The sequence below is a fragment of the Bacillus sp. Marseille-P3661 genome (genome assembly GCF_900240995.1).
Lineage (GTDB): Bacteria > Bacillota > Bacilli > Bacillales > Bacillaceae_J > OESV01.
Window position 1 is genome coordinate 1,153,431 of the sequence record NZ_LT965954.1, and the last position, 57,671, is coordinate 1,211,101.

51 protein-coding genes (2 of these 51 cut by a window edge) are annotated in these 57,671 nt (G+C 37.2%); 11 read left to right on the plus strand and 40 right to left on the minus strand.

All coding sequences use genetic code 11. The annotated features are described in order from the left end of the window. The 6 genes from C1724_RS16685 to C1724_RS16710 all read right to left on the minus strand — a co-directional run. Positions 1 to 1,228, minus strand: partial view of a dihydrolipoyl dehydrogenase family protein gene (locus C1724_RS16685; RefSeq protein ID WP_102347830.1) — the 5' portion only. 200 nt of this gene lie to the left of the window's left edge; the window shows 1,228 of its 1,428 coding nt (coding positions 1-1,228); its start codon is at positions 1,226 to 1,228; its stop codon lies off the left edge, out of view. A 50-nt stretch (positions 1,229 to 1,278) separates the two neighbouring features. Beyond that, positions 1,279 to 1,860: a CDP-alcohol phosphatidyltransferase family protein gene (locus C1724_RS16690; RefSeq protein ID WP_102347831.1), complete on the minus strand. Its 582-nt coding sequence runs from the start codon at positions 1,858 to 1,860 to the stop codon at positions 1,279 to 1,281. A gap of 249 nt (positions 1,861 to 2,109) precedes the next feature. Beyond that, complete coding sequence (locus C1724_RS16695; protein WP_102347832.1) at positions 2,110 to 3,069, minus strand: ABC transporter ATP-binding protein; 960 nt, start codon at positions 3,067 to 3,069, stop codon at positions 2,110 to 2,112. Between the two features lie 12 nt (positions 3,070 to 3,081). Next, on the minus strand, positions 3,082 to 3,879 hold the full coding sequence (locus C1724_RS16700; RefSeq protein ID WP_102347833.1) for an ABC transporter permease: 798 nt from the start codon (positions 3,877 to 3,879) through the stop codon (positions 3,082 to 3,084). Next, positions 3,880 to 4,746 carry an ABC transporter permease gene (locus C1724_RS16705; RefSeq protein WP_102347834.1) on the minus strand — a complete coding sequence of 289 codons (867 nt, stop codon included), beginning with the start codon at positions 4,744 to 4,746 and terminating at the stop codon, positions 3,880 to 3,882. Further along, the gene (locus C1724_RS16710) at positions 4,727 to 5,944 is read right to left on the minus strand and encodes an ABC transporter substrate-binding protein (RefSeq protein ID WP_102347835.1); all 1,218 of its coding nucleotides are present in this window, start codon (positions 5,942 to 5,944) and stop codon (positions 4,727 to 4,729) included. Before C1724_RS16710 ends, C1724_RS16705 begins: the two co-directional genes overlap by 20 nt. A gap of 379 nt (positions 5,945 to 6,323) precedes the next feature. On the opposite strand from C1724_RS16710, the gene C1724_RS16715 reads away from it, so the two are divergent. Further along, on the plus strand, positions 6,324 to 6,908 hold the full coding sequence (locus tag C1724_RS16715; RefSeq protein ID WP_102347836.1) for a uracil-DNA glycosylase: 585 nt from the start codon (positions 6,324 to 6,326) through the stop codon (positions 6,906 to 6,908). On the opposite strand, the gene cyoE is transcribed toward C1724_RS16715, so the two are convergent. From cyoE to C1724_RS25720, 6 genes are all read right to left on the minus strand, one after another. Further along, the gene (cyoE, locus tag C1724_RS16720) at positions 6,905 to 7,834 is read right to left on the minus strand and encodes a heme o synthase (RefSeq protein ID WP_258000426.1); all 930 of its coding nucleotides are present in this window, start codon (positions 7,832 to 7,834) and stop codon (positions 6,905 to 6,907) included. The two genes, C1724_RS16715 and cyoE, sit on opposite strands and share 4 nt — an antisense overlap. A 92-nt stretch (positions 7,835 to 7,926) precedes the next feature. Then, positions 7,927 to 8,484, minus strand: coding sequence for a hypothetical protein (locus C1724_RS16725; RefSeq protein ID WP_102347837.1), 558 nt, complete (start codon positions 8,482 to 8,484; stop codon positions 7,927 to 7,929). 3 nt (positions 8,485 to 8,487) lie between these two features. Continuing rightward, positions 8,488 to 9,120, minus strand: coding sequence for an SCO family protein (locus C1724_RS16730; protein ID WP_102347838.1), 633 nt, complete (start codon positions 9,118 to 9,120; stop codon positions 8,488 to 8,490). Between the two features lie 298 nt (positions 9,121 to 9,418). Continuing rightward, positions 9,419 to 11,107, minus strand: coding sequence for a cbb3-type cytochrome c oxidase subunit I (locus tag C1724_RS16735; RefSeq protein ID WP_102347839.1), 1,689 nt, complete (start codon positions 11,105 to 11,107; stop codon positions 9,419 to 9,421). A 14-nt stretch (positions 11,108 to 11,121) separates the two neighbouring features. Further along, on the minus strand, positions 11,122 to 11,589 hold the full coding sequence (locus tag C1724_RS16740) for a cytochrome c oxidase subunit II (protein ID WP_102347840.1): 468 nt from the start codon (positions 11,587 to 11,589) through the stop codon (positions 11,122 to 11,124). An 11-nt stretch (positions 11,590 to 11,600) separates the two neighbouring features. Continuing rightward, positions 11,601 to 11,765: a hypothetical protein gene (locus C1724_RS25720; RefSeq protein ID WP_180994307.1), complete on the minus strand. Its 165-nt coding sequence runs from the start codon at positions 11,763 to 11,765 to the stop codon at positions 11,601 to 11,603. Positions 11,766 to 12,155: 390 nt separating this feature from the next. Between C1724_RS25720 and C1724_RS16745 the strand changes: the two genes are divergently transcribed. Then, positions 12,156 to 12,917: an NUDIX domain-containing protein gene (locus tag C1724_RS16745; protein ID WP_102347841.1), complete on the plus strand. Its 762-nt coding sequence runs from the start codon at positions 12,156 to 12,158 to the stop codon at positions 12,915 to 12,917. Positions 12,918 to 13,916: 999 nt separating this feature from the next. Here C1724_RS16745 and C1724_RS16750 read toward each other — a convergent pair. The 4 genes from C1724_RS16750 to C1724_RS16765 form a co-directional block, all read right to left on the minus strand. Next, complete coding sequence (locus C1724_RS16750) at positions 13,917 to 14,597, minus strand: DUF2294 domain-containing protein (protein WP_102347842.1); 681 nt, start codon at positions 14,595 to 14,597, stop codon at positions 13,917 to 13,919. A 163-nt stretch (positions 14,598 to 14,760) separates the two neighbouring features. Next, positions 14,761 to 15,564, minus strand: coding sequence for a Na-translocating system protein MpsC family protein (locus C1724_RS16755; protein ID WP_102347843.1), 804 nt, complete (start codon positions 15,562 to 15,564; stop codon positions 14,761 to 14,763). Between the two features lie 112 nt (positions 15,565 to 15,676). Then, a complete protein-coding gene (locus C1724_RS16760) occupies positions 15,677 to 16,762 on the minus strand; it encodes an ATP-binding protein (protein ID WP_102347844.1) in 1,086 nt (361 codons plus the stop codon). A 360-nt stretch (positions 16,763 to 17,122) separates the two neighbouring features. After that, on the minus strand, positions 17,123 to 18,097 hold the full coding sequence (locus tag C1724_RS16765; RefSeq protein WP_102347845.1) for a cation diffusion facilitator family transporter: 975 nt from the start codon (positions 18,095 to 18,097) through the stop codon (positions 17,123 to 17,125). Positions 18,098 to 18,359: 262 nt separating this feature from the next. Between C1724_RS16765 and C1724_RS16770 the strand changes: the two genes are divergently transcribed. Beyond that, positions 18,360 to 18,893: a thioredoxin family protein gene (locus tag C1724_RS16770; protein WP_258000427.1), complete on the plus strand. Its 534-nt coding sequence runs from the start codon at positions 18,360 to 18,362 to the stop codon at positions 18,891 to 18,893. Between the two features lie 100 nt (positions 18,894 to 18,993). On the opposite strand, the gene C1724_RS16775 is transcribed toward C1724_RS16770, so the two are convergent. The 7 genes from C1724_RS16775 to C1724_RS16805 all read right to left on the minus strand — a co-directional run bounded on the left by C1724_RS16775 (position 18,994) and on the right by C1724_RS16805 (position 26,386). Then, positions 18,994 to 19,314, minus strand: coding sequence for a BC1872 family protein (locus C1724_RS16775; protein ID WP_102347847.1), 321 nt, complete (start codon positions 19,312 to 19,314; stop codon positions 18,994 to 18,996). A 285-nt stretch (positions 19,315 to 19,599) separates the two neighbouring features. Next, on the minus strand, positions 19,600 to 20,313 hold the full coding sequence (locus C1724_RS16780; protein WP_102347848.1) for a response regulator: 714 nt from the start codon (positions 20,311 to 20,313) through the stop codon (positions 19,600 to 19,602). Further along, entirely contained in the window at positions 20,306 to 21,916 is a 1,611-nt protein-coding gene (dcuS, locus tag C1724_RS16785; RefSeq protein WP_102347849.1) for a DcuS/MalK family sensor histidine kinase, read from the minus strand. The genes C1724_RS16780 and dcuS overlap by 8 nt, the downstream gene beginning before the upstream one ends. A gap of 88 nt (positions 21,917 to 22,004) precedes the next feature. After that, the gene (locus tag C1724_RS16790) at positions 22,005 to 23,270 is read right to left on the minus strand and encodes a dicarboxylate/amino acid:cation symporter (protein WP_102347850.1); all 1,266 of its coding nucleotides are present in this window, start codon (positions 23,268 to 23,270) and stop codon (positions 22,005 to 22,007) included. A 363-nt stretch (positions 23,271 to 23,633) separates the two neighbouring features. Next, on the minus strand, positions 23,634 to 24,095 hold the full coding sequence (locus C1724_RS16795; protein ID WP_102347851.1) for a GreA/GreB family elongation factor: 462 nt from the start codon (positions 24,093 to 24,095) through the stop codon (positions 23,634 to 23,636). A gap of 330 nt (positions 24,096 to 24,425) precedes the next feature. Then, positions 24,426 to 25,442, minus strand: coding sequence for a pirin family protein (locus C1724_RS16800; RefSeq protein WP_102347852.1), 1,017 nt, complete (start codon positions 25,440 to 25,442; stop codon positions 24,426 to 24,428). Positions 25,443 to 25,564: 122 nt separating this feature from the next. Further along, positions 25,565 to 26,386, minus strand: coding sequence for a methyl-accepting chemotaxis protein (locus C1724_RS16805; protein WP_102347853.1), 822 nt, complete (start codon positions 26,384 to 26,386; stop codon positions 25,565 to 25,567). Positions 26,387 to 26,664: 278 nt separating this feature from the next. On the opposite strand from C1724_RS16805, the gene C1724_RS16810 reads away from it, so the two are divergent. Then, positions 26,665 to 27,573: a nuclease-related domain-containing protein gene (locus C1724_RS16810; RefSeq protein WP_102347854.1), complete on the plus strand. Its 909-nt coding sequence runs from the start codon at positions 26,665 to 26,667 to the stop codon at positions 27,571 to 27,573. A 1,060-nt stretch (positions 27,574 to 28,633) separates the two neighbouring features. Here the strand turns inward: C1724_RS16810 and C1724_RS16815 are convergent. After that, positions 28,634 to 28,861, minus strand: coding sequence for a hypothetical protein (locus C1724_RS16815; RefSeq protein WP_102347855.1), 228 nt, complete (start codon positions 28,859 to 28,861; stop codon positions 28,634 to 28,636). Between the two features lie 171 nt (positions 28,862 to 29,032). On the opposite strand from C1724_RS16815, the gene C1724_RS16820 reads away from it, so the two are divergent. Next, positions 29,033 to 30,040: a 2-oxoacid:acceptor oxidoreductase family protein gene (locus C1724_RS16820; protein WP_102347856.1), complete on the plus strand. Its 1,008-nt coding sequence runs from the start codon at positions 29,033 to 29,035 to the stop codon at positions 30,038 to 30,040. Positions 30,041 to 30,063: 23 nt separating this feature from the next. After that, positions 30,064 to 32,373 carry a thiamine pyrophosphate-dependent enzyme gene (locus tag C1724_RS16825; RefSeq protein ID WP_102347857.1) on the plus strand — a complete coding sequence of 770 codons (2,310 nt, stop codon included), beginning with the start codon at positions 30,064 to 30,066 and terminating at the stop codon, positions 32,371 to 32,373. A gap of 334 nt (positions 32,374 to 32,707) precedes the next feature. Here C1724_RS16825 and C1724_RS16830 read toward each other — a convergent pair whose 3' ends face one another. The 3 genes from C1724_RS16830 to C1724_RS16840 form a co-directional block, all read right to left on the minus strand. Next, complete coding sequence (locus tag C1724_RS16830) at positions 32,708 to 33,586, minus strand: AraC family transcriptional regulator (RefSeq protein WP_102347858.1); 879 nt, start codon at positions 33,584 to 33,586, stop codon at positions 32,708 to 32,710. Between the two features lie 545 nt (positions 33,587 to 34,131). Next, positions 34,132 to 35,109, minus strand: a complete 978-nt coding sequence (locus C1724_RS16835; RefSeq protein ID WP_102347859.1) for a tRNA dihydrouridine synthase — start codon at positions 35,107 to 35,109, stop codon at positions 34,132 to 34,134. A gap of 600 nt (positions 35,110 to 35,709) precedes the next feature. Beyond that, positions 35,710 to 35,898 carry a hypothetical protein gene (locus tag C1724_RS16840; RefSeq protein WP_102347860.1) on the minus strand — a complete coding sequence of 63 codons (189 nt, stop codon included), beginning with the start codon at positions 35,896 to 35,898 and terminating at the stop codon, positions 35,710 to 35,712. A gap of 379 nt (positions 35,899 to 36,277) precedes the next feature. Here C1724_RS16840 and C1724_RS16845 point away from each other — a divergent pair, with 379 nt between their 5' ends. Continuing rightward, entirely contained in the window at positions 36,278 to 39,172 is a 2,895-nt protein-coding gene (locus tag C1724_RS16845; RefSeq protein WP_102347861.1) for an endo-1,4-beta-xylanase, read from the plus strand. Between the two features lie 308 nt (positions 39,173 to 39,480). Here C1724_RS16845 and rlmD read toward each other — a convergent pair whose 3' ends face one another. Beyond that, entirely contained in the window at positions 39,481 to 40,863 is a 1,383-nt protein-coding gene (gene rlmD, locus C1724_RS16850; RefSeq protein WP_102347862.1) for a 23S rRNA (uracil(1939)-C(5))-methyltransferase RlmD, read from the minus strand. A 76-nt stretch (positions 40,864 to 40,939) separates the two neighbouring features. Next, on the minus strand, positions 40,940 to 41,836 hold the full coding sequence (locus C1724_RS16855) for a diacylglycerol kinase (RefSeq protein ID WP_102347863.1): 897 nt from the start codon (positions 41,834 to 41,836) through the stop codon (positions 40,940 to 40,942). A gap of 243 nt (positions 41,837 to 42,079) precedes the next feature. Between C1724_RS16855 and C1724_RS16860 the strand changes: the two genes are divergently transcribed. Both C1724_RS16860 and C1724_RS16865 read left to right on the plus strand, forming a co-directional pair. Beyond that, on the plus strand, positions 42,080 to 42,493 hold the full coding sequence (locus tag C1724_RS16860; protein WP_102347864.1) for a hypothetical protein: 414 nt from the start codon (positions 42,080 to 42,082) through the stop codon (positions 42,491 to 42,493). A gap of 137 nt (positions 42,494 to 42,630) precedes the next feature. Next, the gene (locus C1724_RS16865) at positions 42,631 to 43,416 is read left to right on the plus strand and encodes a YhfC family intramembrane metalloprotease (protein WP_102347865.1); all 786 of its coding nucleotides are present in this window, start codon (positions 42,631 to 42,633) and stop codon (positions 43,414 to 43,416) included. Positions 43,417 to 43,688: 272 nt separating this feature from the next. Here C1724_RS16865 and gatB read toward each other — a convergent pair whose 3' ends face one another. The 10 genes from gatB to C1724_RS16915 form a co-directional block, all read right to left on the minus strand. Beyond that, entirely contained in the window at positions 43,689 to 45,119 is a 1,431-nt protein-coding gene (gene gatB / locus C1724_RS16870; protein ID WP_102347866.1) for an Asp-tRNA(Asn)/Glu-tRNA(Gln) amidotransferase subunit GatB, read from the minus strand. A 14-nt stretch (positions 45,120 to 45,133) separates the two neighbouring features. Continuing rightward, a complete protein-coding gene (gene gatA / locus C1724_RS16875; protein WP_102347867.1) occupies positions 45,134 to 46,594 on the minus strand; it encodes an Asp-tRNA(Asn)/Glu-tRNA(Gln) amidotransferase subunit GatA in 1,461 nt (486 codons plus the stop codon). 17 nt (positions 46,595 to 46,611) lie between these two features. After that, a complete protein-coding gene (gatC, locus tag C1724_RS16880) occupies positions 46,612 to 46,902 on the minus strand; it encodes an Asp-tRNA(Asn)/Glu-tRNA(Gln) amidotransferase subunit GatC (RefSeq protein ID WP_102347868.1) in 291 nt (96 codons plus the stop codon). 435 nt (positions 46,903 to 47,337) lie between these two features. Then, positions 47,338 to 48,477 carry a CamS family sex pheromone protein gene (locus tag C1724_RS16885; protein ID WP_102347869.1) on the minus strand — a complete coding sequence of 380 codons (1,140 nt, stop codon included), beginning with the start codon at positions 48,475 to 48,477 and terminating at the stop codon, positions 47,338 to 47,340. A 13-nt stretch (positions 48,478 to 48,490) separates the two neighbouring features. After that, a complete protein-coding gene (ligA, locus tag C1724_RS16890; RefSeq protein WP_102347870.1) occupies positions 48,491 to 50,497 on the minus strand; it encodes an NAD-dependent DNA ligase LigA in 2,007 nt (668 codons plus the stop codon). A 13-nt stretch (positions 50,498 to 50,510) separates the two neighbouring features. Next, entirely contained in the window at positions 50,511 to 52,721 is a 2,211-nt protein-coding gene (gene pcrA, locus C1724_RS16895; protein WP_102347973.1) for a DNA helicase PcrA, read from the minus strand. Positions 52,722 to 52,812: 91 nt separating this feature from the next. Further along, positions 52,813 to 53,499 (minus strand): heptaprenylglyceryl phosphate synthase, encoded by a 687-nt coding sequence (locus tag C1724_RS16900; RefSeq protein WP_102347871.1) that lies wholly within the window; start codon positions 53,497 to 53,499, stop codon positions 52,813 to 52,815. 102 nt (positions 53,500 to 53,601) lie between these two features. Then, positions 53,602 to 53,916: a YerC/YecD family TrpR-related protein gene (locus C1724_RS16905; protein ID WP_102347872.1), complete on the minus strand. Its 315-nt coding sequence runs from the start codon at positions 53,914 to 53,916 to the stop codon at positions 53,602 to 53,604. A gap of 10 nt (positions 53,917 to 53,926) precedes the next feature. Further along, entirely contained in the window at positions 53,927 to 55,036 is a 1,110-nt protein-coding gene (locus C1724_RS16910) for a DUF3048 domain-containing protein (protein ID WP_102347873.1), read from the minus strand. A 40-nt stretch (positions 55,037 to 55,076) separates the two neighbouring features. After that, positions 55,077 to 56,819: an adenine deaminase C-terminal domain-containing protein gene (locus C1724_RS16915; RefSeq protein ID WP_102347874.1), complete on the minus strand. Its 1,743-nt coding sequence runs from the start codon at positions 56,817 to 56,819 to the stop codon at positions 55,077 to 55,079. Between the two features lie 198 nt (positions 56,820 to 57,017). Between C1724_RS16915 and C1724_RS16920 the strand changes: the two genes are divergently transcribed. After that, the gene (locus tag C1724_RS16920; protein WP_102347875.1) at positions 57,018 to 57,320 is read left to right on the plus strand and encodes a YgaP family membrane protein; all 303 of its coding nucleotides are present in this window, start codon (positions 57,018 to 57,020) and stop codon (positions 57,318 to 57,320) included. A 75-nt stretch (positions 57,321 to 57,395) separates the two neighbouring features. Then, complete coding sequence (locus tag C1724_RS26460) at positions 57,396 to 57,500, plus strand: EYxxD motif small membrane protein (protein ID WP_374703459.1); 105 nt, start codon at positions 57,396 to 57,398, stop codon at positions 57,498 to 57,500. On the opposite strand, the gene purD is transcribed toward C1724_RS26460, so the two are convergent. Then, positions 57,493 to 57,671 carry the final stretch of a phosphoribosylamine--glycine ligase gene (gene purD, locus C1724_RS16925; RefSeq protein WP_102347876.1) on the minus strand. 1,075 nt of this gene lie beyond the right edge of the window, so 179 of the gene's 1,254 nt are visible here — the last part of the coding sequence; the start codon falls outside the window, past its right edge; its stop codon occupies positions 57,493 to 57,495. The two genes, C1724_RS26460 and purD, sit on opposite strands and share 8 nt — an antisense overlap.

The following is a 57,671-nucleotide window of genomic DNA, read 5'->3' on the forward strand; positions in this document are numbered from 1 at the left end:
TTCCGACAGCATGTGCACCTAAAATATAACCCCTCTTATCGGTTATTACCTTCAATATCCCGTCTTTTTCTCGTTCAGCTATAAACCGGTCAACCATATCTAAACCCACTTTATATATTATTATTTTATTGCCATATTGTTGACGCGCTTCATTTTCTGTCATTCCTAAATGGAAAACTTCAGGATCTGTATAGGTTACCCAAGGCATACTTTCATAATTCACCTTCTGTTTAAGGCCAAAAATAGCATTAGAAATCGCTACTTTTCCTTCCATTCCTGCTGCATGTGTAAATGGAAACGAACCAATTGCATCTCCAATTGCAAAAATATGCTTTTGCGAAGTTTGTAGGTAATCATTTACAGTAATATACCCATTATTAGTAGTAATACTTGCATGATCTAGATGAAGTGATTCAATATTAGCCTTTCGTCCGGCGGCAATTAACACTTGTTCTGCTGGTAAAGTTTCCTCTTTTCCGTCGACTTTTATTGTCAACAGCTTATCATTCCCCACATTTTCAACCTTTAACACGTTTGTATTCAGTTTAAGAGTGATTTCTTTATCAAGTGCCCGATTAAGATACGGTTTAATTTCCTCATCTGCATTATTCATAATAGATGATGATGGCTCAAGGACCGTGACACTTGTGCCAAATCTCGCAAAGGCTTGCCCAAGTTCAAGTCCAATATGACCACCACCTATGACTGCCATACGTTTTGGTGTTTTTTCAAGATTGAAAATTGACTCATTTGTTAAGTAATTAATTTCTTGAATACCCTCTATAGGTGGAATGGCTGGTTTTGATCCAGTTGCGATCACAATTCGCTTGCCGTATATGATATCCCCGTTTCCAACTTGGATATGATGGGAATCTATAAAGTGGCCTACGCCATAATATAGGGCTACACCTAACTTTTGAAAACGTTCAGAACTATCATGAACCTGTATGTCCGCTATTGCAGCTTTCACTTTCTCCATTGCAACTTTTAAGGAAGCTTGGCCATAAACCGATACCCCTAATTCATCTGCAGCTTTTTTTGCAGAATAGATCATTTTACTTGCTTCAATAAATGCCTTTGAAGGAACACAACCATAATGAAGACAATCTCCACCAAGTTGTTTTTCCTTCTCGATGAGAGCAACTGTTGCTCCCATACTGGCAGCACCTGCTGCTACCGTAAGACCTCCCGCACCTCCACCAATCACAATAATCTGATATTTTTTCATTTTATCCTCTCTTTTTCCCGTATCTAGGCTTTATTACTTTTTTATTATTTTTAAGATAAAATTTTCTTTGCCTCACGCAGCCGTTGTAACGATGTAAATACCTCAACAACTAGGAAAAGCAGGGTTAACGGAACTAATAAATCCCTAAAAATAATCATTAGTGTAAATAAAATAAACCCTTCTGTACGCTCCGCTAAACCTGGTTGATAATAAAACGACTTAACGCCTTGTTTTTCAGAAACAGCACCAACCGTTAAAAAAATTGTCATTGCATAAATAATTGCTACACTTAATAGCAGTAATGCCCACATTGCTTCAGGAAAGCGAAACGCAAGTCCTAAAATAACACTAATTTCTACTAAACGATCGTAGCTTACGTCAAGTACTGTCCCAAACGATGAAGGCTTCGTCAGCCTTGCCATCGTGCCATCCACAGCATCTAAAAAGCCTGATAACCATAAAACAAAGATAGCCCAATACGGTAAATCATAATATATAAATAAACCCGATAATATCCCAATAATAAATGCAATCGTGGTTATGGTATTGGCTGTAAATCCTACCTTTATAAGATTATGTGCTGTCTTATCAATAAAAGGTTGAACAAGATGCCGCCCCTTTGAATCCAGCATAACCATCCCCCCTTTACTTCATTTATGCTTTCATTTCATCGATCAGTTGCTTTGATCGCTGTTCCTGGCCTCATTCAACACCGTTTCTGACTCTCTGGCCCTTAACAGCTTGGCTGTTTTAATCCGCACTGGTTTCTGACTCATTCCACTCTATCCCGATTCTACAGTCCGAATAACAACATTACCATTTATAGCCTTTGTTAATATTATCTTTTAAATTACTTATTTTAACTCGTTTATAAATCAAAATTACACAAACCGATGAATCGATCCACGCTCGAACATAATAAAAACCTGCTCACCAGGTTTATAATTATCATTTGAATGAATAATCACAATATCCTCGCTGCTAATACCTAATTTTAACTCATAAAATTGAAGGCCGTATTTATAAAAACATCGCGTTACCGTTGCTGCTATCGTCACTTGATTTGCAGACCCTGTTTTATTTGTGGTAATCATCAGCTTATCACTGGGAACAAAGCCTTCCTTAATAGAGATGCCATCTGATAATGTTTCAGCAGAATGCTTGTTAATTGGTTTAAAGTAAATTTCCTCCGGTTTCCCTACTTGTTGAAATTGCCCTTCCTTCATAATAATAATACGATCCCCCATTAACATTGCTTCATCTCGATCGTGCGTGACAAATAAAGCAGTGACATTCTCTAATTTAATGACCTTTCGTACCCATTCGCGAATCGTTTTTCGAAGTGAAGGATCTAAGCTGCTGAATGGTTCATCTAACAGTAGTAACGAAGGATTCATTATAAGTGCTCGCGCTAATGAAACACGTTGTTGTTGCCCGCCAGATAATTGATGGGGATAGTGCTTTTGAAAGGACTGCATTTCAACTTTTTCTAACATTGTATATGCCCTCTCTATTCTTTCCTTTTTCGAAACCTTTTGTTGCCTTAAACCAAAAGTTATATTCTCCAGTACTGTCATGTGGGGAAATAATAATGGCTGCTGAAACATCATTACCACAGGGCGATCTTCAGCTTTTACAAATGTAATATCCCTATCATTTAGAATGATCGTACCGTTCGAGACGGTTTCAAGCCCTGCTAAACAACGCAGCAAGGTCGTCTTCCCGCACCCTGAAGGGCCCACTAAACTAATTAATTCACCCTTTTCCATCTCAAGGTTCAGGTTGGAAAATATTGGGTCCTTTAAAAAATCTTTCGAAAGATTGCCTATCTTTAAGAACATTAATATCACCTACTAAGGTCTACGAATAATTCGTAAATAAGATTGAATAATAATCTCAAGTAATAATAGAAAGAAGATTGGTAATAAGGTAAACAGTACAGAAAAAGCAGCCATCACTGCTTCGTCCGCATGATTGAAAAAAGGATAATAAATAAGTGGCAATGTTTTTACTTGACCTCCACCAATAATAGCTGTTAATACATATTGACTTAAAGAAATAACAAACACTAGTATCGCTGTACTTCTAACACTTGGCAACAATAACGGAAAGGTTACTCTCCAAAAGATTACCCCTGGTTTCCCACCTAAGCTCATCGCTTGCTCTTCCCAAGCTATATTTAAACGGTCAAAACCAGCTTTCAATATACGGATTGCATATGGAAGCGTAGGCAGAAGATGAATTAAAATGACTCCTAATACTTGATCTGCTAACCCGAGCCTGATCATTGTAAAATGCAATCCCATCGCAATTGCTAGTACCGGAATAAGGATTGGCATAAAAAGGATCGTTTCAATCATCACTTTTCCTCTAAACTGAAACCGACTTATCGCTCTAGCTGTTGGAAATGCAATCATAAAATTTAATAAAACAACAGCAATTCCAATATAAATTGTAATCATAATAGATGAAACAATATCCGAATCATGGAATACAGCAATCCATGCCCTTAGGTTAAAATCAGTTGGTCTCCAGTCGGGCCAACTCCAGCTATAGCTAATACTTTTTAATCCAAGAAAAAATAAAGGAAAAACAAAGATGGCTATAATAAATGCAATGATTAAAACCTGCAATTTAGTACGTTTTGCCATTTATCGTTCGCTCCCTTTTAACCATTTCTTACGATTTCTTTGGCTATAACTTAATATCAAATAGCTTACAGCAACGGTAGCTATTGAAAGTGATACCATTAACGCTTGTGCTATCGGCCGATTACTCCAATTTCCTTCATAAAACCATTCGTAAGCAAGAACCGGCAGCATCTTCGGAAAAGTAACTCCCAGCAATGCTGGAACCTCAAATGCACCCATTATAAAGGCTACAAGAATTAAGCCAATTTCTAATATAATCGGCCAAAGCCATGGAAACTCAACAGTTGTCCAAACTTGCCAAGAGTTACCTCCTAACGTTTTAACAACATCCTCATAACGAGTATCTAATTCCTGATAGGATGGTAGCAGCATCAAAACTACAAACGGGAGTTCTTTCCAAACATATGTTGCGATAACACCTATATAGTAGGGGTCATTTATTAAAATCGGAAACTCATTTATTATATTAATCAACCCCAATTCATACAAAAGAGAAGAAATCCAGCCACTAGGCGCTAGTAAAACAAATACTAAATAAGCAGCTATAAAATGTGGGATTAACATTGGAATCCAAACTAAAAACTTCCAGTGGTCGCGCAAAAATAAACGAAACAGCAATCGTGTCAGCAGCACCCCTAACAGCAATGACAGTATTGTCGCCGTAAGTGACACAACTAAACTTATCTTTAAAGATTCAATAAAATTTTTATTATGTACTAATGTTTTATAATGATAAAAGGCAGAAGGAGCGGATTGCATACTCTCCACTCCTGCCATAAATAAACCATATCCAACAAAGACTATCACAAATAATATGCTAGGTAGTAATCGAAAAAATAATGTTACCCTAGTTTTGGACAACTTCATTTTCCCAATGCTCCTTAATCCAATCAGCATATGCTGAGTCTAATTCTGGAAGAATCTCTTCATTTTGTACAACGGACTTACCAGTCATCGTCTCCAATGAGTTTAACTGCTCATCTGTTAAAAGCTCCAAATTTAATACCGTTCCCTCTCCCCACATTGATGGATCGAGCTTAGCAATTTGCGCCTCAGGAGACAGCATAAAATTAATAGCAATCAAAGCCCCGGCTTTATTAGGACTATTCCACGGAACACTTAAATAATGCGTATTTCCAATAGATCCTGGTTTGAGAACCAATGTTTTCGTCGTACTAGGAAATACACCGTTCTGGATTAAGCTTTCAGTACGTTTCTCATTAAAGCCCATCGTGAAAGCTACTTCGCCATTGGCATATAGCTGATCAAGCTGCGCTAATGAGTCAGGGTATGTCTTTCCCTCGCGCCATAACGACTTTTCTAATCCATTTAGATACTCCCATACTGCTGTACTATTTTCATTTAGCCATTTTTGATTAAAGCTTTCAGTAATAACAGCTGATTCATTATTAGCAACCTCATATAAAAGATGACGAACAAAAGCATTACCGGTAAAGTCTGAAACATTTGGATATGTAAATTGGCCCGGATTGTTATGAACCCATTGTGTTAATTCTGCAAAATCCTTTGGAGGATTATTTACTTTATTTTCGTCATAATTCAAAACAAATTGCACTTTACCCCAGGGTGCTTCTAATCCGTCAATGGAGGTTCCCATATCATTATGTACATATGGCTGCTCCTCGCCTATAAACTCCTTAAGGTTCGGCAGTTTTGATGCAAAATCTCCATAAAGCAGCTCGTTATTTTTTGCATTTCTAAAGTTTTCACCATTAATCCAAATAATATCAATTGTTCCTTTATCTTTTCCAGCTTTTTTCTCCGTTAACAGCTTAGATATAAAGTCCCCTGTATCCATTGGAAATCTCGTTAAACTAACATCATGTTTTTCTTTTAGGTGAGGGATAACCCAATCATCAATGTACGAATTGGTTCCTACATCCCCACCCCACATATAGAGGTTCACTTCTGTTCCTTTTGCCACTTCTTCAATTGTAGCCCATTCCTCGTTAAGCAAATTAATTTGATCACCTGTCTCTTGCTGAGGGTTACAAGCACTTAGAAAGATGACAAGTAAAACAATAATACCGGTTACTTTTTTCATATTCGAATCTCCTTTTTCTATCATTGCGTTATATTACGATGATATCGATAAAGCAAATCACTTATTTAGGTCCATTCATATTTCATATCTCTGAAATATATAATACATCTCTACTACATAAAAAACTAACATCATGATTTGTTATATAACTACTTACGTATTGCTTCTTAACCATTTATTATAACGGCAACCAAACCAAAATGTAACTCCAGAAACCTATGGATAAATTCAAAATAATAGATATATGCTGCTCATAATTTTTAAGGGAACTTTTATCAAAAAGGAAATAGAGATAAGACTAAACTTAGAGAGGTCAAAAATAATGATGAAGATAGTGGGGATAATAACCATATCTACTTATATTAGGAGGTTTTTTGCTTTGAGCGATTTTTTTCCTGTATTATGGCCCGAAGAACCTACTCCCGAAAGACTCAAAGCGTGTGATGAATGTGGTCTTAACGAGCATGGAACACGAATGATTTGGGGCGAAGGAAATCCTAATGCACCCATCTTAATTCTCCTAGATAATCCTGGTGCTCGCGAAAACCGTGAAGATCAAGCATTTGTTTGTGGAACTAGACAAACATTACAACAAGCTGCAAATCATGTGGGTTTGACTATGAACGACCTATACGTAACCTATGTTTTAAAACGAAAACCTGTCCGTGCTTATAATAAAGATAAAACTAGAAAAATTTGTATGACTCATCTCAATGAACAGCTACAAATGAAACAGCCTTCATTAGTTTTTTGTTTAGGCAATGTAGCTGTCCAATCTTTTTTTGATAACCCCGAAGCGACAGAAGTTAAAGCTTTGCGTGGTAGGATCCATACCGTTCACGGCTATTCGACAGCTGTGGCTTACCATCCGTTAGCTGTAAGACGGCGTCCAAATCTATGGTCATCCTTTATCGATGATTGGAAGCTTATTGCTGATCATTATTTTAAGCACGGAAACAACTAAAATAAGGTTACAAGGATCATTATGAAAAATATAATCATTATATAGTTAACAGAATACATAAAGTTCATATGGGCCCAACTATAATTATCTTTCGTAAAAAAACCATTAAAGCTCAATATTAGCCACCCAACATTCATCAATGTTGCAATAACAACAAATACTGTACCAAGCGATATTAGGAAAAGTGGTAATGGAAGTAATAAACAAATATATACAACCATATGCCGCTTTGTAACTTTGAAACCTCGTACAACCGGTAGCATCGCAACTCCTGCTGCTTTATATTCATCACATTTTTTCATTGCAATTGCATAGGTATGAGGCATCTGCCAAATAAACAAAATAACAAACAACGTAATTGGTACAATATGAAGAGCAGAATCAATTGCCGCCCAGCCAATCATCGGTGTCACCGCTCCAGAAACACTACCGATTAGTGTGTTAGCCGTATATCTTCGCTTAGACCACATGGTGTACAATATTACATAAGTAAACCAACCGACAAATGCGTATGCAACAGTTTCAATTGTTGTAAATAGCAACAAGATCATCCCCAACACTGACAGCGATACCCCAAGCATTAGCACTACTTTTAGGGGAATATTCCCTGTTACAGTTGGGCGTTTTTTTGTTCTATCCATTATAGAGTCTATATCAACATCATACCAATTATTAATAACAAGAGCACCCGCCATGACCATAGTGCTGCCGATGATCGTTAATAAAACAATATCCCATTTAGTTGCAAATGATGTATTAGTGAAATACAGCGCTAACCACAGCCCTGTAAAAACTGGTAATACGTTGGAAATTAATACACCCGCTTTAAAAAGGTATTTTAAATCCGTGATAATACTAGAAATACTTTTATTCCAAACATTTGCTTTCTCCATTTTTTGTTGAGTTAGCGTAATATTATTACTCATCTTTTTCCCTCCCCTAAGAGCTCGTACTTAAGGACAGTTCATTCTCTAAGATCTATAATTATAGTAAATTCTGTTTACTAGATTTTTCACTGTTATTCATAATCGGAAGGGTCCACAATATACGAATATATTAAATAGATCACCATACCAATTGAGGTTGTTATAAATCCCCAACCAAGGATAATCTGATCAATGACTAAATAGTTATTACATAATTGCGCTGGTGACTGAATATATAACCATCCCATCGCTATAAATAACGCTGTAAAAAAAGAAATAACTCCGTTTTTCCATACATTATTCAACTTTCCCCAACTATCGCGTAAGGGGACACCTGCTAGAAAAGGTAGGCTTATAAATTTAAATATCTCGACGAATTGTACGGTTAATGCCTCATCCATGGTTCGTGGTAACGCCCAATAACACATGATAATCGTAAAAAGCAAAATACCCGGAATACCATTTTCATTATAGCTTTCAAAAAAGCTTGAAAAACGTTTTTGAAAGAAAGGTGCCATTAGAATACCTGCAATCACCAACATCGGCATTTGCATATGCATATGAATGATCATAATCGATTCCATTAACTCAGGAACAGGAGGAACCATTAATCCAATTAAAAGCAACAATCCCAATGTAACAAGATTCATAGTTTACTCCCCCTTCCCTGCTTTTAAAATATCAAGTAATTTAGTTGCTGCTGTATCAACATCTTGAAAATCCATAACATCTACTAGTTTTCCTTTTCCATCAACTAAATAGAAAGCGGAATTATGCGCATAATTTCCTTTCCCATCAGGAATCACAATCACACCAAACTTCGCTAGTAAATTATCCAATTGCTCTTGATTCGGAATTCTTGCCATTCTCCATGTTTCGCCATCACTTTCATATAACTGCATATACTTCTTTAATGTTGCTGGATCATCTTTAGTAGGATCAAAGCTAATACTTAAAAACACAATGTCTTTACCTAAATATTCATCAGGAATCCTATCGTAAACTTGAGACATATTGTATTCTAATTGAATACAAACAGTTGTACATGACGTATACATAAATGTTATAAATAAATATTTATCTTCAAATTCAGAGATTAAATATGTTCGTCCCTTACTATCTTCTAAGCCTACGATTGGAAATTCAGGCTGATCCTCGACCAGTTTTGTTACTCTTGCAGTTTCGGCTGTATAAGCTGTAAACCCATCTGTGCCTACATAGAACAATAAAATTCCAAATACTAAAACTACAAGACACGAAATTTTAGTTTGCCGGTTTTTGATCATGTAGATCACTTCCCAAATTCTAATTTGACTTTTAGTTGGAATAAAGAGATAGCCCTAATAAACGAGCTATCTCTTTTTTTCCTAAAACTATAAAAATATTTAACTTATTACTAATTTAATCCGGGTTCACCGTCTTGCCTTCGGGGCTGACCCAGGCGCTTACGCTTTTCTTTTTTGTCTAGCTTCAGCGCCTAGCCCCTCGGGGTCAAATAACCTTCCTCCTCTTGAAGTCTTTCGACTTCTTCGTCGGAAGAACATTTGCCTGTCGGGGCTGACCCAGGCGCTTACGCTTTTCTTTTTACCAAGTTTTAAATGGTGGTGATCCTGGAGGCGCATTTACAATCATATCAACAACTGGAAGTACATACGCCATTGCTACAACGATGATCATGAACACAACCCACATTCCCCAACGCTCTGTCCAGTATGGAGTTTTCGCTGCACCTGGTTCTTCTTCAGCAATAGGGAATTCTGTTTCACCTTTTGGTGCAAAGAACATTAAATTAAATACTGCGTACACTTGCATAAGAACTGCTACTAATAAGATAGTCGCTCCTACACCAATAACAGCCATATACGGGTCCCAACCTAATGTTGAAGAAAACTCGCCATATGTTGTGAAAGAAGTTCTTCTTGGTGATCCGAATAAACCAACAATATGCATTGAGAAAGCCATTGTAGCCATACCGATCGTCCAAAGGATCGTTGTGACAACACCGAATTTATTCATCGCTGGTGTTAACACACGTTTTGAAAGATACGGAACTAACCAGTAACTAATACCGAAGAACGTCATAACAACTGACATACCCAATGTTAAATGGAAGTGACCAACGATCCACATTGTGTTATGAACAACTTGGTCTAACTGGTTCGTACTTTGAGCAATACCACCCGCTCCGGCAGGAACAAAAGCCAACATCGCGATAAATGGAGCTAAGAAACGAACATCACCCCATGGCATTTTTTTCAACCAACCTAAAGCACCTTTTCCACCTTTTTGTCTTCCAGTACGCTCCATTACTCTAAACAACGCGTAAGCTGTCATTAATGAAGGGAAACCAATTGCTAAACTCATAAATACGTGCATAAATTTGATGCCTTCATTGATACCTGGGTCAATAATTTGATGGTGGAATCCACCTGTAATGTTCATAATTACTAAAGGTACTACAACTAAACGCGTTAAGAAGTCATTCCAACGATGTCCGCCGATAATCTTCGGAACTACTACATACCATGCTGAAACTGCTGTTAAATACCAAATGTTAACGGCTGTATGACCAAATGCCCAGAATAATGTGCGGGCAAGCAATACGTTGATTGTGTCTACCCAACCAAGTGTCCACGGGATGATCATAAACAATACTTCAACAGCAACCATTAAAGTTGCACCTACTAATAGAACAAATGAACCTGTTGCAAAGAAAGCCATAATCGGAAGATGTTGACCTTTATGATTTTTTCTCCAATTCGCTACTTGAATGAATGCTCCGATTGAAAGCGCCCAAACACCTAATACGATAAATACTAAACCAAAGTAAAACACTGGGTGAGCTGCCATCGGCGGATAGAATGTATACATAACAGATGCTTCATTCATTAATACCGGAATCACAACTAATACAAATCCAATAATCTTTAACCAAAAACCAACCCATGCGATCTTTCTTACTTTCGGTAATAAACCACCTAATGTATGTGAAAGCCCTGCATAATAGTAACCAATCATAAAGAATGCTGATAATACAACCACTAATAGTAAACCATGCGCTGTTAAAACCTGATAATAATTTAACCAAGATGGTAATTCTAAAACACCAGCTCTGTTTAATCCTTGAAGTAATCCTAGAAGTCCGCCTAGTAATAATGCGATAAATGCAACAGATAAATATGATTTCGATATCTTAGCGTCTTCTACATTAACTCCTAAAACATGATTTGCTTTTTGCTTAAATGTTGTTGTTGTTTTTAAAGCTGTTTGCACTTTCTTTCCCCCCTTTATTTAACCGTAATTGTAGTACTCATTACTTGGTGTCCTGCACCGCAATACTCATTACATAAAACTAAATATTCGCCTGGTTCTTCAAATTTCTGCGTAATTTTTGTGACATGACCTGGCAATACCATTGCATTAAGGTTTGTGCCTGCCACTTGGAAACCGTGAGTAACGTCTTTTGAAGTCATTGTAAAATGTACTGTTGCACCTGCTGGGACTTCAATATTCATCGGTGTAAAACTAAATAATTGTAATGTCATTACGACTTCATATTCGTTCTCGCCAATTTGCTTAATGCCTGGCTCGTCAAATGGTGCTGTTTCATCAACTTTCTGCGGATCAATTGTTTCCATCCCACCCGGAGGTCCCATTTCTAATGCGTAAGCTTGATAACCAGTAATAATCATAAACATCATGATCATTCCAAAACTTATAGTTAGCCAAATCTTTTCATCTAAATGCATTTTCATCTCTCCCCTTCCTAAAACCTATCCATATATAATCCGTATAATATTAAATAAGTACCAAGAATAACTGCTCCAACAATTCCTACCGAAATCCAAGTACCAACTTTTGAAGTTTCATGAACTGTCTCAATTTGCACCTCTTCTTGAGTATCAATTGTATTAACCTCTGTAGCTTTCATTGAATTTTCCCCCCTTTGTTTTCTTACCTTTATAATAGTTGCGAAACATTCTCGTTGAAGTGAGTCAAATCACAGGCGAAAGCCCAGAAAAACCACCTTAAATACCCCTAACACTATAGAAAACTTATAAGTATCAAGGACTAATTAAAAATGTGTCGGATTTGTGAATAAAAAATTTATTAAACTATTATGTTTAATAATATCTCTAAAGTGGATACTCAGATGTTGTTCTGGCATTTGTAAGTCTTTTTTAACCGAATCAAGTTGCTTATTAACAACGTAGTATGGAGCGAACAGTTATATTTAATTGAATGCCGTTTAAGCACTTATATAACGACTATTACGTACAATGTATGGAATGAAAAACTATACAGGTGAGAGGATAATTGTATGTTTTGTAGAAGAGATGTCTATCGAATTGACCCTGAAAAGGTTTGCGATTTTACTAGTTATTTTGAAAAATTCATAGTGCCTAATCAAATTAAAAACGGTGCAAAACTGATCGGGCAATGGATTACAGAAACAGAAAGTGAAATCATTACCATGTGGGAATACCCTAGCTATGAGGACTATTTGAGAATAGAGGAACGAGTTAAAAGAGATGTAATATACCAACGAGCTCAAAGCTATCTAAAAAAGATTGGCATGCCCTACTTAAACACCAATCAAGATTATTTAACTCAGACGGGGACATACAACCAAACTCCCAAGCAGAACGTATCTGTCAGTGGGTATATTACAAACGACAATGGCGAAACTTTACTAGTAACAACATATTGGAGAGAAGATACTTGGGAATTACCCGGTGGCGGAGTGGATAATGGTGAAACATTGGATAAAGCCCTTATTCGAGAAATCTATGAGGAAACTGGTTTAATTGTAAAATTACAAGGTGTAACAGGGGTTTACTCAAACGGCAATACTGTGTCGGTCGTTTTTCGAGGAGTTTGGACTGGCGGCTCTTTAACTACATCAGCTGAAACGAAAGCTGTCCGCTTCGTTAAACTCGATTCATCCAATGTCTTGAAGTATATAAAACGCGGAAAATTTATTCCAAGAGTGTTAGATGCAATGAACGTACGCTGCATCCCATATGAAAGTTTTAAGGTTAGGCCATATCAACTGTTAGAAAGACTTGAAGGAAGAGAATAAAATCTGTCGACCTAGTTTCGTTCAGCTTATGTCGGATATTTAATTAAACATTTGTTTAATTAAGAAGGTGTCTTGAGCAATCACCTTAAGTCAGAATCACACTTCGTTTTTGACCCTTTTGAACACTTTTCTTCCTTGATTCTGACTCGATTGAACGCTTTTATCCGTTTCCTGTCAGAATCAACCCTCGGTTCTGACTCGATTGAACACTTTTCTTTGTTTCCTGTCAGAATCAACCCTCGGTTCTGACTCGATTGAACACTTTTCTTTGTTTCCTGTCAGAATCAACCCTCGGTTCTGACTCGATTAACCGCTTTTCTCTGCTTCCTGTCAGAATCAACCCTCGGTTCTGACTCGATTGAACGCTTTTCTCTGCTTCCTGTCAGAATCAACCCTCGGTTCTGACTCGATTGAACACTTTTCTTTGTTTCCTGTCAGAATCAACCCTCGGTTCTGACTCGATTGAACGCTTTTCTCCGTTTCCTGTCAGAATCAACCCTCGGTTCTGACTCGATCAGCTATTTTTATACGTTTCCTGTCAGAATCACTCCTCGATTCTGACTCGTTTGAACACTTTTCTTTGTTTCCTGTCAGAATCAACCCTCGGTTCTGACTCGATCAGCTATTTTTATACGTTTCCTGTCAGAATCACTCCTCATTTCTGACTCGTTTGACCGCTTTTCTCCGCTTCCTGTCAGAATCAACCCTCGGTTCTGACTCGATTGATTGCTTTTCTCCGCTTCCTGTCAGAATTACTTCTCGATTCTGACTCGTTTGACCGCTTTTATCCGTTTCCTGTCAGAATCACTCCTCATTTCTGACTCGTTTGACCGCCTTTCTCCGCTTCCTGTCAGAATCAACCCTCGGTTCTGACTCGTTTGACCGCTTTTCTCCGCTTCCTGTCAGAATCAACCCTCGGTTCTGACTCGTTCGACCACTTTTCTCCGTTTCACGTCAGAATCCACCCCATTCTGAATCGATGAATATTTCACCCGCTTCTTATGAACGAACTATAAACGCCATCATTGATTTATCTTTCTTTAGGTTCCAATCAACAAAAATGTCTCTTACAGGGTTCTTAAAAATAGTTTCAAATCTACCATCACGGTGAAAATACCTTTTTTCTAATTCATCCTTTGTAAATAGTAATTCTGTGTGGAAACCATTTTCAATTAATGCTTTTTCAATTTGAACAAGTATGCCAATCCTTTCAATTAGATAAATTGATGAGGAAATAGGATATAAAAAAATCCTATCCGGAATTTTTTCTACTAATAAACTAATTCGTTCTATCTCTAATTCCAAACTTCTAACATCAATATCCGTTTTAATTGCAGGTGTTATTTCCTGTTCTAAGACCAAAATAATTATTCCTGAGTTATTCGGAAAATTCCAATCATGGTATTGTTCTTCCACTTCTACTTCAAATGTCACTTGAACAACACCCTTTATTTCATCTAAAAGGTGATTAATTATTACTGTGCGGGCTTGATCGACATACTTTTGCTGTCCTTGTTGTAATAAGATTTCTTCCATTGGAGTTAAAAAACCACGTATATATGTAACAAGATGATTTTTCGTAACGGTTGTCCGACAATTCTGCGGTCCTTTACCAAACTTTTTTCTTAATAATTTACTAATATAACTACTAATGTACTCTTCCTTTTCATTGTTCTCCATTTAATTACAAAACTCCTTATATACCGATTAGAAATTGTTCTACAATTTACTTTATATACATGTAGTATATACGAATGTCTTGTTACTAATAGCAGAGTTCATATATATTAATAAAAAAACATATTGCATGTAGGATGATCCTAGTAACAACATGTTTCTTTTATTAATTCACTAAATATTCTTCTTTTTTAAAAACAAAAATAAGATAATTCCGATCACCTTCATAGTCCCATAAAATAAAGATATCATCAATTAAACGATTAAATAGATCCTCAAATACTCCCTTATGCTTGTAATAACCGCTTTTTACTTCTCTTGAATAATGTAGGAGTACATCTATGTTGCCTTTTTCATAAACGAGACTTTCTATTTTTAATAAAACCTCTTTAGATTCTATCGCACAAATATTATGTGTATACTTAACAACTTTCAAGCTTGCAGGCTGTTTATGGTATCTTGCTCCAATATCTTTAAGCTTGCTAAATAGAGTATTCTCAATAGATACATCTACTAATCTTTCATGGATTTCTGCAGCTTTTTCAAGTACAAGTATCCCTGTGTTTGTTTCATAATTCCAATCATGTAGGAAATTATCAAATGCATTCCCTAACACAGTTGAGGCTGCTAATATAAATTCCTTCGTAACTGAACTCATAACTGCAGAGCGAAATTGAATTGCTAAGTTTAGTTCATCCTGATTCTTCAAAACTTCCTCCGCCGGGGTTATAAAACTTCGCATGTATACATATAGCCTAGACCCTTTTATCATTACTAAACACGTTTCTGGACCTTTACCAAATTTACGTTTTAATAGTTTACTGAAAGTACTACTTAAATACAGCAAATCATCTTGAACAAATTTAATCATGTCCCTCTCCTTCCTCAAAAATAATAAAAGGCCTAACTTCAGAAAAGAAGTTAGGCCACGGCTAAGACGACTATTTTTGTAGTTTCTTCCATTTACCATACATGCTTATGTATTGATTTGAGTTGTTATAACTTTTTAAGAATTCCCTAACTAATGACTGCAAGACATTAGACCTATGAATTTTAACACACTTCAAACTATTCAGCAATAATTATCGCATTATAGGCAAATTTACTTCGATACATGTTCCCTCAATCGTGCTTTTTATATTAAATTCACCCTTATGGTCCTGAATGATCTGGGAGCTAACAGCCAAACCAAGTCCTGTACCATTTTCTTTTGTTGTAAAGAAAGGCTCATTTATTTTATCTATAACTTTTAGTGGAATACCACATCCCTGATCAATTATCCGAAACTGTACAATGTCATCATTCAGTTTCAGACCCTCGACCTCTAGTTTGCCACCTTCAGGCATTGCTTCAATAGCATTTTTAATATAATTTATGAAAACTTGCTTTAGTTGGTTTTCATCTCCAAATACTGTTTCATCTTTTATAGTATAACTTGTTTTTACCTCAACATTATTTAGTAATGCTTGTGACTCCATTAGTGTTATGACATGTTGAACTAACAAGCGTATATTCAATCTTTTATATTTCACTTTAGTAGGCTTTGCTAGAACCATTAATTCTGTTAATATCGCTTCAATTCGATTAATTTCCGAATCAATTATATTAAAATAGGATATCTCACCTTTATACTCTTTCATCATTAATTGTAAAAAGCCCTTTATTGCTGTGATTGGATTGCGAATTTCATGTGCAACTCCAGCTGCCAATTGTCCTGCGACAGCTTGCTTGTGTGAGATTCTTTCTCTTTCCTTTTTAATCAAAGTAACATCCTTTAAAACTACATAGCTACCAACGATCTCTTCTTCAAAGAAGACTGGAAAGGTAGTAACATTTACGTCTACTAAACTTCTTTGCTGTTTCCTTTTAATTTGAGAATCAAAATTAACTAGTTTTTCTATGTCTTTTTGGAGAAAAAATGTTTGTGATTCATTTAATACAGAAGGGCTAAATATATCCCCAAGTGCCATATGCAATAGTTCAGATCTAGAATACTTTAAGAGCGTTTCGCAAAGATCATTAACATAAACCAATTGTCCAGTTCGGTTAAATATAAAGAATGGATCTTCGTTTTTTGATAAAACAGAGAAATCTTTATCTACATTCGCATCAACGTAAATATTTAATAGACAATTCAAACGTGTTATTTCATCTATCTCCACCTGCATACTATCCCTCCCGGTTCTACTTCTATACTTCAACTAAGTGTATAACTTTTTATTATATACATAAAAAAGCCAAAATAAGCGTAGCTATCCCACGTCTTATTTTGGCTTAAATTCTAGCATTAAAAAATATCTAGACATTCATTGCCTAATATCATTACAAGCATTTTTCAAACTAACATCATATATTTACTAATAGACGAGAGCTATTAACCCTATATCCACTATTAATAATATACCTTCTCCATTAAATTTTCAATCATCTTTAATGAAAAAACAGTACAATTGTCAGAAAGCTGAGCATGCCCTTTTCAACATGGGAAAGAAGCCTAATTCTAATTGTTAGGCTCCATTACCGAAACATTATTTCAAAGCAGGTGTAAATTTGTTATTCCATGATCGCACACCATCATCTTTAGCAAATTCGATAATTACATCTGTAACACCTTTAATTTCTTGTAACTTGCTCTCAATTCGATCTTTTATTTCATGTGCTTGTGCAACCGTTAAAGATGGATCAATTTCTAGTTTTGTTTCGATATGATAATCTTCACCTTCTTTTAATGCATGTAATGTCAGAATATCTTTTATTTCCGGATTTGAAAAAATATATTTTGCAATCCTATCTTGCAATTCTCGGTCCGCTTCACCTAATACTCCTTTTGCATTATCTAAGAATACTCTACCCACTACATAAAACATCATAATACCGATAAGAATCGATGCAATTCCTTCAGCAGCGTGTAAACCTGCATAATAGGAAAGTAATATTCCAATAATCGCAATGACCCCGCCCAAGGTCGCAACTAAATCCTCCATAAACACAAGTTTCGTAGCTGGTTTCGCTCTTCTTAATCCACCGAAACTTTTCGTAAATATCGCAAATCCACTTGCCTCTATATGGGTTTCATGCAGTACCTCCTTCATTGCTTTATAAAGCACATAAGACTCTAACAATACTGCTAAACCTAAAACACTTAGGTTAATGGCGATTCCAGTGGATTCGATTGGGTGCAAAATGTGATGATAACCTTCTTTGATCGTTTCGTAACTCATTATCCCTACAATAATAACGGCTCCAAGTAACACTAAATTAACAAGACGGCCGAAACCATTCGGAAAGCGTTCTGTAGGCATTTTCTTACTTAGTGCACTTCCAATATAAACAAAGTATTGATTCGCGGCATCGCCTAAGGAGTGCATCGTCTCAGCAAACATCGCTACATTACCTGTTATAAAAAAGGCAATCCCTTTAACTATCGAAATAATTGTATTTACAATAGCTGCAATTAAAGCCGATTTATTCCCTTTTTTTAATAATCCTTCCTTCTGTGCCATATTTCCCTCCATTAAGTCATATTTGTTTATTGTAGTATTCGTCCTTTTAGCAAGATTTATAATTGGAAATGAATTTAATGCTTAACCATATGAATGAATAACAAACAAATTTTAAACAATATTAAATAACTTATTTAACGGGCTGAGCGGATTATTTTAGAAAATGTCTTGCGATATGTTAACCTTTAATTAAAAACCTCTTGTTAAAGTTGAGAGTAAGGAGCCTTCGTACATGTCATTAAATAATTGGTTTTCTAGAGGAATGACATTCAGTGAATATGTAGAGAAAATGATGGTAAACCGCAGCGAATTGGAAGGTATTTACAACAAATTAGAATTAAATTCTGATGATGTCCAGTACTTTTCAAAATTAAAAGATAAAAAGCTACGGATTATTACGTTAACAGCCGACTGGTGCGGCGATGCTGCTTTATGTGTGCCTGTAATGCAACGTCTGGCAGAAATCGCAATGTTTGAAACAAGATTTCTCATTCGTGATGAGAATTTAGAACTTATGGATCAGTATTTAACAAATGGTACAGCTCGTTCTATTCCAATTTTTATTATTATTGATGAGGACGGTCTAGAGTTAGCTGTATGGGGACCGCGTTCACCAGAAGTTCAGCAAATCGTTACAGAGATGCGCTCAAAGTTACCAACGCAAGATGCTCCCGATTTTCTAGTCAAACAAAAAGAGATGTTTGCTTCATTCAAAAAATTAATAACAACTGATACATTGATTTGGCAATCAGTTATCCGAGATATTCGCAATAGGTTTGAGACCCACCTGCGCTAAGCTGATTGAAAATAAATATGCCTTACCTACATTCTTTAATATGTGTAGGTAAGGCATACTAAAACATCTATCTAAAATGATTTCTTAAAGCTAGAAACCTCTAGCAAAGTTGAGTCCACATTTTATTTGTTGCCGCGATTGATCGCTTTTCGATGATTGAATAAGCAGCATTTGTAATGGCTTGAGCCAATGTATCACCAGTTTCTCTTACTTCATTAAAGCAAACCTCGGTACCCCCGTTTGTTTGATAAGTAACACCAAACTTCTGTAATCTTTCTACAATTAACAGTGCATGTTCAAGGTTATGTTCAGGCTGGAACTCTGATTCATGAATAAAAACACCTTTTTCAGGATCATACCATTTATCCCATCTATTTAACTTCCAACCTAGTATTCTTCGGGCTATTGAGTCAATTTTCATAGCTATTTCCCCTTTTCTTTTGAATATTTTTCTTTCGTTCCGTTTGTTATATAACAATTTTATTATTTAACTGAGATTATATAACAGGTAAAATGGAATTTCTAGCCTAAAATTTGTGCTTTTTCAAAACAGGTTCAATATCTTAAAAAAGGTATAAAAAAGCGCCTAAACTTCAAAGTACAAAAGTTTAGACACTTTTTACGTTATGCTATTTATAAGTTGAATTTCAAGTGTGATACATGTAAACATTAACAACATGACGATATACTGCACATGTATCTACCATCACAAATACTGTTTAAGAGCAAACTCATTTTTTTCTTTATAAGAATACAATGTAACAGGTCGTCCGATTCCATATGTAATATTTTCTTCTAAAACATTAATATCCCGTAAAAATTTCAGGTATTTCCCGATAGATACTCTTGATATATTGGTACGTTCAGCTATATTTTCGGTTGAAAAAGGTACCTTGCTCATTTCTTTTATAGCCTCAACAACTATTTCTAATGTAACTTTTGTAAGTCCTTTTGGTAAGTGCGGTGTCTCAAAAGATTGCGGTTTATGCTCTTTAAGGTGAAACATTTTATCAAGCTCTTGTTGGCTTATATTGTGCTGTTTATTAAATAGTATATATTTTTCCCGATATGACATTAGGGCTTGGCTAAATCGTTCAAATTCAAAGGGCTTTATTAAATAATCAACCACACCATTTCTTAGTGCAATCTTTATCTTCCCCGCATCAGATGCCGCAGTAATAAGAATAATATCAATACCTATTTCTTGTTCTCTAATATAGCTTAAGAGCTCTAAACCATTTTTACCAGGCATGTATACATCTAATAACAGAAGATCAATTTCCTCTTTTCCAATATACCCAAGTGCTTCATCAACAGAATGCGCAACTCCAATTAACATAAAATGGTCTACTTCTGCTAGGTAACGTTTATTAATTTCTGCAACCATCGGATCATCTTCAACAATTAGAACTTTAATCATCAATTTCACCACCCGTTTGCGTCTCTATAGGTATTTCAACACATATTACTGTTCCATTTTCTGATTCTGTATTAATTCTAATTTTACCGCCCAATTTTTCAACACTTTTCCTGACCAAATATAATCCATACCCTCTGTTTTGTCCTTTTGTAGAGTAACCTTTTTCAAATACAGTATCAATTACAACACTTGGTATTCCTGAACCCGTATCTGCGACAGTTATTTCGAGCTTTTTCTGAATATAATTAAATGTTACCTCTACATTTTTTTCAGTACTATTTTCCATTGCTTCAATGGCGTTATCAATCAGGTTTCCCAAAATTGTAATAACCTCATGAGTGATTTCCAAATTAATCGGTCCTGGAATTACTGTTTTCGTATTGATCAACAAATTTACATTCTCTTCCCTGGCATAGCTTAGCTTTCCTAGAATAAATCCCGCTATTGCCGGGTCTTTTATACTTTTTGTAACATTTCCTACTTCATTATTAATATGGTTAACCAGCGTACTGATAAAATCTGCTAATTCATCATACATACCCATTCGCACCATACCTAAGATAACATGTAATTTATTCATAAACTCATGTGATTGAGCACGAAGTGTTTCTGCATATGTTTTCACACCTGTTAGCTGTTCAGCCAATTGATTTATTTCAGTCTTGTCTCTAAAAGTGGAGATTGCGCCGACAACTTGTTTATCTACAATTAATGGCACTTTGTTCACAAGAATTGTTACCCCATTGACACTATGCTCTCCATTTAGCTCTGGTGCCCCTGTTTTCATAATTTCATCTAACGAAAACGCTGGTAACAGTTCATTGATTCGAACTCCAATCGGATCAATTGTAATTCCTGCTTTTTTTAATATCCGCCTAGCTGACTTATTTACTAGTGTAATTGTAAAGTCCTGATCGACAGCTACAATCCCTTCATGAACAGACTGCAGCATTGTATTCCGCTCTTCTAAAATTTTGGCAATTGCAAAAGGTTCTAATCCAAAGAGTGTCTTTCTTATGTAACCTGCAACGATTAATGCCCCGACTATCCCGAATAAAATGCCAATGATAGTGGCTAACAGAATAATATCGCGAGCACTACTTAACGTTTCATCAACCTCTGTCAAGGCTATCCCTACTGCCACTGCCCCAATTTGTACGTTATTTTCATCATATACGGGGGTAAAAGCTCGGTAGGATTTTCCCAGTGTTCCTTCTGAGAAAGAGACATACGCTTTCCCTTTCAATACTTCTTTTTCGTCTCCTCCAACAAACTTTTGTCCAATACGCTCAGGATTAGGATGTGATTTCCTGTATCCATTCATATCCATAACAACTACAAAAAGAACATCTGTAGTTTTCTGGATATCAATAGCGTACGGTTGGATTGCCTCAACGTTTCCGCCTTCCTTTAATCCATTTTTAACTATTTGTGAGTTAGCAACTATCTTTGAAATCGTGGCTGCTCTTTTTTCAAGATTTTCTTTAACATACTCATTTATTGTAGTGCTTATTAAAACATCCGTAATTAATAGTGAAACTAAAACTACAAGGCACACAAGTGAAGTAATAATAGTACTTAGCTTAAATTTTTTTTTCAACATCATTCACTCCAAAAAAACGCACTAATTTTAAACTTTATTATAAACAAAAAAAGCTGCCCCTGAATAGAACAGCTTTTTGTAAAATAATTTATGCAGATAATTCCCCATCTTTCTTGGATGGAACTTCTGTTAACTGTGGAGTAAATTCGCCTTCCATTTTAGAAACTACAACAGTTGCTACACCATTTCCAATTAAGTTAGTTACTGCACGAGCCTCTGACATGAAACGGTCAACACCTAAAATTAATGCTAGACCTGCTACAGGAATTGATGGGAATACCGCCAATGTTGCAGCAAGCGTTACAAATCCTGAACCCGTTACCCCTGCAGCACCCTTAGATGTAAGCATCAATACCCCAAGAAGAAGCAATTGTTCACTTAATGTTAAATCAACACCGAAAGCTTGAGCAATAAACAATGCAGCCATCGATAAGTAAATTGATGTTCCATCAAGGTTAAAAGAGTATCCTGTTGGAAGTACAAGACCCACTACTGATTTTGAACAACCATAATTTTCCAGTTTCCTCATCATCGGAGGTAATGCTGATTCGGATGAAGATGTACCAACTACTAGGAAAATTTCTTCCTTAATATATCTAATAAATTTAAATATACTAAATCCATAGAACTTACAAATTGCTCCTAAGACCAAAATAACGAACAGAGCCATAGTTATATAAACTGAAGCCATTAATTTTCCAAGATACAACAAGGAACCGATACCGAAATTTCCAATAGTGTATGCCATTGCCCCAAAAGCTGCAATTGGTGAAACCTTCATAATAATATTAACAATCCCAAACATTACATCTGTAAATTTTTCAAATAGATCTACAATTGGCTTACCATTCTTACCTAAAGCAGCAAGGGAAATTCCAAATAGCACTGCAAGGAATAACACTGGCAATAACTCACCATTAGCAAAAGCACCTATGAAACTTTCAGGAATAATCGACATGATAAATTGCATTAAGCCATGGCTTGTTTCTTCAGCTGCTTGTGTATATTTTGCAACCGCATCTGCTGAAGCAGCGCTAGTATCAAAGCCATCTCCTGCCCTAATAATATTTGCTACCGCAATACCGATACCTAAGGCAATTGTTGACACAATTTCGAAGTATAACAAGGCCTTTCCACCAATACGACCAACCTTTTTAAGATCACCCATACCAGCAATACCAACAACAATTGTAAGAAACACAATCGGTGCAATGATCATCTTAACTAGTTTAATAAAGATATCTGCTAGTACTTTCAAGTCCGCTCCGAACTTTGGGAAAATTGCCCCACAAATAATCCCTAGTATAATCCCTGTGATTACTTGAAATGTTAGGTTCTTGAAATTAAACTTCATCTTAACACCCCTATCTTTTTTGTAAACGCTCTCATTGAGACCTAATTGGTTATGATACTTATGAGAAAATTATATATTTTCTTTATTAACAAACATAGCTTATGAAACTTTATAAAACTTTTATTTAATTAATTTAAGCAGGCTGATTACTTTTTACCTTCTTAAATTAAAAAGTACCGAATTTTAGATACGTCTGTGCTAACGTATCTAAAATTCGGTACTTTTGTATTCATTTATTCATGGATGTATACCTGGCTTTTTTAAAGCATAATATGAGCAGTTTTTTACACACGGAAAGATACTTAGGGAAGTTTGAAGTTAAAAAATAGAGACGGCAAACCGTCTCCAAAATATTATTTTGTCCTATGCCTCTTTTGTATGTCTTTGACCATCTAAAAGGCTGCCAACATACGTAATATCCTTAATTGTCACTGATACGTCACCTGTTGGAACTTTTAATAACAACTTTTCACCAATACTTTTAAGTAGCAGCTGCTTGCCCACAGGAGATAAGAAAGATATAAGACCAGAATCTGGATCAGATTGTTCCGGAAAACAAATTACATAGTCCTCTGTTTCATCTTCATCTTCATACCATACCGTAACTTTTGTACCAATAAATACTTTTGGAATCGAAGAAATATTCATTATATTCTTATCTAATAGCTCTTCTACTTCCAGGATATACAAATTAAAATAATGCTTTATTCGTTGTTGTATAGGTGTGGTAGCAATATAAAGTTCCGTTAGCTCTTTGATATTTTCATCAATAAAATTCAATTGTTGTAGGAAATCATCTTTAATTTCATGAATACTACGGTTCATAATATATTACCCCCAGGCTTGGATTAAACCTTTTCAAGACTTTTGTAAACCCTCTCATTTAAAATTCCTCCTTTTTATAAACAAAAAAATAAGACATTCTTAAATATCGGCATTACAGTGATCCTTATAGGAAAAATGCAACACCCTTTTATCAAAGAAGATGCCTTATTATAATATTACCATATATTTGAAATAAATGCTCAATCATCCAATACTTCGTCGTATTAAGCTTTTGATTTTGGGAATAAGATGCTTGTCCATCTAGTTGACTGTTTCCGCCATAATAAGACGGGCGCTAAATATTATAACGAAACAAATTTTTTTACTGAGCTATCTTTTCTCAATTGTACCGTCTGCATAGCGTGCAAATCTACCTGCATTCCGATCATGTACAGGGTCAAGCCGTCCCCACTGCCATCCGCCAAACTTTGTTCGCTGATACTCTCGGAATGTTTCCTGTAATTCTTGTTCTGATGACATTACAAAAGGCCCGTATTGGACAACCCGCTCTCCGATAGGCTCACCCTCAAGAATTAAGAAGAAACAATCACTATTTCCACTGGTAATTGTAATCTCTTGACTCCCTGCCAACTTTAGCCGATGACCCGATGATATCTTTTCACCATCTATATTTACAGAATCACCCTCATAAAAATAAAGATTTCGATTTAGCGTTTCTGATACAGCTGGCAATACAAGCGTTGCATTTGGTTCCATATGAACATGTAAAATCCCAACATGATTGATTTTATCTTTAGCCCATGATGCACGAGTGGGCTCCAAACTATGCTTTCCTTGCAAACAACCTGCAATCAACTTTACGGTCGTCTTTTGACCATTCTCCGCTCTAAACTGAACATTAGGGATATCCTCGTTCCAAAGCATCTTGTACTCTGGTTCCGCAGCTTTACTCTTAGCCGGAAGATTAAGCCATATTTGGAACAGCTCTAGTGGATTAGGTTGATCCTTATGTACTAGTGGAAACATCTCCGTATGCTGACAGCCGCTGCCCGTTGTCAGCCATTGTACGTCCCCATCTCCATAACGTCCTGCTGAGCCTTTGGAGTCAAAATGATCGACAAATCCTTTTAAAACAACTGTGACAGTTTCAAAGCCCCGATGTGGATGGGCAGGAAATCCTGGTACCGTTTTGCCATGGTACATTCTAAAGCCATCTCGTAAAGTGAAATCACTTCCTAACTCTCTATTTGCCAATGAAACATTTGGTCCTTGTTCATCATTCCCTTCCGGATAATTATCTTTATGGTACATAGTAATAAGAAATGGATCTTCAGTTTCCCATTGAAAACCAAGCTGTTGATTTTTAAGAATATTAGTTGCTGACATGTTATCCCTCCAGTTTAATTCAATAATCTATTAGATATATTCTACTATTATTGTTAAAGAAGGTGTTTTTTATTGCTCATGCCAACTTTAACTTTTGAACTCCATTAACAAGGAAGTATTCATTATAGTTTTGTTGCATACTCATTTAGTTTTTGTGATAATTCCTTAATATCCTCAATAAAAGAAGAAATTTGTTGAATTGCAGCAGCTTGTTCGTGACCAACATCTGCTATTTGCTCAATTGAAGTCCCCATATTTTTTGTTACCTGTTGAATTCGGTCCATTGTTTCACGGATTTTCTGCGTTGATACAACCGTTTCCTTTGAAAACTTTCGGATTTCATTTGCCACTACTTCAAAACCTCTACCTTTTTCACCAGCCCGCGCAGCTTCAATTGCTGCATTCAATCCAAGCAAATTCGTCTGATCTGCTACTCTTTTAATCATTGACAATACATCATCTGTGTTTTTAACTTCCTCCCCTGCCTTATGTGATTGTCCGAGCAACTCCTGAGAGAAATCAGCTAACGAGTTGGAACCATTTGCTACACTACTAATTTGTTCATTGGCTTGCACTAAAGATTGTGTAAGTTGTTCAGCAATTGCTATTAATTCACTTTGTCTACGAATCTGAACTGCAATCCCACCAATTACTTGACCAACCTCATTGTGCAAGGGTTGGGCCGTTCCGGTAAACTCAAAACCGTAAAACTCAGCCGGAACATCTGCTTTAAGCCGTTTGTTTTGTCTCAGCGCTACTGCAAGTGGTTCCTCAGGATTAAGGTATTGCCCTACTTTAATATTTAAATTTATATTTTCCCCAGGAAAATAAGCCACAAACTTTTCTAGATCGCAAATTGCAACTGATATATCGACAGGTATTGCCTCTTTTAGAATAGGTATTAAAGCAGTAACCTGATCTATTGAGTGAATTCTATTAAACATTGATATAAACTCTCCAATTCTAACAATTATTTTTATACAAATATATTTAGAATGTTTCTTAATTTATTATCGGTTTTATATCAGTTTTATTTAGAATTCAATATTATGCTGAAATACCTATTTCTAGATAGAGCCAATCGGCATTAATTAAACGAATGTTATGCGGTTGTCCATTCATTGTTATATTTTAAAAAATTAACAAAATCATCATAATCATTTAATAGACTCTTAAAATTTTTTTATATAATAAAATTAATGAAGTAGAAAGGATGTGGACTATGCTACTTAAAGTACGAACTCAATCAAATGAATTATTGGTTTTGCAATATTTAAATACTAGAATGGAGTTGACTGAAAGTGATAAATTTCACTATTTAAATCTTGAAAAAGGCTATGAAGGGGAGCTGAAATTTGACTCACTGGCAGAAACTCTTCTAGAAGAAAGGTATATTATTAATGACTTGCTGCTAGTAGTTAACAATTCTTATTTTCAAATTGATACATTGATTATTTCGCAGGGGGTTATTCACCTTTTGGATGTTAAAAATTATCAAGGTGACTATTATTTAGAATCTGACAATCTATATTCGCTGACAACCAAGCGTGAGTTTAAGAATCCGGTTAACCAATTAAAACGAAGTGCAACTCTATTTCGCCAACTTCTCCAGAATCTCAAGCAAAATTATCTTGTTGAAGCATCAGTTATTTTTATTAATCCAGAATTCACCTTATATCAAGCCCCTATAGGCCAACCTATTATCTTTCCAACTCAAGTAAATCGTTTTTTAAAAGAACTAAATAAAACACCATCAAATCTAGGCGAAGGACATAAGAAACTAACCCAAAACTTACTAACACTACACCAAACAAAAAATCCACATACTATATTACCAGCCTATAATTTTGATCAACTCCAAAAGGGAATCTACTGTCATACTTGTAGGTCCTACCAGATTACAATAAAAAATAATAACTTTATATGTGGAAAATGTGGGGATGTTGAAAAATTAGAACAAGCTATTTTGAGAAATACTGAGGAATTTAAGTTGCTATTTCCTGAACGAAAGATTACTACTCAAAGTATTTATGATTGGTGTATGGTTGATTTGCATAAAAGGACAATTTCTAGAGTACTAAAGAAAAACTATACTGTATTCGGAAATACTAATGATACTTATTATAAGTAAGTACGGATTGGACCTGATTCACCTTGTAAATTTCTTTGCAAATTTATCTATTCAGATTGGCTCAAGTTTTTACTTGGGTCTTTCTGTTTGTGACTTTGATTCTGATTGATTTGATATCTCCTTTGCACCACGTTTTTGTCAGATTCCCTTCCCTATTCTGACCCATTTTCTGCTTTTCCACCTTTTCCTGTCAGAATCCGGTCTCTATTCTGACTCATTTTCTGCTTTTCCACCTTTTCCTGTCAGAATCCGGTCCCTATTCTGACTCATTTTCTGCTTTTCCACCTTTTCCTGTCAGAATCCGGTCCCTATTCTGACTCATTTTCTGCTTTTCCACCTTTTCCTGTCAGAATCCCTACCTAGTTCTGACTCATTTTCTACTTTTCCACCTTTTCCTGTCAGAATCCGGTCCCTATTCTGACTCATTTTCTGCTTTTCCTTCTATTCCTGTCAGAATCCCTACCTAGTTCTGACTCATTTTCTACTTTTCCACCTTTTCCTGTCAGAATCCGGTCTCTATTCTGACTCATTTTCTGCTTTTCCTTCTATTCCTGTCAGAATCCGGTCCCTATTCTGACTCATTTTCTGCTTTTCCACCTTTTCCTGTCAGAATCCCTACCTAGTTCTGACTCATTTTCTGCTTTTCCACCTTTTCCTGTCAGAATCCCTACCTAGTTCTGACTCATTTTCTACTTTTCCACCTTTGCCTGTCAGAATCCGGTCTCTATTCTGACTCATTTTCTGCTTTTCCTTCTATTCCTGTCAGAATCCCTACCTAGTTCTGACTCATTTTCTACTTTTCCACCTTTGCCTGTCAGAATCCCTACCTAGTTCTGACTCATTTTCTACTTTTCCTTCTTTTCCTGTCAGAATCCCTACCTAGTTCTGACTCATTTTCTACTTTTCCACCTTTTCCTGTCAGAATCCGGTCCCTATTCTGACTCATTTTCTGCTTTTCCACCTTTTCCTGTCAGAATTCCTACCCTTTTCTCACTCTAATCCGCGTGTTCCTTCTTTTGTAATTGCTGCTGAATTTAATATGGCCTCTTTAATTATCCAACTATTGTAGCTCCACCATAAGCATCGTTTCAATAAAAAATTGAGCTTTTTTGACTCTACTACCTAAAGCGATTGCTGCTAATAAAATTAAAACATCAACACCAGATTCGACTCCTAAGAAGTCAACTTTATTTCTATTCATAAAATAATCCAAAAGCATCCATCTGTGTATTAAAACAAATCCATGTTGTATTGTAACAGTAACCGAATTTTCTACAAAATAGTTCATATAGCTCGTCCAAAAACCCTATTTACCAATCAAAATAACGCCATTCTTTCATTACATCAAAATCTGTTGTATTTTACTTTACGATCTGTTACAATGATAACTAATAATTTATTGAAAATTTACAATATTTAGATTCGTTATTATATTCATTATTAGATTGGGGGAATCTTTTTGGCAACATTACCTAAAGTAAATGAGTTAGGTTTTTTTGAAATTCGATTAGAGTCAATTGGTGGATTAGGGGCCAATTTGGCGGGAAAGATGCTTTCTGAAGATGGAGTTGTTGGAAATGGACTGAATGGAGTTGGTTTTTCTTCTTATGGCTCAGAAAAAAAGGGATCACCAGTAAAGGCGCATATTCGTTTTTGCGACCCCGATATTAACATCCGTGACACCACACCTATTGAACGCCCTCATGTTGTTGGAATCTTTCATGATGAGCTTTTCAAAACACAAAACTGTACAAGCGGTATATATAACGACAGTACGGTTTTAGTAAATTCAAAAAAATCCATGGAAAAATTAAAAGATGTAATGAAGATTAACGGCGGAACTATCGCTGTTATCGATGCTACTAAAATCGCACTAGAAGAACAAACAAAAGTAAATACTGCAATGCTTGGTGCACTCTATCGCATCTTGGATTTTTTAGATCCAGAATCTATGAAAAATACCATCCGTAAGGCATTTGAAATCAAGTACCCACACTTGGTAGAACCGAATATTCGCACATTTGACCGTGGCTACAATGAAGTTGTTTTTCAAACCTTCGAACCTAATTCAGACTCGATTGAAATACCGTTTACTAGAGAAGAACCGGTGCTTGGGTATGCAACACAACCGATCGGTGGAATGGTGACAAACCCTGGAAATAGTATTTTGAAAGACTTAAGTATATCCCGTGCTGGTATGCTCCCTCATTTCCATGAGGAAAAATGTATTAATTGTGCAGCCTGTGATACAGCCTGTCCTGACTTCTGTTTTGTTTGGGAAGAAAGAGATGATAAACGTGGTCGCCCACAAATGTTCCTAAAAGGAATAGATTATCAATATTGTAAAGGCTGCTTAAAATGCGTTCACGCCTGCCCTGTGGAAGCGCTAACAGATGAACATGAAACCGATGATGGATACGCGGATATTAATCGTGTTCCTCATTTATTTGATTTAGTAAAATACTAGAATTTCAGAGAGGTGGTAACTATATGTCAGTAAACTATAAAAGCGAAACTACAAGCCTTCAAAAAGGAACTGTCGAACAAAGCATTGTTTTTGAATCCGGGAATGAAATGGCAGCATATGCTGCACATCAAATAAATTACCATATTATGGGTTATTACCCAATCTCTCCTTCAACGGAGGTCGCTCAGTTTTTAGACGGAATGAAAGCAAGAGGAGAACACGATGTTGTTTTAATTCCAGCTGATGGCGAGCATGGTTCTGCTGGGATTTGCTACGGCGCTTCCACTGGTGGCGGACGTGTCTTTAATGCTACTAGTGCAAACGGCTTCTTATATATGTTAGAACAATTACCAGTACAATCGGGAACCCGCTTCCCTATGGTGTTAAACTTAGTAAACCGCTCTATTTCTGGTCCACTGAATATACACGGGGATCATTCTGATTTATATTTCGCACTTAATACAGGCTGGCCGATTATAATGGCTCGTGATCCGCAAATTGTTTACGATATGAACATACTTGCTATAAAATTAGCAGAAGATCCTGAAGTTCGTCTGCCTGTCATTGTTTCCTTTGATGGCTATTTTACATCCCATCAAAAACGCCGTGTAAGCGTTATAAAAAATAAGGATGATGTTCAGAAGTTTATCGGAAAACCGCCAAACTTCCCTCATGCCTTAGACCGTAATAATCCAGTGACGATTGGGCCTTATATGAATGAGCCAGATTATATTAATAATTGCTATCAACAATCTCAAGCGATGTATAATGCCGAAAAAGTATTTGAAAGAATCTCTAAAGAATATGCTGAGTTAACAGGCAGAGAATATCCAATTTTAGATTTATATAAGATGGATGATGCCGAAGTTGCTGTATTTATGCTAAATTCAGCAGCCGAGGTGTGTAAAGATGTTGTTGACAGATTACGTGCAAAAGGAATTAAAGCCGGAGTAATTTCACCGAATATGATTCGTCCGTTCCCACAAAAGCAGATTGCTGAAGTTCTACAAAACGTTAAAGCAGTAACGATAGGCGATCGTGCTGATTCATATGGCGGACATGGTGGAAACATGGCACTTGAAGTTCGTGCTGCACTTCAAACGTATGGAAACAACAGCACACAGGTTGTAAATAGAGTCTACGGCTTAGGCGGCAAAGACTTTTACGCTGATGATGCTGAGCACTTTTTCCAACTTGCCCTGGAGGCCGCTTCGGCTGGTATAGTGGAAAAGCCTTTCGACTATTTCGGACATACACCTGGAAACCCTAAACTAGCACCAAAGCGTGTTGTAAATCCGTTGAAAAAAGAGGATTTAATCAGCGGCTTAATAAAAGTTACACCTAATGAGGAAACAGGAGAGCTAGATGTAAAAATCCCTCCTCTACGCAGCTTAACAAAGAAACCAAAGCGAATCGCTTCAGGTCATGGGGCTTGCCCAGGCTGTGGAATCTTTTCCGGGCTAGAATTATTTTTCAAAGGAATTGAAGGAGATATCGTTGCTTTATTCCATACTGGATGTGCTATGGTTGTTACGACAGGCTATCCATATAGTGCACATAAAGCAACTTATATCCATAACCTATTCCAAAATGGCTCCGCTACTTTATCCGGGCTTGTTGAAATGTTCAATGAACGCAAGCGCCGCGGTGAATTCGAGGAGCTTGGTTTAAATGATGACTTTACGTTTGTTATGGTTACAGGTGACGGCGGAATGGATATCGGTATGGGGCCAGCAATCGGAACAGCTCTACGTAACCATAAAATGATTATTATTGAATATGATAATGAAGGTTACATGAATACTGGAAGTCAGCTTTCCTACTCTACTCCAATGGGGCATATGACGAGTACATCAAATGTAGGTAATTTCCAGAACGGAAAGCCATTCCACCATAAAGATACTGCTCAAATTATGGCTGCTACTCATATTCCTTATGTTTTTACAGGAACAGAGGCCTTTGATCGTGACTTATTGAAAAAAGCTGCTAAAGCACAATGGTATGCCCAAAATGAAGGACTTGTTTATGGAAAAATTCTAATTACCTGTCCGTTAAACTGGAAGTCAAAGGATGAGCTTGGGCAAACCATCGTCGAAGCTGCGGTTAACTCTTGTTTCTTCCCGCTCTATGAAGTAGAACGCGGAATAACAAAGATCACATATGATCCAGAAGCAAAGAACAAACGGATTAGTGCATCTGGTTGGCTTGAATTAATGGGTAAAACGAAGCACCTACTAAAAGAAAATAGTAAACCGATGCTGAAAATGTTTGAAGATGAAGTACAGCGTCGTTGGAATCGCCTTAAAGCGAAACATGAAAGTCCATATTTGTAATTCAACGCCATTCCTTATGATTGCACTTTCTAAAACCTAAGCTTTCTGATGCATCAGAAAAGTGGAAACACCTTAATCACCCGACAGAAAAAAGTTCTTTCGGAGATAGGAGGTGCTTTCCCCTTTATCCTCCAAAAGATTTATCTGACCCCGAGGGGCGTTGGAGCTGAAAAGAACGTACAAAATTATCACTACATAAAAAGGAGCTGGCCAAAAGAGGACTTTATAAAAGTCCTTTAAAGGTCACTCCCTTTTTTAACATGCATTTTGATAGGATGACGATAAAATAAACGCGTGAATGAACTTTGCGTAAAAATGTATCCCATATTAGAATTTAGTTATCCTTTTTCAAAACCGGGATCCAAATCTCGCTTTTTACTGATGGTGAAGTTAAATCCTTACTTTTAATTGATAAAATTTCAGGTCCATTGGTTACTTGATAGTTAGAAGATGGAAACCACTCAGAATAAATCCTTCCCCAAGTTTCCTGTAGCTCACTTGGAAAAGGTCCTGTCGATTCGAATATTGCCCATGTTAATTCAGGAACCTCAAGCTTCGAAAAGTTTTCAGGACATTCAAGTGTTGTTGCCACACCTATATACTGATCAAGTTCTCCTTTTTCTTCCATGCGCCCATCGGAAAAATTTGTAGATGCTTGAATCATCCCTCTAGGTTCAACATTAGAGATTTTTTTTAATTGATCTATTTTTCCCATAGTCAAAGATTTCCACATCGCTGTAATTTCCGGGTTTTCACCTTCAAAAATAATTGGTACTCTTTTCATAATACCAATTATGTTAAATGCTGCTTTTTGTTCAATTCGGTAATTCATTTCATTTCCTCCTCTTACTGTCAATTGGAAGGTCATAAGTGGATATGCTTTTAATAGCTGACCATTGTTTCTTGCTTCTGATGGTGTTATGCCATGTAAATTTAGAAAAGCTCTAGTAAAAGAATCCGGTGAATTGTATCCATATTTAATCGCAACATCGATTACTTTTATATTACTATTGTTAAGCTCTAATGCTGCCAAACTAAGTCGTCTACGGCGGATATATTCTGATAATGTAATACCCGCAAGAAAAGAAAACATCCTTTTAAAATGATATTCAGAACAATGCGCTAACCTTGCTACCATCTTAAAATCTATTTCGTTAGTAAGGTTTTCCTCGATATAGCTCATTGCATCATTCATGTTCTTAAGCAAATCCATTCCCTAACCTCCTTCATTAATAGAATAGCAGGAGTCGAATCTATCCATCCTACATTTTGTGCACAGTTATGCAGGATTAATCTTATTGTTCTTTTCAGTAAACTCCTAAATCATCTTTAACTTGTCATATATAGAACCCATAAAATAAAAATTCCCCCAAAACCAAAAGTCTGAGGGAAAATATACCTTTCTATATACCAGTTCTATCAACGCAACTGCCCAACACGTCCAGAGTGTATGTGGCAACACAAGTAGTGTTAGTGATTTTACAAGAACTATCAGGACCAGTATTTCCTGATTTTGTTAGGAATATATTTCTGTTTCATTAAAACTTAACTTTTGCAGAACTTAATAAACTTCCCCATTTGCGTACTTTTACTTGCAAATTCATAACCTAATATAGATTACTATAATAACAAACAAGTATTATGGCGGGCACGAGTCCGATCTTCAAACGAGCCATTAACTGCTTAGTATCAACTCTACCTTTTTTAGGGCACACCAGTATAATGTCCTACTATGACTTATCTTAAATTAGAACACTTCTACCCCATGCCATCAAGGTTCTTTGACACAAAGGTATCCAGCAATTCACGTACTTCATCTGTAGACTCTGTATTCATCAGTTGATTTCTTAATTCACTCGCCCCTCGAAATCCTTTAACATATATCTTAAAAAAGCGATGAAGAGCCTTGAACGAACGTAGTCCTAAATTTGAATACTTATCGTGGAGATCAAGATGCAATCTTAAAAGATCAAGCAATTCCTTACTGCTATGCTCTTTCTTCTCTTTTTCAAAGGCAAATGGATTATTGAATATACCACGCCCAATCATAACTCCATCAACACCATATTGATCTACGAGCTCTAAGCCAGTTTGACGGTCAGGAATATCCCCATTGATCGTCAAAAGTGTATCTGGTGCAACCTGGTCACGAAGTTTCTTAATCTCCGGGATTAGCTCCCAATGAGCATCTACTTTGCTCATCTCATCCCTTGTCCGCAGATGTATGGAAAGATTGACAATTTCCTGTTGCAATATATGTGTTAGCCAGGACTGCCATTCGTCTACATGTGAAAAACCTAGCCTAGTCTTTACACTTACGGGCAAACCTCCTGCTTTTGCAGCTTGGATTAGATCTGCTGCAACTTCTGGGCGACGGATAAGGCCACTTCCCTTCCCATTCTGTGTCACATTAGGTACAGGACAACCCATATTGATATCTACACCCCGAAAGCCTAGTTTCGCCATCCCAATACTCATTTGCCGGAAGTTTTCCGGCTTATCGCCCCATATATGGGCTACAATAGGCTGTTCATCCTCTGTAAAAGTTAACCGCCCACGCACACTCTGGATTCCCTCTGGGTGACAATAACTCTCACTGTTTGTAAACTCCGTAAAAAACACATCTGGTCTAGCTGCTTCACTCACCACATGGCGAAAAACAACATCCGTCACATCTTCCATTGGTGCCAGTATAAAAAAAGGTCGCGGTAAATCACGCCAAAAATTATCTATCATAAATATTCAAATCCTCTCATTATGGGAAACCAGGTCGCCACCCGTTATCCCGGAACATAAAGTTAGAATGAACATGTTTCCTTTACACTTATACCATGCTTAAGCACTTTTTATCAAACTATCTGAAATGCTTAGTTTAACTTCATCTCTTTACAACCTAGATTTCTCCTGCTAAAAATATCCCATTAACTAGTTTTACCTGTTCAAGTTAAAATAAAGTTTTGCCAAAAAAAATTGATATGAAAACAGGAAGAACACTAAATTAACATGACTTAACAAGAAAAAGACCTCGGAATCGCAAAACTTTTTTTACGAAATCAACATCGGATTAGCAAAAATTTATTTTGGAGGTTACACGTTTATAACGAGTTGTGCCACGCACTTTTCGTTAATATTCCAAGACCAGATTAGCTCCGGTATTCTGCACTTTAAGTATCTCTTTATTAAATAAGGCGACATGTAACGGTTTAATATCCTTGGATAAGATCGCAGCCCTTTTCTCTTAAAATCTTAAATTGCAACTCATTTTATAGACGGTTTTACATCTATTAAAACTAACAGGTAAAAATGCTCAATTTTTCTTCTAAACTGAACTGCCAATTATGCTAAACCTATCCAACTTTTTTCCCTGTTATTTGAACAGTCTTCACTATACCCACTTAGCCAAGAATCCACATGTATTCCAAACGAACCCATTTGTATCTCCGTAAGTAAGACGAACGTACTTCTCTTCAAAACTCTTATCTGTTCTTCTGTTAACTCATATTCTTTTAGTTGTATTTGTTTCATTACTCAAACTCCCTTTATAACTTTTAAAATATAAATTCCTAATTAAATTATCAAATATCATGAATTCCTCGGGATTGAGTTTTAATTTTGAATATTACAATAGTCCTACACAGCATAGAAACATCGAGCCTAAGCAATTACAGTGACAAAACAGCTTAATTGAAAGAAAATTCTATATATTATATAATCTTCCCTTACGAGGGGAGGCTTGTTTCCAATCTTGCATGCGGATCATGGGTAGTAGTTATGACAAAAGCGTATTTGCATAAATCCAAAATATGATTGGAGCATTATAATGAGTTATTTATCAACTAGTGATCTACCATCTAAACACTACAAAAAAGAAGAGAACTAATGTTGAGAAAGGAATGATTTTTTATTGAAGAAAAAAACTAGAAACCTATTAACGTATTTACTAGCGCTGTTTTTTATCATGAGTTCTTTTACCACTACCGGAATGTCCGTAGCCAAGGCTGCAGATGCAGCGGACGTCAATGCTTCATCCGCAGAGGTTGTGTCGCTGAAAGAAGTCTACAAAGACCATTTCCTAATCGGCAATACTGTTAGCCCGCGTGACTTAACCAATGCAGAGAAGTATGATTTTATGAAGTTCCACTATAATGCACTGACGCCAGAAAACGCTACGAAGCCAGACTCTATATGGTCCAATGCAACTGGTGATCCGTCATTCACATCGGCCGATAACATGTTAACTCAAGTCAAAGCTGACGGTTTCTATACAATTGGACATGCACTGGCATGGCATAATCAGTCGGCTGCCTGGCCGCCGAGTGGTCAGAATTATGAAGAAGCAAGGGCCAGCTTGCAAAGATATATTTCAACAGTCGCCGGCCACTATAATCAGGGGCCTTATAAGCTTGACGCCTGGGACGTTGTTAACGAAGCCATGAGGGATAATCCGGAAAATCCGACCGACTGGCGGAACGCGCTTCGCTCCGACATTAATCCAATAGAACGGCCGTCCAGATGGTTTTCAGCTTATGCCAACGGCGGAAATGGATGGGATTATATCTATGATGCCTTCTTGTTCGCGCGTGAGGCTGCCCCAGACGCAATACTGTATTATAATGACTTTAACGACGAAGAACTCCCCAACAAAGCAATTGCGATTGCTTCAATGGTCAAGGAGCTCAACGAAAGATACGCGAATGAACACCCTGAGGCAGACGGCAGAAAACTGATCGAGGGCATCGGGATACAGGCGCATTACAACACAAGACTTAATGTAGAAAATTTAGAGAAAGTTTTAAAGATATATAGTGAAACCGGGGCTGAGATCAGCATAACTGAACTCGACGTACAACACAACGGCACTTCAGCTGATGTTCCCCCTACCGAGGCGCAATTGAAGGAACAGGCGGTAGTGTATGCCAAGCTTTTCGCGCTGTATAAGAAGTATTCCGATCATATAGCACGCGTTACATTCTGGGGCGTGGCCGATAATAATAGCTGGCGCAGTACCGGTTACCCGCTACCATTCGACTCCAACCGGGCACCAAAAGAAGCCTATTGGGCCATAATAAATCCAGAGGCCTATCTTGGGCTTGGTGTGCTACCGCCAAAACTCACGTCGTTTAACTTCGGCGGCGATGTTTTCAATGTCGCGGACAAAACCGAATTTGACGTTAACGTGCCAAAGGACATGTCAAACATTTCCTTCTCTGCTGCGAACGTCGAATACAACTACCCTGACGATGATGTTGACGTCAGCGTTACGCTCAACCCGGCAAGCGGCGCGGTTAGCGCCGGAGAGCCAGCCGTGGCGACTGTAAAAGTAGCCTGGAAGGAATATCCGAATATATCGACGACGTATACGATAAACTTCGGACATATGACCGCCGAATGGGAGAATGACCAAAACTATAAGGATACAGGCTACCGCTCATCTGTCAATATCCGTTTCAGCGACGGTGAAACCGAACCTAAACTATTTCAGGCATTCTATAATCTAGAAGACGGAAAACTGGCAATGGTCAACAGCAAAGAATTTCAACCGTTACCAAAACATACAGGTGGCACGCTCGCTATTAATACAGATAATAATATAGACGATGATTATTTGAAAACATTGACTGTGAAGAAATCTCTGTGGGATCAAAACTGGTCTCCAATTATTCCGACGCGGGTAACAGACTTCAATACTCCGGAAAATTATTGGAGATTGGCCAAAACGATTGAATCCGGTAATACTTATATCGTTGTCTCGGTCAACTCAGGTCTTGCTCTTACCAATATGAACGTAGAATCCGTCCCGGCGACCGACGGCGTAACCAACGCCAAACGAGGGATTGCGGGTACTCCTGTCACCATAGAGGACGACATGATTATTGCGCCGGAGCTGATCCAGGACAATACGAGATTTATCTTTAATGAAAAAAACAGCCCTGACCCGGGACCATATACAAACTCGAACGGATACACTGGATACACAATGTTAAGTCTGGTTCACGGCGGCCTTGTCGCTCCCTCTATTTTGTGGCGGGATTTCAGCAGCGACATGACGGCTCCTTTACGTACAGACAAAACTATTGGAGATAGCTCATTAGATCGAGCAGTATGGTTTAACACCGGTATAGATCCCGATACAGGCGAGACGACACTATTCTCACATACTGGTTCCAGCAATTATACTTATGCGCTGCACGGAAACGCAAGCGGTTTCGTCGGCCAAGGCGGTAAAGGTTCACTTGAGGAATACGCAAATGCTAGCCGTGTTAAGCTGTTTGAGTACGTGTCCGACTATGTAGACAAAGACTTAACGAATCTGGGCGCGGAAATAAGCCTTGCCCCGGAGGAGCGTATCGTGAGTGAGCGTGACGCCGATATCCACGTCACGTCGGATGTCCCTGACGGTTCCGAAGCAGTGTTAGAAAAGGACGGCGTTTCAGTAGCTTCCGCAACATTCGCAAACGGCAAAGCGATGATCAACGTTAAAGGCAGCGATGTTGACGCCGGCGCGAATTATGCAGTCGTTGTCTATGAGGGTTCCGAAGTACTTGGCGCTGTAATACTTCCGATCGTCAATGTCGTCAGCGCAACTCCATCTGTTACGATAGAGAGACTCGATGGTGATCAGAACAAACTCAAAGTTATCGTTACAGAATTATCCTCTGATGGTTCGACAGAGTCTTATACTGAAGAGATACTAATAGGTAACAACGCAGTAGACGTCTATCAGGTGGGACCATATAAGGTTTATGTGGACACTAAGGGTAACGACCAGATTCGTGAATGCTATATTGTAACAGATTAATTAGCAACTGACGAAACTACATCTGATGACGATAAAAGCCGAATAGCTCTCTTTGTAGGCACATAACAAGTGCCAGTAAAACATACTAACATTAGTAGTACAGACCCCGGCTAGGGTTTGTGCTACTATTTTTTTTGTATAAATGAACCAAGGATGACCACCCTCTGGGATCATTATTGAGTCCGTATCAAAAAACGGCAACTTCACATCCTTATTTTGAATCAGACTAGTATGGAATTTGAAGGTGAAATAACCATACAGTTTTGCTAATCGGATACAAGAAACATGAAAAGGCAACACCCAAAGGGTTAGTTGCCTTCTTTTAAAATAAGTTGCGCTACACACTCAACATGCGTCGTATGAGGAAACATATCCACCGGCTGTACCTCAGTGGTCTTATAGCCGCCAGCCTCTAATATCCGTAAGTCTCTGGCTAATGTACCAGGATTGCAGGATACATAGACAACCCGCTTTGATTTCATATCAATAATCGTTTGTAGTAGTGATTCATCACAGCCTTTTCTCGGGGGATCGACGACAATGACATCCGCTTTTATACCATTTTCGTACCATTTTGGAATGACAACCTCTGCTTGTCCGACCTCATACTCCACGTTCGTCATCCCATTTAATTTGGCATTCCGGTTAGCATCTTCAATTGCCTCTGGGACAATTTCCACACCGTATACCTTCTTAGCCTTTTGTGCTAGAAATAACGAAATGGTTCCAATTCCGCAATACGCATCAATTACTGTTTCTTCGCCGGTTAACTCCGCATACTCTAGCGCTTTATTATAGAGGACCTTTGTTTGCTCCGGGTTAACTTGGTAAAACGAACGTGCTGAAATTGCAAAACGGATATCACCGATATAATCATATAAATACTCTTCACCCCAAAGTAACTTTGTTTCATCTCCAAAAATAACATTTGTACGCTTTTTATTAATATTTTGGACGATTGATTTGACCTGAGGATAGCGTTTTTTAATTTCATCAATTATCTTATCTTGATTTGGGAGCTTGCTAGAGCGCGTAATTAAAACAACCATCACATCTTTTGTATGGCGCCCATAACGAGTCATAATATGACGCAAGTCACCTCGGTGTGTTTGTTCATTGTAAGCAGATACACCATTTTGCTCTGCGATTACTTTTACACCCTGTACAATTTCATCATTCTCTTCAACCTGGATCAGGCAGCGGTCCATGTTAATAATGTTATGACTTCGTTGCTGATAAAAACCAGCCACTAACCCACCTTCACGTTCCCCGACTGGAACTTGAGCTTTATTACGGTATCTCCAAGGATCCTCCATACCTAACACATCATGTACGTTCACGTTCTCTAGCTTACCAATTCTCGTTAGTACATCAGAAACCTGTTTCTTTTTATAAGCGAGCTGTGCCGCGTATGACATATGCTGGAGCTGACAGCCGCCACATTGATTATAGATCGGGCATAACGGTTCCTGCCGAGCTGCACTTTGTTCGTAAATATCCAACAATCGGCCATATCCATAGCCTTTTTTAACCTTTGTTACTTTAACTTGCCCCTTCTCTCCAGGCAGGCCATTGGCTACAAAGATCGGATAGCCTTCAACCTTTGCCACACCGGCTCCATCATGCGTTAAATCTTCAAATGTAACATTGATAATTTGATTTTTGGCTACTGGTGCCACTTCTTTTGCCATTCGCATACTTCCTTTATTTTTATGTAAATAATGAGCAGTAGAAAAAGGTAAACCTATTAGACAGGTTCACCTTTATCTAATTACCATATTCTTTTGGTACAAAAATTTCAATATGCTGATAAAGGTTAACAAATTCAGCTGGCAATAAGCCGCCAAATTCACCATCTAGATTTAATTGAACTTTTTCATCAGAATACACTCTTACACGGTTAGCTCTTGTATAGATAACAAGATCATCATTCAAATGTTCACCGCGTAGCGCCATTGTGGCAATTCGAACAAAATCTGCCATTGTTGACTTTTTTAAGATAATGATATCAAACATTCCATCATCTAACTGGGCTTTTGGAGCCAACTTTTCAAAGCCACCTACAGAGTTTGTATTGGATACTAAAAACAACATCACTTCGCCTTCAAAAAGCTTGCCATCATACTCAATTGTTAATGGTGTTGGCTTGATGGAAGGCAGCATTTCAACACCTTTGAGGTAGTATGCCACTTGACCGAGTACTGTTTTTAATTTACTAGGAACTTCATAAGTTAGCTCCGTTATTCTTCCGCCCCCGGCAATATTAATAAAATACTGATCATTCACCTTACCAATATCAATTTTTCTAGTCGAGCCTTCCGTAATGATTTCACACGCTTTTTCGATAGACTTATTAGCATGTATCGCACGGGCAAAGTCATTAGTTGTCCCTACAGGGATCACGCCAAGCTTAGGTCTGTGCTTTTGCTCAGCTAGTCCATTTACTACTTCATTAATTGTTCCGTCTCCGCCTGCCGCCACAACTACATCAAAACCACGGTCAGCTGCGATCCTAGCGGCAGTCGTTGCATCTCCTGGTCCTTTTGTGGCATGACAAGATGTCTCATAACCTGCGCCTTCGAGACGATCTAATACTTCTGGTAGATGACGTTTAAAAATTTCTCTTCCTGATGTTGGATTATAAATAACACGTGCTCTTTGCATGATTATCCATCCTAGCATTACATGATTGATTCCACTATTTAACATCATATCGGAATTTTTGTACATAAGCAATTTTAATTATTTATTATTTTACTGGAACAATTTCATTCACACATGAATATATTAGAGAAACGCGCAAGCTCCTTGGTCAGCACTGGCAACGAATTTCTTCCGACGGTGATGTCTCGAGCCTACATGTGCAGAAACTGGACAAACCAAAAATTAATAATGGAGGAATGGCAAATGTATATTTTTAATAGTTCCCCAAGACTAGCAAATATTATCACAGTCATTCTTTTTGCCCTCTTATTTTCTGGAGCTTTACAAAACATTAAACAAAATTCCATCAATGATGAGTTTTTAATTGTCTCATCATTATCATTAATCGGTTTCCTTTCTTATATTATATATATTCATTCTCTTAGGGTAATTATCAAAAACGGTACAATTACCTACCAAACACTATTTCAACGAAAGTCCGTCGATATTCATTCTATTAAATCTATTGAATTTCAACATACGCATCTATCTGTTGATACAATGTTTCCTTTTCTCCATATTAATACGGAAAAGGAAAAGCTCGAAATTCCAATGATGATGTTTGAAAAAGATATAAAAAATATAAAAAGGCTGTTAGATGAGCGACAACAACAGTAACTATCTCCAGAATTCACACCATACGTTTGTAATTCCCGATATTTCATAAATTAAAACAACTTCTAGGTAACCATTTTAATAAATATAATTTGTAGCATACTAACTATTGTTAAATCAAAATAGAGGAATGATATTAAATGGTTTCACAACTCCAAATAGCTGGCATGGTTTTGCAAATCATCATCTGTTTAGCATTCCCAACAGCCCTTATTATTTATTTAAAAAGAAAACATACCTTTTCATGGAAGTCCTTTTTTATAGGAATTGTCATATTTATAGTGTTTTCGCAAATTCTTGAAAAGCTTTTGCATCTCCTAGTAATTGATCTTTCAAGTCCTGTCCCTGCATTAAAAATGACGGATAGTAAGATCGCATTCGTTTTATACGGCGCTTTAGCAGCAGGAGTTTTTGAAGAACTTGGCAGGTATTTTGGATTTAAAGTATTGCTCAGAAAGAATCGAAACTATTATGATGGATTATCTTTCGGCATTGGACATGGAGGAATTGAGGCTATTTTGATAGGGGCATTGACAGCTATCAATAGCCTAGTAATCGCTAACTTAATAAATAATGGCATGTTTGATGCGACAATTGGCGCTAGCGCCCCACCCGAACAAGTCGAACAGATAAAGAACCAGATTATGAATTCAAATTTCGCAATGTCAATCGTAGCCGGATTGGAACGTGTATTTGCGATTCTTCTCCATATAGCATTCTCATTAATTGTTTTGTTAGGGGTAAGGGAACATAAATTTATATATGTGGTCTATGCAATAGGTTTACATGCTTTACTAGATATTGCCCCTGCTCTTTACCAAGTAGGTATATTGACGAATATATGGGTTATTGAGTTGATTATCGCTTTCTTTGGGATTTCCGCGTTATATTTTATTATCAAGGTAAAAGCAAGATTCGGAGTATAAAGAGCTATAATTGCCGCACCGCATGACAATCGGATGCTGTTTACTTTGTTGCAGGCGGTCAGCCACTTGCAGTGCAGCTTACTGCCAGCACCACAAGGCCTAAGCACACCTTGTAAACCTACCCTATATAGTACAGCGTTTCATTCACATATTCTAAATTGAATATCAAAAAAATCCCCGCTAAGTATTTCTACTTAACGGGGATTTTTTCGACATTTTTCAACAAGTGACAGGCACCTGATGCAATGCAGGCACCTGTCGAAAAAACACTTTTATTTTTTGGCTAGCTCTTCTGCAATTAGTTTGTTTACAAGTTGTGGATTGGCCTTGCCTTTTGTTGCTTTCATGACTTGTCCTACGAAGAAACCAGATGCTTTTTTGTTACCGCTCTTGTAGTCTTCTATTACTTTTGGGTTGCTGTCAACGATATCTGCAACGATGCCGCGCAGCTCACCTTCATCAGAAATTTGGACTAAACCTTTTTCTTCTACAATCTTTTCTGGCTCGCCACCATTTTCAACAAGCTCTTTAAAGATATCTTTAGCAATTTTTGAAGAAATGGTACCTTTTGTTATTAGGCTGATCATTTTCGCTAAAGATTCTGCCGTTAGCTTAATGTCATGAAGCTCAACGTTATTTGCATTTAAATAAGCTGACAACTCACCCATAATCCAGTTTGATGCTAATTTTGCTTCAGCTCCTGCGCTAACAGTTGCCTCGAAGAAATCTGCCATTTCCTTGGATACTGTCAAAACAGCTGCATCATATGCAGGTAAGCCTAATTCATTTACATAACGATTGCGACGTGCATCTGGAAGCTCTGGAATTTCTGCACGAATTCTAGCTTTCCATTCGTCATCAATATATATATCAACAAGATCGGGTTCTGGAAAATAACGATAATCGTCAGAACCTTCTTTTACACGCATTAAGAGTGTTTTCTTCTTTGCTTCATCATAACGGCGTGTTTCTTGCTCAATCACACCGCCTGTAATAAGAACCTGCTCTTGGCGCTTTTCTTCATACTCTAGACCCGCTTTTACAAATGCAAATGAGTTTAAGTTCTTTAACTCAGTTTTTGTACCAAATTCTTTTTGTCCTACAGGTCGAAGTGAAATGTTAGCATCACAACGCAACGAGCCTTCTTCCATTTTACAATCAGAAACCCCTGTATATTGAATAATTGACTTTAATTTTTCTAAATATGCATATGCTTCATCTGGTGTACGAATATCAGGCTCAGATACAATCTCAACAAGCGGTGTACCTTGTCTATTTAAATCGACCAAGGAAGAACCTTCACCTGTATGTGTAAGTTTACCTGCATCCTCTTCCATATGAATACGCGTGATACCAATTTTCTTTTTCTCACCATTTACTTCAATTTCAATCCAACCGTTTTCGCCAATCGGCTTATCAAATTGTGAGATTTGATATGCTTTTGGATTATCCGGATAAAAATAGTTTTTACGGTCAAACTTTGTTTCAGTAGCAACTTCACAATTTAAAGCCATTGCCGCTTTCATTGCAAATTCAACAGCTTGATGATTTACAACAGGTAACACGCCTGGGTGACCTTGGCAAATTGGACATGTATTGCTGTTAGGGGTTGCTCCAAACTCGTTTGAACAACCGCAAAAGATTTTCGAATTTGTTTTTAACTCTACGTGAACTTCAAGTCCGATTACTGTTTCAAAAGCCATCTGTTTCTCCCCCCTTACAGCTGCGGTCTTTGACGTGTGTAATCTGTTGCTTGCTCATACGCATGCGCCACACGATAAACCGTACTTTCATCAAAATGTTTGCCAATAATTTGTAAACCTATCGGTAAGCCGTTTCCTGAGAATCCACATGGAACTGAAATTCCAGGCACACCCGCTAAATTCACAGGGATAGTTAATACATCCTCAACATACATCGTTAGAGGATCCATAATTTTTTCACCTATTTTAAATGCTGGTGTTGGTGCAGTTGGACCTATAATAACATCGTACTTTTCAAATACATTCTCAAAGTCCTGCTTAATTAAAGTACGGACTCTTTGAGCTTTTTTATAATAAGCATCATAATAACCTGCACTTAAAGCAAATGTTCCAAGCATGATGCGGCGTTTTACCTCTTCACCGAAACCTTCACTTCTAGACATTTTAAATACATCTAAAATATTTTTTACATTTTCTGAACGGTGGCCATATCTGACACCATCGAAACGTGAAAGGTTAGCAGATGCCTCTGATGAAGCCAGTAGATAGTAAGTAGCAACGGCATACTTAGAATGTGGTAATGATACCTCTTCCCATGTTGCACCTTGGCTTTCTAAAACTTTTAGCGCGTTCATAACAGCATTGCGAACTTCCTCATTTACACCTTCACTTATGTATTCCTTTGGAACCGCAATTTTTAAACCTTTCACATCACCTGTTAACGCAGAAAGATAATCTGGTATCTCTACATTCGCAGACGTAGAATCCATTTTATCATGTCCTGCAATAGCTTGAAGGATAAATGCATTATCTTCTACACTTCTTGTGATTGGTCCGATAATATCAAGCGATGATGCATAAGCGATTAACCCGAAACGTGATACTAAGCCATATGTAGGCTTTAATCCAACTACACCACAAAAAGAAGCCGGTTGGCGAATCGAGCCGCCTGTATCAGAACCTAATGAAAATGGAACTTCACCTGCAGCTACTGCCGCTGCTGAGCCACCACTTGAACCACCTGGTACATAGTCTAAATTCCAAGGATTTTTTGTTGGGAAAAAGCCCGAGTTTTCGTTAGAGGAACCCATTGCAAATTCATCCATATTACATTTACCAATGATAACTGCTTCAGCTTCATTTAACTTTTCAGTTACAGTTGCATCGTAAACCGGATCAAAATTCTCCAGAATTTTACTTCCACTCGTTGTACGTAAACCTTTTGTCACAATGTTATCTTTCACACCAATTGGCATTCCGAACAATAGCCCAAATTGATCTTTACTAGAAAGATTTTGATCTAATTGACTAGCTACTTCTCTAGCTTTTTCTTCATTCAATGTAATAAAGGCTTTGACTTTATCTTCAACTTGATTAATTCTGTTATATGATTCATTTACTAAATCAGTAACACTGATTTCTTTTTTATGGAGCATTAAATGCAGATCTGATAGTTTGTTTTCAAATAAAGACATAGTATACCCTCCTCTCCTTACTCAATAATCGATGGAACTCTAAATTGACCATCTTTTTTATCCGGTGCATTTTTAAGTGCTTCATCCTGTGATAACCATTGACGTGATTCGTCTTTGCGAAGAACATTTTTTATGTCAAGAACATGCGTAGTCGGTTCAACATTATCTGTATCTAATTCATTTAAAAGTTCTGCATACCCAATAATAGCATCTAAATGCTTTGTAAAGTTTTGCGCTTCTTCTTCTGTAACTGCTAGACGCGCTAAATGTGCAACGTGCTTCACTTGCTCCTCTGAAATACGTGACATTCCCGTTCACCTCCACCATATTTTTAAATAGAATGCTTGTCCGTTTCTCGAGCTAAAAGCTCAACTATGTATGATGATATTTCGGTAATCTCTTACTTTTTTTTACTATCATCCACAATAAATAGTAATAATAGGACATGTTCAGTTATTAACAATACCATGATAATACCAAAGTTTAATACTATTATTCAAGATGTGTAAATCGATAAGTTAGAGTAGTATACATCTTAAAAAAAGATTATAATCAGTGCTTGAATTAAAATACCCTTATTAGGCCTTACCAGCTGCAAACAAAATCACAATTAGGCACCTTCACTATCATAGCATAAGTATTTAAAATAGCCCTTAATTTATGCAAATATCCCCTTCTAAATAATAGGAAGGGGGATTTGTTTATATTTACCACTATTAAGTTGTTAATATATAATTAAGGAACTAACGATAAATATGAACGATTGGCTTTTGGTTTTCTCCCGCATTCCGAGTTATAAGTGCTTCAGGACCATCTATCGATGATATATACACGTGTACAGCAATATAAGACGGGAAGTGATCCATGACGAGACCGGTTATATATTCGGTAAAGCCAATAATTTCCGCTTTACCATAGAACTGAATCGGTATATCAATCGTCATTTCGTGTAATTGGTCATCTAAATAGTACCCACTGCCAATGACACCAATATAATTCGGAAAATAAGTATCTACATCATTAGTGAAATTCACCATTCTTGTATAGTCGTCATAATATAAATCTCTTGCCTCATCCGACGGAAAGAGTAGATATTGTTCATTAATCGGTTCCCATTTTGAGATTGTATTATCATTTCCACTTATATAGGCTTTTGCAAAGAAATTACCCGGAACAATCGACTCTCTTGGTTGTTCCCTGAACAAAGCGATCGTAATTGGAATTTCCTCTAATCCCTTAATACTTCGAACTCGTTGAAGTACTTGAAGCGCAATCTCTTTTCCTTGTTTTTCTAACTCTGCAAATGGTATCTCCTCTTCTCTAGGATAGCCATTTGTTGGTTCGTTAAAATAATAAACAGATTTCAGTGCTAATCCAATGACCACTCCACCTAATTCGACTTTGTTTTCATCGTCTTTCTTCAAATAATTATGTTCCATAACATGCGATAAATATCTTGGAGTATTTCGATAATCCTCAACCGTTGCTGTTTGTGGATCTAGCGGCGGATTTAGCCCTTCTTGGTTATTTTCATCAGCTCTACTTATCCATTTTTCAACCATTTCCGTTGTTAAATACTGACCTTCTTGAAAATAATAGGTGTTCGGCTCAAAATTATCTTGGGCAATCCGCATTAATCCCATATCCAACTCATCCATATCAAGACGGTTATAAACCGTACTGCTAACAAGTCCCCTGGCTTTACCTGGTTTAAAAGGCAAAATGGCCCGATAATATTCATCTGAGATTTTATATTTAGGAATAATCGCTCGCTCTGTTGTTTCTTCTGTTTCTTGAACGATTTCTTCATCTTTCTCAAAATTGGGGGTACATGCCGATAATAGTAACAGCAAAATTAAAATCAAATTAAACCTTTTCTGCAATCCCCTTCCCCCTTTATGACTGTAATTCACGAACTAATCTAGCCTCATCCCATACTTCAATGCCTAATTCGTTGGCTTTATCTAACTTCGACCCAGCATCCTCACCAGCAATTACTAAATCTGTTTTTTTACTTACACTGCCTGTTACCTTACCACCTAAAGCCTCTATCTCTTTTTTAGCATCATTTCGTGATAATTGCTCAAGCTTACCAGTTAATACTATTGTTTTTCCAGCAAAAACAGAATCGATTTCAGCAGCATTTACTAGTTTTGGACCTTTATACTCTAAATTAACGCCATAGCTTTTTAATTCATCTATTAATTGTGATACCTGTGGTAAAGAAAAGTACTCAACAATCGAGTTTGCCATCTTCTCGCCAATTTCGAAAATAGCCGTAAGGTCTTCAACCGTTGCTCCTTGCAGCTTTTCCATTGTTTCAAAATGCTGCGCCAATGTTTTTGCCGCTTTAGAGCCTACAAGACGGATTCCTAGGCCGAATATCAATCTCTCTAATGAATTGTTTTTCGATGTTTCAATCGCAGCAAGCAAATTATCAACAGATTTTTCGCCCATTCGCTCAAGTTTCAAGAGCTCTTCACGTTGTAATTGATAAATATCTGCGACATCATGAATAAGGTCCTCTTTAAATAATTGAGTGATTACCTTTTCACCTAAGCCATCAATATTCATCGCATTTCTTGAAACAAAATGAATTAACCCCTCACGAATTTGTGCCGGGCATTTCGGATTTATACACCGTAAAGCCACTTCTTCCTCCAAGCGTACTAAATCACTGCCGCACTCCGGACATTCCTTTGGCATCTCAAAGCTTTGCTCGGCACCGGTACGTTTATCAGCAAGAACGTTGACAACCTCTGGGATAATATCTCCCGCTTTTTTTATGACAACTTGATCACCAATCTTAATATCCTTTTCGCGAATTAAGTCTTCGTTATGCAACGATGCCCTTTTTACTGTTGTACCCGCTACTCGAACAGGCTCTAAAATGGCAGTTGGCGTGACAACCCCTGTACGGCCAACACTTAGCTCAATATCAATTAATTTCGTGACAACCTCTTCTGCTGGAAATTTATAAGCAATTGCCCAGCGAGGACTTTTAGCTGTGAATCCAAGCTGCTCTTGATGTTCATATAAATCAACTTTAATTACAATGCCGTCGATTTCATATGGCAAACTCGGACGTTTATCAACCCAACCTTCAATGTATTGCAGCACTTCCTCTATATTGGCACATCTTCTCCGCTCTGGATTTGTTTTAAAGCCAATTTCTTCTAAAAAATCAAGTCCGTCACTATGTGAATCAAGCGTTTTCCCTTGTATGTCTCCAATACTGTATAAAAAGACATCCAAATTCCGTTTAGCAGCTATTTTCGGATCTAGCTGTCTTAAAGAGCCGGCAGCTGCATTTCTTGGATTTGCAAATAGTTCCTCACCGTTTTCTTCACGCGCTGCATTTAACTTTTCAAACGATTGTTTTGGCATGAACGCTTCACCGCGAACCTCCAGATCTAGCTCGTCTTTCAATTTTAACGGTATAGAACGAATAGTTTTAAGATTATTGGTAATGTCTTCGCCAATCGTACCATCGCCACGAGTTGCTCCTAATACAAACATACCTTTTTCATAGCGAAGCGAAACAGCCAAGCCATCAATTTTAAGCTCACACACATACGAAAATTGATCGCCAACTTCCTGGCGAATTCGTCGATCAAAGTCTCGTAAATCTGTCTCATTAAAGGCATTACCTAAGCTTAACATCGGTGTTTGATGCTCCACTTTTACAAATGCATCAAGTGGAGCACCGCCGACACGCTGTGAAGGGGAATCTGGAGTAACTAATTCTGGATGAATTTCTTCTAACTGAATCAATTCATTCATGAGCTGATCATATTGATAATCCTCAACAGTAGGTTTGTCCAGCACATAGTACTCATAGTTATATTGATTTAAAAGCTCGCGCAGCTCAATAATTCTATTTTTATCATTTTGTATTGTCATTCAACAACCATCCTTAGACCTTTGTAATTGGAGCAAACTTTGCTAATAACCTCTTAATTCCAATAGGTTGAGGAAATGCTATATCGAGCTCTTTATCCTCTCCAGCACCTTTTACGCTAACAACTGTACCGATACCCCATTTTTTATGTTCAGCTTTATCACCTACACCCCAACCAATCGACTCACCACCTGTTTTCGAAACAACTGGGCGAATAACAGATTGTTGGATAGCAGGTCTAGGTCTAGCAGCAAATGGCGATTGTTGTAAGGTCCGTTGGTCCATCATTTGATCTTTCTCTTGAAGGTCATCAATAAGCTCATTTGGAATTTCACCGATAAATCGGGAAACCGGATTTGAATTTGTTCGACCAAATAATGTGCGCATCCGCGCATTTGTTAGGAAAAGCTCTTGCTCAGCTCTAGTAATCCCTACATATGCAAGGCGTCGTTCTTCTTCCATCTCGTCATCATCCATCAACGAACGACTGTGTGGAAAGACCCCTTCCTCTAACCCCATTAAGAATACTGTTGGAAACTCTAACCCTTTTGCAGAATGCAAAGTCATTAAAACAACTGTTTCGTGAGGGTCAACCTCTTTATCAGCAGTATCAATATCTGAAACTAGCGCTAGGTCTGTTAAAAATGCGATTAAGCTTTTATCCTCACTTGTTTTTTCAAAGTTTTGTGTAACTGATAAAAGCTCATTGATGTTTTCTAACCTGCTTTGTGCTTCCAATGTTTTCTCAGCTTTTAACATTTCTCGATATCCTGTTTTTTCTAAAACCTCTTCCACAAGCTCTGTAACTGATAAGAACTCCTGCATTTGATTCCAATGCTTTAACTGATCTCTAAATTCAGCCAACACATTTGTAAATCTAGCTGATAAACCAATGAAATCTACTTCTTTTAAGCCTTCAAAAATTGAAACGTCTTTATCAATTGCATAATTTGCAACTTTATCTAAGGTCGACGCTCCAATTCCTCTTTTCGGGACATTCACGATGCGCGCCAAGCTAATATCATCATCTAAATTAGCAATCAATCGTAAATAAGCTAGTATATCCTTAATTTCCTTACGGTCATAGAACTTCATACCGCCAACAATATTATACTGAATATTAGATTTAAGTAGTACTTCCTCCATAATCCGCGACTGTGCATTGGTACGATAAAGAATCGCAATTTCACTATAGCGACGCTTGCCGCTTTCTACTAACTCTTTAATCTTACCTGCAACAAAATGGGCTTCATCTCGTTCCGTATCACCGCGGTAATACGTAAGCTTTTGGCCTTCGGTATTTTCTGTCCATAGTTTTTTGGGTCTACGATTTGAATTATTCTCAATGACGACATTTGCCGCTTCAAGAATACGTTTAGTTGATCGATAATTTTGTTCCAGTAGAATAACCGTTGCATTCGGATAATCTTTTTCAAATGAAAGAATGTTAGCAATATCTGCTCCACGCCAGCGGTAAATCGATTGATCTGAATCCCCAACTACACAAAGGTTTTTGAATCTAGCAGCCATAAATTTTACAAGCATATACTGCGCACGATTCGTATCCTGATATTCATCGACATGAATATACTGGAATTTTCTTTGATAAAATTCAAGAACTTCCGGAACCCGTTGAAATAGTTGAATTGTCATCATAATAAGATCATCAAAATCGAGGGATTGGTTTTTCTTTAAACGCTCTTGATAAATTTTGTACACTTCGCTAACTGTTCTTGAATAATAGTCCCCGGCTGTTTTCTCAAATTCCTCTGCCGAGATCAACTCGTTTTTCGCACTACTAATAGAACCTAACAGCGATCTTGGATCGAATTTTTTAGGATCAATATTTTTTTCTTTTAATATTTTTTTAATGACTGACAGCTGATCCGTCGTATCCAAAATAGAGAAATTCCGATTAACCCCTATTCGATCAATATCGCGACGTAATATCCTTACACACATGGAATGGAAGGTTGAAATCCAAATTTCTTCCGCCTTTGGCCCGACGATATTGGCAACACGATCCTTCATTTCTCTTGCGGCTTTATTAGTAAATGTAATCGCTAATATATTCCATGGTTGCACTTCTTTCTCAGCCATCAAATAAGCTATTCGATGAGTTAATACTCTCGTTTTCCCACTTCCAGCTCCTGCCATAATTAATAGCGGACCTTCCGTACATTTAACAGCCGATTGCTGCTCAGGATTCAATCCACTTAGGAGCATTTCACTTTTCGTTTGCAAATTACCGCACCACCTTACGAACACTCGTTCTTTATATATTTAGTGTAACATGATCTGCTTTCCGATATCAATTTTAACCTTTTACAGCTTGGACAGTTTTCAATGCCATTGCTATATTATCATATATACAATTGCCAACCACAACAGTATCTGCGAATTGCGCCATTTCAGCTGCCTGTGTTTCACTAGTTATGCCGCCGCCATAAAATAACTGCGTTTGCTTTAAGGAAGACTTGACTTTTTGGACGACGTTAGGGTCTCCATATATGCCACTATACTCTAAATAAAAAATGGGCAAATTAAACATGCGTTCTGCTAGACTTGCGTATGCAACAACATCATCAAGTGCTAACTCCGTGTTTGCTTCCGTTTTAATTGCAGCCTTCGAATCTTTATTTAGAATACAGTACCCTTCGACAATAATTTCATCCCAATTCATAATTTCACCATACTCTTTTATTGCTTGATGGTGAAATTCAACGATCCACTTAGGGTTATTACTATTTAGCACAGAGGGGATAAAATAAAAATCGAAACCGGGACTAATAGATTCGATAGACGATACCTCTAATACACATGGTACTGTATAGCGTCTTACTCTTGATAACATATGAATGGTATTATCAATGGTGACGCCATCACTACCGCCAATCATCACAGCATCTGTTCCAGATTCACATATTAATTCAAGATTTTCATCTGAAATGTCTTTATTTGGATCCAACTTAAAAATATGTTTCCATTCCTTTATGTCGTACATAACATTCCTCCTGGGTACTATCTACATATCGTATTATAACAAATTTAAACAAACAAAAAAGCCGATTCACTTTTAAGAACTCGGCTTTGAAAATCGACTAGCTTATTCAGCTTCCTTTGGGAGTTTGTTACCTGCAATACGATCAAGCGCCATCGTATATGCATCATTTCCATAGTTAAGACATCTTTTAACACGTGATATAGTTGCTGTACTAGCACCTGTTTCCGTTTCAATTTTATGATAGGTAAAACCTTCTCGGAGCATACGAGCAACTTCTAAACGTTGCGATAATGATTGAATCTCATTCACAGTGCACAAATCATCAAAAAAACGATAGCACTCTTCCATATCTTTCAATGAAAGAATGGCTTCAAAAAGCTGATCAAGGGATTGCCCTCGTAACTTATCAATTTGCATAATAACCTTTTCACTCCTTGTCATTACTGCTGCCAAAAGAAACTGTATCAACTAATCCAGGTTTATTCGGGATTACATTAACCCAAGTCTGTCCTGGAACATAGCTTTGAATTTCTCCATTTTTAATAGGCACAATACGTCCATTTCTATTTTCCCATTCTACTTCCTGAACAAGTCCCCGCTGGATTAAGTACCCTTTGCCATTTCCAGTTAGTTTAATATCCCGACGCCCTGCATTATCGATCACTTTATGTGGGGCTTCAACAATAAAGATGTTGCTTATTCTCAACGGTGTTTCAGTCTCACGGTCTATTGTTTTTTCACCATTTGAATACCGTACATATGCCATTAATTCGCCGTCATATTTATAGTTAACCGTATATGAACTAGCATAATTAATTACTACCTCTTCAGCAGTTTCACCACTTACAAGCGTTAAGTCATTACCAGTTGAGAACGAGAAAGGCTCGACATCTTGTGATAAAGCAAAATTTCGCACTTCTGCAGCCTTTAGCAGATTCTCTTCTTTAATATAAACATTGTGTGGTGCACTTCTGAAATTTGCACGATAAAAAAATTGATCATCTGCATAGCCTTTTCGAACAATACCGCCAATATAGTCGGTCACAGCTCGATGTTGAAGTAAATCAAACGCCTCAGGACTTCCGCCATATGCTACATAAATCGCTCCCAAATCCTTGCTAAGATGTATATAATAATCTCTTGCACTTCTAATAGGACCAACAACCTCTGGCAGCTCGCTTTGGTAGACAGCTAAAAACCTTGTAATATAGCCCTCTGCTAATATCTCATATACGATATCAGCTTTATGCAATCCAGATTGGGGCCGTGCCTTAGGGTGATTGTTAATCATTATTGCAAAGATCCGTTGATCAATAGGTTCATTCGTTCCTAATCCTGTTAATGGAAATATATTTTCATAAACAGGTGCCGCAGCTTCTTTAGTTTCTTCAGACGGTTCCTCATTAATATCTGAATCAACATATTCAATCTCAGGTTCTTCACTTGGTTCGGCAATCGTCTCTTTATTACTACAGCCAAATATAATGATAGATACAATCATTAGTAATGTTGCTATTTTGTAAGTTGGACGTTTCATCTAAGCCACGATCCTTTTATTATTTATATACTTTAATAGTTTAACGCATAATCGAGGGAAAGAGTACCACTTTTTTCATAACATCAAAAATTCCCTGCGGTGTAATTCGCACATATGGTAAATGTGTAGAAGATAAGAACAACAAGGTATAAACTGGATCAACGAAATGGTAGCCTCGTTCTTGAAGTAATTTCAATAACTCCAGTTCATCCTTAATTAAATCTTCCATCCCTTTATCTGCCATTACACCAGCTAGTGGAAGTTCAATTTCTTTAATTACTGTATCATTTTCAACTAATACAATTCCACCGCCGATTTCCTTCATCCTACTAAACGCAGTTAACATATCTCGTTTACTTTTACCTATTAAAATAAAATCGCCTGTATTTGAATAAGAAGTTGCAAATCCATGCAGTTTATTTGCAAACCCTTTTATTATCGTATTTATTCGCCAACGTCCATTTCGGTCAACAAGCATTAGAAAACTTTCATCATGGTCAAATGATAGTTCATCGACTGAAACATCTATTCCTAATGAGTATGGTTTTGTAATAACGGAGTTAACCATCTCCATTCCTAACGGCATCGAAAATTGCATATCATCCATTGTCAATTCCCAATTTAATTCCAATGGCTTAAATCCAAATTTGTCCCACGAGAATTCTGTAGGATAATTGATGTTTTTCCCATCTCTTCTAATCCATTTGCCCTTTGCCATAACGGAAACAGGTTTAGGATTGTTAATATCCTCTAAGAAGTTTAGATTGGCTATTCGGCCAGGCCCGATGACACCGTGCAAATGCTCTATATCATAATGTCTTGCTACATTGTATGAAGCCATATTGTATGCATCGATTGGTGGAACACCTTTCTCCAATGCAATTTTTATCAATGGACCAATCACACCATCTTTATAGAATGTAGGTGGTGATCCGTCAGTCGTATAAATAAGTCGGTCATAGTGATCCACTCCAAGCTCTTTAAGCTCATCTAGTAATTTGGGTAAATCAGGTCTAATTGATGAATGCCTTAAAGCAGTAGTATACCCTTGAGTTAAGCGGACTAATACGTCTTCACCCGTAATTGACTCATGATCAGCATCTGTACCCAGCAACTTCATTTTCGTTAATGTTTTCTCTGATGCACCAGGAAAATGGCCTTCAATCGGCTTTCTTAAACGTTTCGTTTCCTGCATCCAATGTATAAAAAAGTCATCTCCATCTAGAGCCTTTGGCCATGATGTTAATTCTCCGCCTTGCAGCACTAAATCATGTTCCAACCAATCCTTTAAATTTTCTGGAGAAAAAATTTGATTTTCACCTTCGATTTCTGATTGCGCATCATATCTGCACCACCAATATAAAGATGCTGGTACGTCCTTTAGCTCATCCATCAAAGAAAACGCTTTCTCTTTTGAAAGATGTAAAGCAAAAACTAAATTATCATTAATGATTGTTGTCGTTCCCCTTTGTGATGCATATTGGGCAAACGTATGGGGATTATATAACTGAAACGGATGGGCATGTGGCTCAATATAACCTGGTACAACAAACAAGTTTTCACAATCCACAATTTCCGTTTTAGATGTATTTTCAGGTAATGCATTTCCTACATAAATAATGCGATTATCATAAATCCAAATATTTGAAGTTATCCATTTCTTTAAATATTGATTTAAATAAGTTGCATTTTTAAGCAGTATGGAGGGTGCTTTCTTTCCATCTACCACTGCGATTTGCTCACGTAGCTGTTTGGTCCTCCATCTGTATCGTTGATCTGGCATGGTAATCCTCCGTTCTACCTTTTTACTATCGAAGTTAGTTTTTTGGATAGTATAGAAATGACATCGGAATTAAAATTTAATATTTCCGAGTTTTTTCCTAATTTACCCTATCGTAACACATGTCACAGTTTAACGCACTAAAGAGACATGTAAAAATTATTAAATTTTATTGACAATTGTTAAGGAGGCACATTATTAATGATTAAACCAAACATCGGTATTGTTAATGCACTGGTTCGTATTACTTTCGGCCTTGCCATGCTTTCATGGTCCACCGCTAAGATGGTTAAACGCCCTTGGCGAGAATCTTACTTTTTTGTGGCAGTAATGGCTGCTATGAAAGTTGCTGAAGGGATCACTAAATTTTGCCCTTTAACTGCATTATTTGAACAATATCAGCAGCAACAAAACCAAAACGGGCAGCAACAGCAAGGTCCAAATCAGCAACAACAGCAACATGATTCCACAGATAGTCAAAAAGAAGTGGTAAACCCAAGTTAGATTGCAAAAAAATCCCCTGTAATAACAATTACAGGGGCAGCAAAATAATATGACGAATTGTAAAGGAGTGATACTTTGTTTTGGGAATATGTCCTTGATATGTCGTTTGTCTATGCTGCGTTAATTGGCGGAATCATTGCTATTATGTTTGTCTTCATTAAAAGGAGACGAGCTAGATAGCACGATATCCTATATCTTTACGATAAAATGTATGCGGTGAATCAAAATGAACCATTTGTTTATAAAGAGCAGCTTGTGCTTCCGCTAAGTTGGTAGATTTAATAGCTGCCAAAAGCACGCGGCCTCCATTTGTTACAAAACCATGGTCCGTCTTTTTAGTTCCAGCATGGA

Coding starts and splice junctions, on each gene's coding strand:
- C1724_RS16815 (WP_102347855.1), bottom strand. CDS start 28,861: ATGAACTATTTTGTAGAAAATTCGGTTACTGTTACAATACAACATGGA.
- C1724_RS16770 (WP_258000427.1), top strand. CDS start 18,360: ATGACATTCAGTGAATATGTAGAGAAAATGATGGTAAACCGCAGCGAA.
- cyoE (WP_258000426.1), bottom strand. CDS start 7,834: ATGAGTAATAATATTACGCTAACTCAACAAAAAATGGAGAAAGCAAAT.
- dcuS (WP_102347849.1), bottom strand. CDS start 21,916: ATGTTGAAAAAAAAATTTAAGCTAAGTACTATTATTACTTCACTTGTG.
- C1724_RS25720 (WP_180994307.1), bottom strand. CDS start 11,765: ATGAAAGCTACAGAGGTTAATACAATTGATACTCAAGAAGAGGTGCAA.
- rlmD (WP_102347862.1), bottom strand. CDS start 40,863: ATGGCAAAAGAAGTGGCACCAGTAGCCAAAAATCAAATTATCAATGTT.
- C1724_RS16865 (WP_102347865.1), top strand. CDS start 42,631: ATGGTTTCACAACTCCAAATAGCTGGCATGGTTTTGCAAATCATCATC.
- C1724_RS16835 (WP_102347859.1), bottom strand. CDS start 35,109: ATGATAGATAATTTTTGGCGTGATTTACCGCGACCTTTTTTTATACTG.
- C1724_RS16740 (WP_102347840.1), bottom strand. CDS start 11,589: ATGAAAATGCATTTAGATGAAAAGATTTGGCTAACTATAAGTTTTGGA.
- C1724_RS16900 (WP_102347871.1), bottom strand. CDS start 53,499: ATGTACGACATAAAGGAATGGAAACATATTTTTAAGTTGGATCCAAAT.
- gatA (WP_102347867.1), bottom strand. CDS start 46,594: ATGTCTTTATTTGAAAACAAACTATCAGATCTGCATTTAATGCTCCAT.
- ligA (WP_102347870.1), bottom strand. CDS start 50,497: ATGACAATACAAAATGATAAAAATAGAATTATTGAGCTGCGCGAGCTT.
- C1724_RS16825 (WP_102347857.1), top strand. CDS start 30,064: ATGTCAGTAAACTATAAAAGCGAAACTACAAGCCTTCAAAAAGGAACT.
- C1724_RS16795 (WP_102347851.1), bottom strand. CDS start 24,095: ATGAACCGTAGTATTCATGAAATTAAAGATGATTTCCTACAACAATTG.
- C1724_RS16780 (WP_102347848.1), bottom strand. CDS start 20,313: ATGATTAAAGTTCTAATTGTTGAAGATGATCCGATGGTTGCAGAAATT.
- C1724_RS16790 (WP_102347850.1), bottom strand. CDS start 23,270: ATGAAGTTTAATTTCAAGAACCTAACATTTCAAGTAATCACAGGGATT.
- C1724_RS16775 (WP_102347847.1), bottom strand. CDS start 19,314: ATGAAAATTGACTCAATAGCCCGAAGAATACTAGGTTGGAAGTTAAAT.
- C1724_RS16800 (WP_102347852.1), bottom strand. CDS start 25,442: ATGTCAGCAACTAATATTCTTAAAAATCAACAGCTTGGTTTTCAATGG.
- gatB (WP_102347866.1), bottom strand. CDS start 45,119: ATGGCTTTTGAAACAGTAATCGGACTTGAAGTTCACGTAGAGTTAAAA.
- C1724_RS16805 (WP_102347853.1), bottom strand. CDS start 26,386: ATGTTTAATAGAATTCACTCAATAGATCAGGTTACTGCTTTAATACCT.
- C1724_RS16840 (WP_102347860.1), bottom strand. CDS start 35,898: ATGAAACAAATACAACTAAAAGAATATGAGTTAACAGAAGAACAGATA.
- C1724_RS16725 (WP_102347837.1), bottom strand. CDS start 8,484: ATGAATCTTGTTACATTGGGATTGTTGCTTTTAATTGGATTAATGGTT.
- pcrA (WP_102347973.1), bottom strand. CDS start 52,721: ATGCTCCTAAGTGGATTGAATCCTGAGCAGCAATCGGCTGTTAAATGT.
- C1724_RS16695 (WP_102347832.1), bottom strand. CDS start 3,069: ATGTTCTTAAAGATAGGCAATCTTTCGAAAGATTTTTTAAAGGACCCA.
- C1724_RS16700 (WP_102347833.1), bottom strand. CDS start 3,879: ATGGCAAAACGTACTAAATTGCAGGTTTTAATCATTGCATTTATTATA.
- C1724_RS16750 (WP_102347842.1), bottom strand. CDS start 14,597: ATGGAGAACAATGAAAAGGAAGAGTACATTAGTAGTTATATTAGTAAA.
- C1724_RS16830 (WP_102347858.1), bottom strand. CDS start 33,586: ATGGATTTGCTTAAGAACATGAATGATGCAATGAGCTATATCGAGGAA.
- C1724_RS16905 (WP_102347872.1), bottom strand. CDS start 53,916: ATGCAAATTGATAAGTTACGAGGGCAATCCCTTGATCAGCTTTTTGAA.
- C1724_RS16690 (WP_102347831.1), bottom strand. CDS start 1,860: ATGCTGGATTCAAAGGGGCGGCATCTTGTTCAACCTTTTATTGATAAG.
- C1724_RS16760 (WP_102347844.1), bottom strand. CDS start 16,762: ATGCAGGTGGAGATAGATGAAATAACACGTTTGAATTGTCTATTAAAT.
- C1724_RS16920 (WP_102347875.1), top strand. CDS start 57,018: ATGATTAAACCAAACATCGGTATTGTTAATGCACTGGTTCGTATTACT.
- C1724_RS16915 (WP_102347874.1), bottom strand. CDS start 56,819: ATGCCAGATCAACGATACAGATGGAGGACCAAACAGCTACGTGAGCAA.
- C1724_RS16710 (WP_102347835.1), bottom strand. CDS start 5,944: ATGAAAAAAGTAACCGGTATTATTGTTTTACTTGTCATCTTTCTAAGT.
- C1724_RS16910 (WP_102347873.1), bottom strand. CDS start 55,036: ATGAAACGTCCAACTTACAAAATAGCAACATTACTAATGATTGTATCT.
- C1724_RS16860 (WP_102347864.1), top strand. CDS start 42,080: ATGTATATTTTTAATAGTTCCCCAAGACTAGCAAATATTATCACAGTC.
- C1724_RS16755 (WP_102347843.1), bottom strand. CDS start 15,564: ATGGTAAATGGAAGAAACTACAAAAATAGTCGTCTTAGCCGTGGCCTA.
- C1724_RS16855 (WP_102347863.1), bottom strand. CDS start 41,836: ATGCAAAGAGCACGTGTTATTTATAATCCAACATCAGGAAGAGAAATT.
- C1724_RS16730 (WP_102347838.1), bottom strand. CDS start 9,120: ATGATCAAAAACCGGCAAACTAAAATTTCGTGTCTTGTAGTTTTAGTA.
- C1724_RS16810 (WP_102347854.1), top strand. CDS start 26,665: ATGCTACTTAAAGTACGAACTCAATCAAATGAATTATTGGTTTTGCAA.
- C1724_RS16745 (WP_102347841.1), top strand. CDS start 12,156: ATGTTTTGTAGAAGAGATGTCTATCGAATTGACCCTGAAAAGGTTTGC.
- C1724_RS16705 (WP_102347834.1), bottom strand. CDS start 4,746: ATGAAGTTGTCCAAAACTAGGGTAACATTATTTTTTCGATTACTACCT.
- gatC (WP_102347868.1), bottom strand. CDS start 46,902: ATGTCACGTATTTCAGAGGAGCAAGTGAAGCACGTTGCACATTTAGCG.
- C1724_RS16765 (WP_102347845.1), bottom strand. CDS start 18,097: ATGGCACAGAAGGAAGGATTATTAAAAAAAGGGAATAAATCGGCTTTA.